Source organism: Megamonas rupellensis DSM 19944 (genome assembly GCF_000378365.1).
GTDB classification, from domain to species: domain Bacteria; phylum Bacillota; class Negativicutes; order Selenomonadales; family Selenomonadaceae; genus Megamonas; species Megamonas funiformis.
Map to the genome: position 1 here is coordinate 57672 of NZ_KB899569.1, position 49573 is coordinate 107244.

General features: G+C 32.0%; 48 protein-coding genes and 1 riboswitch (1 of these 49 running past the window's edge). Of the genes, 20 read left to right on the forward strand and 28 right to left on the reverse strand.

What is annotated here, in order from left to right:
- Together F553_RS0102465 and rpsO are read right to left on the reverse strand one after the other, a co-directional pair.
- Nucleotides 1-939, reverse strand: partial view of a polyribonucleotide nucleotidyltransferase gene (locus F553_RS0102465; RefSeq protein ID WP_008539474.1) — the 5' end (the start) only. It extends 1131 nt beyond the left edge of the window; 939 of the gene's 2070 nt are visible here — the first part of the coding sequence; its start codon is at nucleotides 937-939; its stop codon lies beyond the left edge, outside the window.
- 118 nt (nucleotides 940-1057) lie between these two features.
- On the reverse strand, nucleotides 1058-1324 hold the full coding sequence (gene rpsO, locus F553_RS0102470; RefSeq protein WP_008539476.1) for a 30S ribosomal protein S15: 267 nt from the start codon (nucleotides 1322-1324) through the stop codon (nucleotides 1058-1060).
- A 230-nt stretch (nucleotides 1325-1554) separates the two neighbouring features.
- On the opposite strand from rpsO, the gene F553_RS0102475 reads away from it, so the two are divergent.
- Nucleotides 1555-2271, forward strand: coding sequence for an HAD family hydrolase (locus F553_RS0102475; RefSeq protein ID WP_018998855.1), 717 nt, complete (start codon nucleotides 1555-1557; stop codon nucleotides 2269-2271).
- Nucleotides 2272-2307: 36 nt separating this feature from the next.
- Here F553_RS0102475 and F553_RS0102480 read toward each other — a convergent pair whose 3' ends face one another.
- Nucleotides 2308-3594 carry an MFS transporter gene (locus F553_RS0102480; protein ID WP_018998856.1) on the reverse strand — a complete coding sequence of 429 codons (1287 nt, stop codon included), beginning with the start codon at nucleotides 3592-3594 and terminating at the stop codon, nucleotides 2308-2310.
- A gap of 105 nt (nucleotides 3595-3699) precedes the next feature.
- Nucleotides 3700-4404: a tetratricopeptide repeat protein gene (locus tag F553_RS0102485; RefSeq protein WP_008539481.1), complete on the reverse strand. Its 705-nt coding sequence runs from the start codon at nucleotides 4402-4404 to the stop codon at nucleotides 3700-3702.
- Between the two features lie 124 nt (nucleotides 4405-4528).
- Between F553_RS0102485 and F553_RS0102490 the strand changes: the two genes are divergently transcribed.
- The gene (locus F553_RS0102490; protein ID WP_018998857.1) at nucleotides 4529-5389 is read left to right on the forward strand and encodes an NAD(P)-dependent oxidoreductase; all 861 of its coding nucleotides are present in this window, start codon (nucleotides 4529-4531) and stop codon (nucleotides 5387-5389) included.
- An 80-nt stretch (nucleotides 5390-5469) separates the two neighbouring features.
- On the opposite strand, the gene F553_RS0102495 is transcribed toward F553_RS0102490, so the two are convergent.
- The 4 genes from F553_RS0102495 to F553_RS0102510 all read right to left on the reverse strand — a co-directional run bounded on the left by F553_RS0102495 (nucleotide 5470) and on the right by F553_RS0102510 (nucleotide 11333).
- A complete protein-coding gene (locus F553_RS0102495; protein WP_018998858.1) occupies nucleotides 5470-6603 on the reverse strand; it encodes a YibE/F family protein in 1134 nt (377 codons plus the stop codon).
- 102 nt (nucleotides 6604-6705) lie between these two features.
- Nucleotides 6706-8235 (reverse strand): purple acid phosphatase family protein, encoded by a 1530-nt coding sequence (locus F553_RS0102500; protein WP_015561829.1) that lies wholly within the window; start codon nucleotides 8233-8235, stop codon nucleotides 6706-6708.
- A gap of 219 nt (nucleotides 8236-8454) precedes the next feature.
- Nucleotides 8455-10017, reverse strand: coding sequence for a purple acid phosphatase family protein (locus F553_RS0102505; protein ID WP_018998859.1), 1563 nt, complete (start codon nucleotides 10015-10017; stop codon nucleotides 8455-8457).
- A 50-nt stretch (nucleotides 10018-10067) separates the two neighbouring features.
- Nucleotides 10068-11333 (reverse strand): S-layer homology domain-containing protein, encoded by a 1266-nt coding sequence (locus F553_RS0102510; protein WP_018998860.1) that lies wholly within the window; start codon nucleotides 11331-11333, stop codon nucleotides 10068-10070.
- Between the two features lie 307 nt (nucleotides 11334-11640).
- Between F553_RS0102510 and F553_RS0102515 the strand changes: the two genes are divergently transcribed.
- The 3 genes from F553_RS0102515 to F553_RS0102525 all read left to right on the forward strand — a co-directional run bounded on the left by F553_RS0102515 (nucleotide 11641) and on the right by F553_RS0102525 (nucleotide 15380).
- Nucleotides 11641-12318 (forward strand): response regulator transcription factor, encoded by a 678-nt coding sequence (locus F553_RS0102515; protein WP_018998861.1) that lies wholly within the window; start codon nucleotides 11641-11643, stop codon nucleotides 12316-12318.
- Between the two features lies 1 nt (nucleotide 12319).
- Nucleotides 12320-13609: a sensor histidine kinase gene (locus F553_RS0102520; RefSeq protein ID WP_018998862.1), complete on the forward strand. Its 1290-nt coding sequence runs from the start codon at nucleotides 12320-12322 to the stop codon at nucleotides 13607-13609.
- Between the two features lie 85 nt (nucleotides 13610-13694).
- Nucleotides 13695-15380, forward strand: coding sequence for a phospholipid carrier-dependent glycosyltransferase (locus F553_RS0102525; protein WP_018998863.1), 1686 nt, complete (start codon nucleotides 13695-13697; stop codon nucleotides 15378-15380).
- Nucleotides 15381-15440: 60 nt separating this feature from the next.
- Here F553_RS0102525 and F553_RS0102530 read toward each other — a convergent pair whose 3' ends face one another.
- A complete protein-coding gene (locus tag F553_RS0102530; RefSeq protein ID WP_033405420.1) occupies nucleotides 15441-16199 on the reverse strand; it encodes a hypothetical protein in 759 nt (252 codons plus the stop codon).
- A 37-nt stretch (nucleotides 16200-16236) separates the two neighbouring features.
- Complete coding sequence (locus F553_RS0102535; RefSeq protein ID WP_008539496.1) at nucleotides 16237-16602, reverse strand: EamA family transporter; 366 nt, start codon at nucleotides 16600-16602, stop codon at nucleotides 16237-16239.
- Between the two features lie 217 nt (nucleotides 16603-16819).
- Between F553_RS0102535 and F553_RS0102540 the strand changes: the two genes are divergently transcribed.
- The 6 genes from F553_RS0102540 (at nucleotide 16820) to F553_RS0102565 (ending at nucleotide 23588) form a co-directional block, all read left to right on the forward strand.
- On the forward strand, nucleotides 16820-18469 hold the full coding sequence (locus F553_RS0102540; protein ID WP_018998865.1) for a phospholipid carrier-dependent glycosyltransferase: 1650 nt from the start codon (nucleotides 16820-16822) through the stop codon (nucleotides 18467-18469).
- 28 nt (nucleotides 18470-18497) lie between these two features.
- On the forward strand, nucleotides 18498-19664 hold the full coding sequence (locus F553_RS0102545; protein ID WP_018998866.1) for a DegT/DnrJ/EryC1/StrS family aminotransferase: 1167 nt from the start codon (nucleotides 18498-18500) through the stop codon (nucleotides 19662-19664).
- Between the two features lie 10 nt (nucleotides 19665-19674).
- Nucleotides 19675-20628 carry a glycosyltransferase gene (locus tag F553_RS0102550; RefSeq protein WP_018998867.1) on the forward strand — a complete coding sequence of 318 codons (954 nt, stop codon included), beginning with the start codon at nucleotides 19675-19677 and terminating at the stop codon, nucleotides 20626-20628.
- A complete protein-coding gene (locus tag F553_RS0102555) occupies nucleotides 20621-21538 on the forward strand; it encodes a formyltransferase (protein WP_018998868.1) in 918 nt (305 codons plus the stop codon). The genes F553_RS0102550 and F553_RS0102555 overlap by 8 nt, the downstream gene beginning before the upstream one ends.
- A gap of 37 nt (nucleotides 21539-21575) precedes the next feature.
- Nucleotides 21576-22607: a bifunctional UDP-4-keto-pentose/UDP-xylose synthase gene (locus F553_RS0102560; protein ID WP_018998869.1), complete on the forward strand. Its 1032-nt coding sequence runs from the start codon at nucleotides 21576-21578 to the stop codon at nucleotides 22605-22607.
- An 87-nt stretch (nucleotides 22608-22694) separates the two neighbouring features.
- On the forward strand, nucleotides 22695-23588 hold the full coding sequence (locus tag F553_RS0102565; RefSeq protein WP_018998870.1) for a 4-deoxy-4-formamido-L-arabinose-phosphoundecaprenol deformylase: 894 nt from the start codon (nucleotides 22695-22697) through the stop codon (nucleotides 23586-23588).
- A gap of 55 nt (nucleotides 23589-23643) precedes the next feature.
- Here F553_RS0102565 and F553_RS0102570 read toward each other — a convergent pair whose 3' ends face one another.
- A complete protein-coding gene (locus F553_RS0102570; RefSeq protein WP_018998871.1) occupies nucleotides 23644-24210 on the reverse strand; it encodes a 6-pyruvoyl trahydropterin synthase family protein in 567 nt (188 codons plus the stop codon).
- A gap of 272 nt (nucleotides 24211-24482) precedes the next feature.
- Between F553_RS0102570 and F553_RS0102575 the strand changes: the two genes are divergently transcribed.
- Nucleotides 24483-25334 carry an HAD-IIB family hydrolase gene (locus F553_RS0102575; RefSeq protein ID WP_018998872.1) on the forward strand — a complete coding sequence of 284 codons (852 nt, stop codon included), beginning with the start codon at nucleotides 24483-24485 and terminating at the stop codon, nucleotides 25332-25334.
- Between the two features lie 58 nt (nucleotides 25335-25392).
- On the opposite strand, the gene F553_RS0102580 is transcribed toward F553_RS0102575, so the two are convergent.
- Nucleotides 25393-26580: a MalY/PatB family protein gene (locus F553_RS0102580; protein WP_018998873.1), complete on the reverse strand. Its 1188-nt coding sequence runs from the start codon at nucleotides 26578-26580 to the stop codon at nucleotides 25393-25395.
- A 205-nt stretch (nucleotides 26581-26785) separates the two neighbouring features.
- On the opposite strand from F553_RS0102580, the gene cbiM reads away from it, so the two are divergent.
- Genes cbiM through F553_RS0102595 form a run of 3 tightly spaced genes read left to right on the forward strand, consistent with a single transcriptional unit; the run spans nucleotide 26786 to nucleotide 29260 of the window.
- Nucleotides 26786-27781, forward strand: coding sequence for a cobalt transporter CbiM (cbiM, locus tag F553_RS0102585; RefSeq protein ID WP_018998874.1), 996 nt, complete (start codon nucleotides 26786-26788; stop codon nucleotides 27779-27781).
- Entirely contained in the window at nucleotides 27759-28589 is an 831-nt protein-coding gene (locus tag F553_RS0102590) for an energy-coupling factor transporter transmembrane component T (RefSeq protein ID WP_018998875.1), read from the forward strand. Before cbiM ends, F553_RS0102590 begins: the two co-directional genes overlap by 23 nt.
- Nucleotides 28586-29260: an energy-coupling factor ABC transporter ATP-binding protein gene (locus tag F553_RS0102595; protein ID WP_018998876.1), complete on the forward strand. Its 675-nt coding sequence runs from the start codon at nucleotides 28586-28588 to the stop codon at nucleotides 29258-29260. The genes F553_RS0102590 and F553_RS0102595 overlap by 4 nt, the downstream gene beginning before the upstream one ends.
- A gap of 51 nt (nucleotides 29261-29311) precedes the next feature.
- On the opposite strand, the gene nirJ2 is transcribed toward F553_RS0102595, so the two are convergent.
- The 6 genes from nirJ2 to F553_RS0102625 form a co-directional block, all read right to left on the reverse strand.
- Nucleotides 29312-30298, reverse strand: coding sequence for a putative heme d1 biosynthesis radical SAM protein NirJ2 (gene nirJ2, locus F553_RS0102600; protein WP_008539413.1), 987 nt, complete (start codon nucleotides 30296-30298; stop codon nucleotides 29312-29314).
- Entirely contained in the window at nucleotides 30298-31488 is a 1191-nt protein-coding gene (nirJ1, locus tag F553_RS0102605) for a putative heme d1 biosynthesis radical SAM protein NirJ1 (RefSeq protein WP_008539412.1), read from the reverse strand. The genes nirJ2 and nirJ1 overlap by 1 nt, the downstream gene beginning before the upstream one ends.
- A gap of 228 nt (nucleotides 31489-31716) precedes the next feature.
- Nucleotides 31717-32664, reverse strand: a complete 948-nt coding sequence (locus F553_RS0102610; RefSeq protein ID WP_018998877.1) for an HTH domain-containing protein — start codon at nucleotides 32662-32664, stop codon at nucleotides 31717-31719.
- Between the two features lie 90 nt (nucleotides 32665-32754).
- A complete protein-coding gene (locus tag F553_RS0102615) occupies nucleotides 32755-33321 on the reverse strand; it encodes a chromate transporter (protein ID WP_008539410.1) in 567 nt (188 codons plus the stop codon).
- Between the two features lie 43 nt (nucleotides 33322-33364).
- On the reverse strand, nucleotides 33365-33922 hold the full coding sequence (locus F553_RS0102620) for a chromate transporter (protein WP_018998878.1): 558 nt from the start codon (nucleotides 33920-33922) through the stop codon (nucleotides 33365-33367).
- A gap of 89 nt (nucleotides 33923-34011) precedes the next feature.
- Complete coding sequence (locus F553_RS0102625) at nucleotides 34012-35007, reverse strand: asparaginase (protein ID WP_018998879.1); 996 nt, start codon at nucleotides 35005-35007, stop codon at nucleotides 34012-34014.
- Between the two features lie 145 nt (nucleotides 35008-35152).
- On the opposite strand from F553_RS0102625, the gene cbiB reads away from it, so the two are divergent.
- Together cbiB and cobO are read left to right on the forward strand one after the other, a co-directional pair.
- Nucleotides 35153-36133 carry an adenosylcobinamide-phosphate synthase CbiB gene (gene cbiB, locus F553_RS0102630; protein ID WP_018998880.1) on the forward strand — a complete coding sequence of 327 codons (981 nt, stop codon included), beginning with the start codon at nucleotides 35153-35155 and terminating at the stop codon, nucleotides 36131-36133.
- A gap of 25 nt (nucleotides 36134-36158) precedes the next feature.
- Nucleotides 36159-36698, forward strand: a complete 540-nt coding sequence (cobO, locus tag F553_RS0102635; protein ID WP_018998881.1) for a cob(I)yrinic acid a,c-diamide adenosyltransferase — start codon at nucleotides 36159-36161, stop codon at nucleotides 36696-36698.
- Between the two features lie 52 nt (nucleotides 36699-36750).
- Here the strand turns inward: cobO and F553_RS0102640 are convergent, their stop codons facing one another.
- The 9 genes from F553_RS0102640 to F553_RS0102680 form a co-directional block, all read right to left on the reverse strand.
- Nucleotides 36751-37488, reverse strand: coding sequence for an ABC transporter permease (locus F553_RS0102640; RefSeq protein ID WP_018998882.1), 738 nt, complete (start codon nucleotides 37486-37488; stop codon nucleotides 36751-36753).
- A gap of 2 nt (nucleotides 37489-37490) precedes the next feature.
- On the reverse strand, nucleotides 37491-38354 hold the full coding sequence (locus tag F553_RS0102645; RefSeq protein WP_018998883.1) for an ABC transporter ATP-binding protein: 864 nt from the start codon (nucleotides 38352-38354) through the stop codon (nucleotides 37491-37493).
- A gap of 19 nt (nucleotides 38355-38373) precedes the next feature.
- Entirely contained in the window at nucleotides 38374-39168 is a 795-nt protein-coding gene (locus tag F553_RS0102650) for an ABC transporter ATP-binding protein (RefSeq protein WP_018998884.1), read from the reverse strand.
- A gap of 1 nt (nucleotide 39169) precedes the next feature.
- Nucleotides 39170-40195, reverse strand: coding sequence for a FecCD family ABC transporter permease (locus tag F553_RS0102655; protein ID WP_018998885.1), 1026 nt, complete (start codon nucleotides 40193-40195; stop codon nucleotides 39170-39172).
- Between the two features lie 12 nt (nucleotides 40196-40207).
- Entirely contained in the window at nucleotides 40208-41170 is a 963-nt protein-coding gene (locus F553_RS0102660) for an ABC transporter substrate-binding protein (protein ID WP_018998886.1), read from the reverse strand.
- A 20-nt stretch (nucleotides 41171-41190) separates the two neighbouring features.
- The gene (cobI, locus tag F553_RS0102665) at nucleotides 41191-41898 is read right to left on the reverse strand and encodes a precorrin-2 C(20)-methyltransferase (protein ID WP_008539399.1); all 708 of its coding nucleotides are present in this window, start codon (nucleotides 41896-41898) and stop codon (nucleotides 41191-41193) included.
- Between the two features lie 163 nt (nucleotides 41899-42061).
- The gene (locus F553_RS0102670) at nucleotides 42062-43069 is read right to left on the reverse strand and encodes a sirohydrochlorin cobaltochelatase (RefSeq protein WP_018998887.1); all 1008 of its coding nucleotides are present in this window, start codon (nucleotides 43067-43069) and stop codon (nucleotides 42062-42064) included.
- A gap of 201 nt (nucleotides 43070-43270) precedes the next feature.
- Nucleotides 43271-43447: riboswitch (cobalamin riboswitch) on the reverse strand.
- Nucleotides 43448-43518: 71 nt separating this feature from the next.
- On the reverse strand, nucleotides 43519-43938 hold the full coding sequence (locus F553_RS0102675) for an ExbD/TolR family protein (RefSeq protein ID WP_018998888.1): 420 nt from the start codon (nucleotides 43936-43938) through the stop codon (nucleotides 43519-43521).
- Between the two features lie 2 nt (nucleotides 43939-43940).
- Nucleotides 43941-44558, reverse strand: coding sequence for a MotA/TolQ/ExbB proton channel family protein (locus F553_RS0102680; RefSeq protein WP_018998889.1), 618 nt, complete (start codon nucleotides 44556-44558; stop codon nucleotides 43941-43943).
- A 122-nt stretch (nucleotides 44559-44680) separates the two neighbouring features.
- Between F553_RS0102680 and F553_RS0102685 the strand changes: the two genes are divergently transcribed.
- Nucleotides 44681-45274 (forward strand): DUF2284 domain-containing protein, encoded by a 594-nt coding sequence (locus tag F553_RS0102685; RefSeq protein WP_018998890.1) that lies wholly within the window; start codon nucleotides 44681-44683, stop codon nucleotides 45272-45274.
- 98 nt (nucleotides 45275-45372) lie between these two features.
- Here F553_RS0102685 and araA read toward each other — a convergent pair whose 3' ends face one another.
- Nucleotides 45373-46857: an L-arabinose isomerase gene (araA, locus tag F553_RS0102690; RefSeq protein WP_018998891.1), complete on the reverse strand. Its 1485-nt coding sequence runs from the start codon at nucleotides 46855-46857 to the stop codon at nucleotides 45373-45375.
- A gap of 463 nt (nucleotides 46858-47320) precedes the next feature.
- Between araA and F553_RS0102695 the strand changes: the two genes are divergently transcribed.
- Complete coding sequence (locus F553_RS0102695; protein ID WP_018998892.1) at nucleotides 47321-48724, forward strand: sugar porter family MFS transporter; 1404 nt, start codon at nucleotides 47321-47323, stop codon at nucleotides 48722-48724.
- Between the two features lie 39 nt (nucleotides 48725-48763).
- The gene (locus F553_RS0102700) at nucleotides 48764-49342 is read left to right on the forward strand and encodes a cytidylate kinase-like family protein (RefSeq protein ID WP_018998893.1); all 579 of its coding nucleotides are present in this window, start codon (nucleotides 48764-48766) and stop codon (nucleotides 49340-49342) included.
- Nucleotides 49343-49573 lie beyond the last annotated feature (231 nt).

The following is a 49573-nucleotide window of genomic DNA, read 5'->3' on the forward strand; positions in this document are numbered from 1 at the left end:
ATCTGGACGAATTTTTTCATGAGTGATCATATGACGTACAATACCTTTTAAAGTTTTGTAGAGCACATAATCTATTTCCATATCCATTTCTGGGTAAAGTTCTAAGAAATGTTCTTTCGCTTCAGCTTTTACTTCTGCTACATGTTCATCACGGCGAAGTTTATCAGCATCACGAACAGCAGCATCAAATTTATCATAAGTGTATTCATGAATAGCATTTACGAGTTCTTCTGGAACAGTAAATAATTTTGGCTGATGTTTTTCTTTACCGCATTTTTCCATCATTTCTTGCTGGAATTTTACTAAGCGTTTGATTTCTTCATGACCAAATAAAATAGCATCAAGAACTACTTCTTCGGATAATTCATTTGCACCAGCTTCAACCATCATTACAGCATCATAAGAACCTGCTACAGTCAAGTTTAAATCAGATTTTTCACGCTGTTCAACTGTTGGATTGATAACAAATTCGCCATCAATACGACCAACACGAACACCAGCGATTGGCCCTAAAAATGGAATGTCAGAAATAGAAAGTGCACAAGACGCCCCAATCATACCAGCGATTTCTGGAGCGTTATCTTGTTCTACAGATAAAACTGTAGCTACAATCTGAACATCATTTCTATAACCTTCTGGGAATAATGGGCGAATAGGTCTGTCGATTAAACGGCTATTTAAGATAGCAGATTCAGCAGGACGACCTTCTCTTTTTATAAAACCGCCAGGTATTTTACCAACAGCGTACATTTTTTCTTCATAATCAACTGTTAAAGGGAAAAAATCTACTCCCTCACGTGGCTCAGCAGAAGCTGTTGCTGTTACTAAAACTACAGTTTCACCATATCTAACTAATACAGCGCCATTTGCTTGTTTCGCCATTTTGCCTGTTTCTACAACAAAACTGCGACCGCCAAGTGTTGTTTCAAAAGTATACATAACTTACCTCCTATTTATGTATTTATCAATATTTTAATCTTTGTGTCTATATCTATTTTAACTTAAAATCAAGCAAACTAAAAGAAAAAGCGGGAAAGGCTCCCGCTTTTTCAATTAATTATTTACGTAAATTTAATTTTGCAATAAGAGCACGATAACGTTCTACATCGATATCATATAAATAGCTTAAAAGTCTTCTACGATGACCAACCATTTTTAATAAGCCACGACGGGAATGATGGTCTTTTTTATTGTTTTTAAGATGTTCAGTAAGATATGCGATACGTGCAGTTAATAAAGCAACCTGTACTTCTGGGGATCCAGTGTCACCTTCATGAGTAGCGTTATCTTGAATGATTTGTAATTTTTGTTCTTGAGTTAACATTAAAATATCCTCCTAAATTTTATTTCTCCCGAATCCACGACAGCGTTGGAGTTTCGCTTACCCTAGAATGGGAATGTCTTTTGCATACAAAAATTAATATATCATAAATAAATATCACTGTAAAGAAAAAGATTAGTGCTTTTATTTTAAGGATAAATATATATTCCAACTTTTTTAGATAATTGCTACAATATACCTAAACCATTTTATTGTCAGAAAGGAATTTTGTCATGCTAAAAAATAAAAAATTTGCTTTTTTTGATATGGACGGCACTTTAATCGACTCTGTGGGCATCTGGAACCAAATCGACCAAAAACTCATTGAAAAATTAGCCAATAAAACAATTGATGAAACAACTGTGCAAAACGACCGTGATACACAATTAAAAAAATTCAATGCACAACCAAATCCTTATTTATGTTATTGCCAATATATCAAGGATAAATATTCAGCTCAAATTTCAGCTGAAGAAATCATCAAATTGCGTTATGAAATAGCTCAAGATTTTCTCCAAAATATAATCGATTATAAACCACAAGCCGACTTAGTCATCAAAAAATTAAAAGCAAAGAATTTTACACTTGCTATAACAACAACTACAAAACGCACAAATATGGATATATATCGCACTTTAAATAAAAATATCAACGCCAAAGCTCCACTTGATGAATATTTTGATTTAATCTACACACGTGAAGATGTCAGCAAAATCAAACCAGACCCTGAAGTTTATCAAAAAGCTATCCAAAAATTTAATGCCAAACCAGAAGAATGTATCATCTTTGAAGATTCATTAATCGGTATTGAAGCTGCTAAAAAAGCTGGTATTGAAACCATTGCTATTTATGACAAATATTCTGATGCTGATACAGAGGCAATAAAAGCACAAGCTGATTTTTATCTCCACGATTATACAGAGCTTCTGTCCTCTATTGATGAATTATAAACAAAAAAGGTTATGCAAAAGCATAACCTTTTTTTATTAATCGATTTCTATACCTTTTGTTTCTGGAACAGTGAACCACATAAAAATAAGTGCTATTGGATAAATAACAAATACAAGACTCATTGCTCCTATCAAGCTTCCGCCTGTTGCCAAATAACCAATTATAGCAGGACCAAAGCCAGATAGACCACGACCTGTACCAAAAATTATATTTTCTGCAGTAGAACGTGCTTCAGATGGATAATTTTCAGCAATAACTGCACCATAACCACCCATCATGCCATTTACAGTGAAGCCTAATAAGAAACTTCCCCATAATAGACTTGCTTGACTTGTGAAAAAAAAGAAATAGATTACACAGTAAATTGTTCCACAAATATACCAAAGTGCAAAAGTTTTTTTACGTCCAATTTTATCAGCCAAAATACCAAATAAGATTATACCTAAAACCATACCAGCAATAGATATTACCATCCAACCACTTGTCTGCGCTAAACTATAGCCATATTTTTGAGATAAAATTGTTGGCATCCAACTAAATATCGCATAATAGCCAAAGTTTTGCACTAAACACATCACTGTAAGACCTATTGTTGTCGCTGTTATTCTCTTTGTAGTAAATAATTTTTTAAGTGGCATACCAGCCAAATAATAATATTCTTTTTGTTCTTTTTCAGTGATAGTTCCATTTTCTTTTTTAGCAATCAATTCTTGCTGACGCTGTTTTTTACGTTGCCACAAAATCGGTTCTTTAAGATGCATACGTACATAAATTGCGATAAGTGCAGGGACTAAACCTACAAGAAATACTGCACGCCAGCCAAACATTGGCACAATTATAGCCGGTATAACTGCTGCTAATAATACACCGCCTTGCCAACCAAGCGCTACCCATGAAGTAGCTCTTGCTCGCATATCAGGTGCCCATGTTTCAGTAACAATCGCCATACCAATACCGAATTCACCACCGATACCAAGACCAATGATAAAACGTAAAACAAGTAACACTGTATAATTATCAACAAAATACATCAAGAATGTGGCTACCGCAAATAAAATTATCGAAAAAGATAATATCTTTGTACGTCCATATTTATCTGCTAACAATCCAAAAATATATGAACCAATCCACATACCAATAGTTGTTGCTAAAGTTAAATTCCCAGCTTCTGCTGTAGTAAGTCCAAAATCTTTAATAATAAAAACTAAAATAAATGATAATAAAAACATATCCAGACCATCAGCTGCATATCCTAATACAGCACCTATCAATGTCTTAATATAATGGTCTGCTTCTCCTTCTACATGTTTTTCCTTCGCCATAAAAATCCTCCTCTTATTATCTATACTATCTTTGTCCAAATATATATATGTACAAAAATACATATATAACTAATACTTAATGTCATATATGTATTTTTTGCAAACTTAAATATCCCAATGAATTTTTTCTGGTGAAGGGCAAGCATGGTCAATCGTATTTAAAATCCATGCGACATTATTATGAGTAGCACTAAAAGCTTTTTCTATAGCAGGCTTATATTTTTCAGGAATATCCATAAAAGATAAAGCCTTTCTCATATAATTTAAAGCTTCCTCTTTCATCAGACCGGTAGCCATTAATTGAGCTTTAAAACGATAACCATAATATAAATAACTATTATGTTTCACGTCTAAATTTTCAAATACGCGAATTTTTTCATCGATTTCATTTTCAGCTGTTTCAATATCTTGCTTATTATATAATAAATTCCAGCGGTCAGCCCAAACTTCTCCACGTAGAATATATTTATATAAATAATCTGTAGACTCTACTAATTGCACAGCTAAATTTATATAGTGAAGAGCATCATCATATTTTTTATCTTCACGAAGGCAAGAAGATAATCTTTGCAAAGCATAAACTTTTTCTTCTACCTGTTCAGGATTTTCTTCATCTATTTCTACTTCAACAACAGAACGAAACAACTCTATTGCTTCATCATGTTTTTTCAATTCTGGCATTGCCAAAAAATGAGCTAGACGTGCTCTACTTCTCCAATCATCAAAACCGCCAGCAAATAAACTAGCAGGTGGACTCGCAGGTGAATCCATTACATAATGTGTAAGTTCATGAAACTCATGACTATTCATGTAAAAACCTCCTAATATTCATCCTATTTCTCAATATTGACTTTATATATAATCTAATATATGTTGAATATATTAGATATATTTTATCATATATTACTTATAAGGCAAAAGAGAGGTTTTTTTCATGAAAATAGGTTTTATTGGTATTGGTTTAATGGGTGGTCCTTTAGCTCGAAATCTTATTCGTGCCGGCAAAGAAGTTTATATTTATGGCAGAAATCAACAGCATATAAATAAAGTATTAAGTGCTGGCACTACAGGAAAAGTTGTAAAAAATATTAACGATTTAGCTATTTGCGATATTATTTTTACATGTTTGCCACTTCCACAAACAGTAAAATCAATCATGATAGAAAATAATGGCTTACTCAGTCAATTAAAACCTGGCTCTATCTATATTGATACTAGTACTATCGACCCTAGTACTGCTACAGAAATAGAACAATATGCTATTCATCATAATGTCCATTATATAGCTTGTACTTTAGGATTAGGTCCTGCACAAGCTGAAACAGCTTCTGAACCATTATTTGTTGGTGGCAATAAAGAAATATTTACAAAAATAATGCCTATTTTAAACTTAATTGGTTCTCCTGTTCATTACTTAGGTGGTGTAGTTCAGGCTTATGCTTTCAAAATAATCAGTAACATGATTGGTATGACTAATCTTGCAATACTTGCTGAAGGTATTCATCTAGCACAAAAAGCTAATATAGATATTGAACAATTTTTAACATTATTAGCACAAACAGGAGGAGATTCTAATCAATTAAGTCGCAGAGGTCCAGCCATAGCTAATAATGATTTTAGCAATCGCTTTGCTGTTGATTTAACTTTAAAAGATTTAACTCTTGGTTGTAATATGGCTAAAGATTTTAATTATACTCCTATATTTAGTCAAAAATCCCGTGAACTTTATCAAAAAGCTTCTGAACAAGGTTATGGTGCAGAAGATTGTTGTGCTATTTATAAAGTCCTTGAATAAAATAATTCTAAAAACTAAAAGAGATTATGGTTTATTATCCAAACCATAATCTCTTTTTTATGCTCAAAACAATATAATTCTTATTTTTTGTTTTCTAAATAATGAGGAAGCCATGCAGAAAATAATGCTACTATTGGCACTGTTAAAATAACGCCGAAGCTACCAGATATCCCTTGCATGATTTCTATACCAATAGAATTTGAATTTATCAATTGCAAATATGGTAAATCATATACATAATCTAATACCCATACACCAAGAGAGCCACCAAAGAAAGCTAAAATAAGTGTTGTTGACATTGTACCCATAATATCTCGTCCAACATTCATACCGCTTTTAAATAATTCTTTAGGTGTTAATGCTGGATTTTTAACATGCAATTCTTGCACTGCTGAAGATACATCCATCGCTATATCCATTACAGCACCTAAACTTGCAAATAAAACACCAGCAAAAAGTAATTGACCTACATCAATTAAAGTATTCTGTCCAATAAATAATAATGCTTCAATATTGGATACATTATAACCTGAAAGTGATGTGAAATAGCCAAAAATATCTGCTGTCAAACCTGCAATCAATAAACCAAAAAAAGTTGCCAAAATAGCAGATAAAGCTTTTATCGTAAAACCATTAATCAAGCAAATGGTCATTGCTGTAACAATTGTCGCTGTAAAAATAGCAGCTAAAGATGGAGAAGTTCCCTTCATTATCATAGGGAAAAATACAAATACAAAACAAATGAAACTAAAAATAAGTGCAATTGCCGATTTTACACCTTTTTTCCCACCAATAATACAAAGTGAAATCAAGAAAATAGCTATAAAAATATATATTGGCATAGAACGATCTACATTATATACAGTAGTAACATGTAATTGCCCCACTACACTAGAAATGGTGATTACTTCTAAGCCTGGCTTACATGCTGTTCCAAATAATAATCCATTAGGACTATTTGCCTCCAAAATCTGCCCTTTTTGTGGTCCAGTTTCCATCTGTAATAATACAACTTGGTCGCCCACACGAGAGCCATCTTCTTGTATATTATCTTTTAAAACTTCCACTACTGTTGCTTTTTCAAAAGCGCGCCCTTGTGTATTTACTAAAGTTGGTTTTTCTACCTGATTATACGATTGTAAAAAGAAAAAACCACCTACTAATATACAAATAATTATAATCCCGCGAACCCAAATATTTTTTAACAAATTCATAAAAAATTCCTCTCTTATTATCATTATATTAATTTCTTTAATGTAAAAACTGCGGTAAAGCATATACTTTACCGCAGTTAGAGAAAAATTAAATCTTACTTATTATCTCTTAATAATGCTATAAGCTTCATCGATTGGTGTGCCTGTTTGAGCATCATATGTGTTAATAGTAAATTTATCATCAGTAATATTGATTACAGAATATGTTGGTCTCCAAGTCTGGCTACGAGCAGCTACATAATCTTGTTGCTGTTCAATTAAATTATAGAATTTAGAACCAGTTGCAGAGTTAGAAGTCATGTAGAATACACCTTCTGGATTTACTAAAGTGCCTTGTTTCATATCAGCAATAGTGTAGCAACGATTTTGAGAAGTATAGTATTCTTTGAATGCACTGTCAGATTTTAATTTATTATCAAGTACTTTATGGTCTTGTCCATGTTGACCTACTTTATATTCTGCAAAATCATCATATTGTTTACCATCACTTGTAAGCTGATAAGTACGAGCATAAGTATGGTCATGACCTTGTAATACTACGTCGATATCATTTGCATCAAAAATAGGTGTTAATTGGTTACGTAAAATAATACCATCAGAGTCAGAGTGGTCTAAACCTGAACCGTAGATATCTTGATGCATTACAACAATACGCCATTTTGCATTTGGATTTTCTTTTACTGCTTTTTCTACTAAAGCTTTATGGTCAGCTGCATTATAGTTATTAGCATTGATGACAATGAATAAAGCACTGCCATAAGTATAATAATATCCATGACCTGCAACTGTAGAATTAGTTTCTGCTGTAAATGGATTTGGCACATTGAAGTGATTTTGATAACTAGTAGTCAAGCAATCATGGTTACCAATAGCTACTGCTTGTGGTAAATTGCGGAAAGCTGTTGCAGATAAATATCCGGAGTATTCATATTCCTGTAATAAATGTTTTTCAGCGTTATTACCAGCTGGTTCATTAATTTGGTCACCAGGAGATACTAAGAAGTTAATTTCTGGATGTTGTGCTAAAGCACTATTTAATGTTTTATTCCAGTTATAAGCATCATTTCTAGCTGCAACATCTTCACTTTGTTCTACAGCACTTTCATTTGGAACTTGACCTTTTGAAGCACCAATCTGTGGGTCACCTACATACATAAATGAGAAATTATGTGGGTCGCCTGTTTTATATTCATGAGCTTGTTGCCATTTACCATTTAATTTTACCTGATAATAATATGTAGTATTTGGTTCAAAGCCATCAGCTGTTACTTTATTGCTATAATACTGCACACCATTGATTACAGTACCTTCTGTACAAGTACCTTTAAATTCTTTAGCGTTTTTCATATCTTTATTATCAGCAATACGCACTACTGCTTCATTTGCTTTTTCTTTAGAATACCAACCAAAATTTAATTTAGAAAAATCGGAGCCTGGAATTAAAGCAACTTGTTCATAATTTGTTTTAATTTTATCCCAGTTAGCTTTCCAATCTGCCCAATCTGTATGTTCTGATACAGCTGTTTTAGTAGTAAAAGCTGGTGTTAAAGAAGCATCATTCCATTGTTCTGTTGCCGCATAAACAGTTAAAGAGCCTACACTAAGTGCTGCACTTAAGCATAAAGCTAACATTCTTTTTTTATTTTTTTTCAAATAAAACACAAAAGTCACTCTCCTTAGTTCTAATCAAAAGTAAGATAATTTCTATATCTTTTGTAGATATATTTATTCTATATTTTATTTTTAAAAATACTGTAAACGTAACGTAAAATTTAAATAAATATATACAAAAATAACTGTAAAATAAAAGTGATAAGAAAAATTCTTATCACTTTTATATCAAATCATCATTTATTTTTTTACAATTGTATAGGAGCTATCTATTGCTTCACCTGTTTCTACATCATAAGTATTAACAGTGAAACTATCTTTTGTAATGTTGATTACAGAATAAGATGGTCTCCAATTTTGACTACGAGCTGCTACATAATCTTGTTGTTCTGGAATTAAATTATAGAATTTAGAACCAGTTGCAGAGTTAGAAGTCAAATAAAATACACCTTCTGGATTTACAACTGTACCTTGTGATTTATCGGCTATATTGTAGCAAAGATTTTGAGATTTATAATATGCTCTGAATACGCCATCTTTTTCAAAGCGTTCATCAAAATTATCGTGGTTAAATCCACCTTGATCTTGTTTGTATTCTAAAAATTCATCATGTGCCTGTCCATCACTTGTAAGCTGATAAGTACGTGCATAGCTATGATCATGACCTTGTAATACTACATCAATATCATTTGCATCAAAAATTGGTGTTAATTGTGTACGCAAGATAATGCCATCAGAATCTGAATGGTCTAAACCTGAACCATAAATATCTTGGTGCATTACAACAATACGCCATTTTGCATTTGGATTTTCTTTAATGGCTTTTTCAATCAAAGCTTTATGGTCTGCTGCATTATAGTTATTAGCATTAATGACAATGAATAAAGCGTTACCATAACTATAAAAATATCCGTTACCAGCAGGTGTTGGTGTAGATTCTTCAAGGAATGGATTTGGATTATTGAAGTGATTTTGATAGCTTGCAGAGCTACAATCATGGTTACCAATAGCTACTGCCTGTGGTAAATTGCGAAGTACAGAGGCGGAAAGATATCCAGAATATTGGTCTTCTTGTTCTTTTAAATCTTTTGCGTCTTCATTACCTTTTACACTTACTTGGTCTCCAGGAGATACTAAAAAGTCTATTTCTGGATGTTGTTCCATTGCTTTATTTAAAGTTACATTCCAGTTATAAGAGTCATTTCTAGCAGCTAAATCGTTACCTAATTTTTTACCATTAGATTCTGCATTTTTTTGTTTATATGAAGAACCAATCTGTGGGTCACCTACAAACATAAAGCTGAAATTGTCTGGATCACCTGTTTTATATTCTTGAGCTTGTTGCCATTCACCATTTAATTTTACTTGATAATAATATGTGCTATTTGGTTTAAAACCATCAGCTGTTACTTTATTGCTATAATACTGCACACCATTGATTACAGTACCTTCTGTACAAGTACCTTTAAATTCTTTGGCATTTTTCATATCTTTATTATCAGCAATACGTACCATTGCTTTATCTGTTTTTTCTTTAGAATACCAACCAAAATTTAATTTAGAAAAATCAGCGCCTGGTGTAAGTGCTACCTGTTCATAATTTGTTTTTAAATTATCCCAGCCAGCTTTCCACTGTTCCCAATTAGTATTATCAGAAATAGGTGTTTTAGTTTCTACCATTGGTTTTGTAGAAGCATCATTCCAATATTCTGTTGCCGCATAAGCAGTTAAAGAACCTGCACTAAGTGCTGCACTTAAACAAAGTGCTATCATCTGTTTTTTAGTTTTTCTAAAATGAAACATTCACTATCGCCTCTTAGTTTATATTTAAATTTAATTTATGGACTTATTTATTAAAATTTAAATTTAAGACTAGTATATACTGTATCAGCATCTTTATCTGTATCCATATCTTTACCATCAAAATAAAGAAGTTCGCCTAGAATATTTTCAGCAAAAGCATATTCTACACCAGCTACAAGACCTTTTTGACCTTCTGCAGCATCATCATAAGCAGTCTCAATAGTTACATTTTCTCCAAGATGACGATATCCTATATATGCTCCCCAAGAACCTGCATCTTTCGCACTTGCGCCTTTATACTGTATTTCTACACTACCTGCTTTATCATAGCTATTAGCATCAGCATTTTGTAAATACTGTCCAGCTAATGCAACATTTTTATCAAAATTATATTTACCGCCGACATACCATAAATTAGCTTTATTATCATCAACGTCTAAATCTAATTCAACATCTTTATCTAATCCACTCAATAAAATATAACCTGCATTGAGTGCTAAATTATCATTTGGTGTGTAATCAAACTGTACACCATAGTAATCAGCAGTGATATCTTTTGCTGTTTTACCATCAGGGATTTCACCATCATGATCGTTTTCACTGTAGCGACCAATAGCTATATTTGTATTAAATACATCACTACCAAAATTTGCTGTCATACCAGAAATTTCATCATCAAAAATCATACCTTGACAAATATCTAAAGAAGTTCTACCAGCTGTTACTGTTGCACCAAATAAAGGACCTTCTACATATGCCTTACTTACTTTTACACCATCTGCATTGCTATCTGTTTCTGGATACATTGTATATTCAATTTTAGCATTAGCAGTCCAATCACTATCACCAATATAAGCTTTTGGTTCAAGTTTAAATTCTAATTTATTAGAGCGTTTATCTTTTCCTTCATCATGATTTTCCTGCGAATATTTATATTTTAATTCGCCTTTCCATTTCATATTGTCGGATTTTTTCTCTAAATCTGCAACGCGCACACCTAAATTATCCAATTCATCAGCAAATTCAACAGCCAATTTATCAACAATTGCTTTGTCTGCTTTTTCAAGATCAGTTCTTGCCATAGCTCGTGCTACAATCTGTGCCATTTCATAACGAGTCATAGTATTTTGACCTTGATATGTACCATCTGGATAGCCATCAATCACGCCATCATTAGCAAGTGTAGTAACTGCATCATATGCCCAACTATCAGCTGGCACATCACTAAATGGATTAGTTGCTGCAAAAGATGTACTTGCTATTCCCATCATTAAACTTGCGGTGATTGCACTTGTAATAAGCTTTTTCTTAAACATTAAATATTCCTCCAAAAATGATTAATATACTCTACCTAAAAAAAGTAAAAACAAATTTGCTCAAAATAACTCCGATTAATTTTTCAGAGAAATATTTCAAAACGGTTACTATTATAAAAAGATTTTTTAAAATTAAAATCAATAGTTTGTAAAAACTATATTAAAGATATGTAAAAAATATGTAACAAAATATATTTAAATAAAATAAAAGTAAAATTTCACGCTATATTTATTTTTATATGCCAATACTATAAAATATTAAATATCATATACTTCATAATATTAAATTAGAAAAGTAGGTGTTTCTATGCGAATATTATTTGCTGAAGATGATAAAAGACTATCTAAAATGATTGATTTTCTTCTAAAAAAAGAAAATTACATTGTAGATTGTGTATATAATGGACAAGATGCTATTGATTATGCTAATTTATCGGACTATGATATCATCATTTTAGATTGGATGATGCCTTTAAAATCCGGTATCGAAGTATGTAGATATCTGCGAGCAAAAAATAATCAAACTGCTATTTTAATGCTGACAGCTAGGGATTCTCTTGAAGATAAAATTGATGGTTTAGATAGTGGAGCCGATGATTATTTAGCCAAGCCATTTGAATTTCCAGAGCTACTAGCTAGAATAAGAGCTCTATCTCGTCGCATCAACAAAACATTTTATAATGATATCATTGAATATAACAATCTAAAATTAAATTGTTGCAATGCTATTTTGACTTATAAACAAACAGAAGTATCTTTAAGCCCTAGAGAAAATCAACTCATGGAATTATTAATTAGAAATACACATCAAATTCTACCTCGTGAACAAATTATTGATAAAATCTGGGGATATGATACTAATATAAATTCCAATACTTTAGATGTAACAATAAAATCTCTACGTCAAAAATTAACTAAATTATCATTAAGTGATTGTATCCATACCATTCGTGGTATCGGTTATAAATTTGAAATGGATATATAATATGTTTACAAAATTCAAAGAAAAAATCGTTAAAGATTATTGCTATCTTACTGTATTACTATTATTATTTGTATCATTTTCTTTATATATTGTAGGTTTTTCTATATCATATAAAAGCCAATTATCTCATATAAAAATGCTTGCTATTGAAGAAAGTGAAGACTTATTTTATAAAATCAATACTAAGGATTTAAAAAATTTTCCTAAAGATGATGATAACTCGCCTGAAGAAGATAATTATTTCAATAAAATTTTCATCTATGGATATACCAAAGACCATCAATTAGTATTTGAACATAATAATATGGAATGGTCTGAAAAATTTATCACTAAAATTATTAATGATAATTCACTTTCTTTTCATAAGGTATATTTTGATTTTAATTTAGTTGATAATCGCCATTTGAAATATTTAATTTATATGCGCTATCCACTCTTAGAAAATAATGTATTTTTAGGTGAAGTCTATGTTGGCATAGAAATAACTCATTGGGTGCGTGAACAAATTCGCATATTCTTCATTTTATTAATAATTATTTCTCTATCCTTATTTTTTGTACGCTATGTCGCTTATAAAATGGCAAATAAAGCTATGCAACCTGTCGTTCAATCGTTTGAACAACAAAAACAGTTTATTGCCAATGCCTCTCATGAATTGCGAACACCTTTAAGCATTATAATGTCTGGATTAACTGTATTAAAAACAGATGATGAAAATAATCTCTCTAAATTTTCCATAGATACTATTGATGATATTAATGATGAAAGCTTAAAGATGAAAAAGCTCATTGACAATTTATTATTATCTGCAAGAAATACTAATAATACATTAACTGTGCATAACACTAAATTTAACCTCAATAATCTCATCAATAAAATCTACACTAAATTTTCTTTATTAGCTAAAAATAAGCAAATAACCCTCAAAATTTCTAACCCTCCAGATATTTTTATAACAGCTGATATGTCTCATATCGAACAAATATTAGCCATCTTAGTGGATAATGCTATTAAATACAGTGATGAAAATAGTTCTATTTTTATCACCATAACAGAAGATAAACAATGTATAAAAATTGCCATCAAAGATAGTGGTCCTGGCATATCCATTGAAGATTTACCGCATATATTTAAGCCATTTTATCGTGCTAATAATACTCGCACTTATTATGGTAATGGTCTTGGTTTATCAATAGCTCAAATACTCGCTCAAAAAAATCACAGTAATATTCTCGTTGAAAATAATAAAGAAAAAGGTTCTTGTTTTACTTTAATAATCTCTAAAAATTAATATTGTAATTTTTATTTTCACTTCAGCTTTTTTTCAGAATGCTCCTTTATGATTTTCTTAAATTAATCATAAAGGAGTTATTTTTATGAAATCGCAGCAAACTTCATCTCAATTATTCGACTTTAAAAATCTCGACAAAACTTCTATTTTTACTATAGCTATAATCTTCATAATTTTATACCTCTGGCATCTCGGTCTATACCCCTTGATAAACCCTGACGAAGGCAGATATGCTGAAATTCCTCGCGAAATGCTTGCTAATAAAAATTTCATTACTCCATATTTAAATAGCGTAGAGTATTTTGAAAAGCCCGTCCTTCAATACTGGATTACAGCTTTTTTTATGTATATATTTGGCGAAAATGAATTTGCCGTGCGTTTATTTCCTGCTCTATGTGCTTTAGGGGGTATTTATTTAACAGGATATTTAGCTACTAAGATGTTTAATCGCCAAACAGGTTTTCTAGCTAGTATTATAATTGGCAGTTCCTTTCTTTATTTAATTATAGGCTCTTTAAATATCTTAGATATGGCAATATCTTTTTTCATCACCCTATCTATGGTGAGTTATTATCAATTTAGCACTACATTAAAATCAAAATATATATATATATTTTACGCTTCTATGGCTTTTGGTACTTTGACAAAAGGTCTAATCGCTATTGTTTTAACCGTTGCCATTATATTTTGTTATTGTTTACTCACTAAAAATTTAAAACTACTATTAAAAAGTATTTCTCTTATCGGTATATTAATTTTTCTCGTGATTTGTGTGCCATGGTTTTATTTAGTTTGCAAAGATAATCCAGACTTCTTCTATTTCTTTTTTATCCATGAACATTTTTTACGCTATTTAACTAAAGTTCATGACCGTTATCAACCTTTTTATTTCTTCATACCTTGTATCATTTTAGGGATTTTCCCATGGACTGGATTTTTTATCTCCTCTTTATTATCCAAATCACCAAAAAGAACATGGTATAAATTTATAACTAATCCTCATAGACATAAATATATTTATTTATGTCTATGGTTTAGTATAATTTTTGTTTTTTACTCCATGTCAGACTCTAAACTTGTACCTTATATAGTTCCTTGTTTGATGCCTATGGCTATATTGATTAGTCGTCATTTAAATCACATTTCTTATCAGACAACTAAAATAAAAATTGCTCTATTCATTAACGCTTTTATTTCCCTGCTCATCATTGTTGCTTTAATCGTAACAGCTATTAAAAGCGATTTTATCAGTTTAGATGAATTTATCTTTTCTGGCAGTTTCATCATTTTAGTACTATTTATCTCTAATCTAATAATATTTATATCTTGGTATAAATATAAAAATTTCTCACAAATAATCGCAATTTATGCTATATCTGCTATTTTATTTAGCTTTTCTTTACAACCTGTAATCACACAAGTGGCTCAACATCGTACAGGAAAAGAAATTGCTCAAGTAGTAAATACTTTAAAAACAAAAGATACGCTAATAATCTCCTATAAAGATTATCTTCAAGATTTACCATTTTATACAAAATCCCGCATTGCCATTTACGATTATCTAGGTGAATTAGAATTTGGCTCTAAACACGATAGCGGACAGGGTTGGTTCTTTAACAAAGAAGAATTTCTGTCCACATGGCAACAAAATCCTCATGCGATATTAGTCGTTCCTCAAAAATATAAACAAGAATGTTTAGCTGAATTAAATGATGAAAATGCTATTGTTTACTTTGAAACTAATAAATATTTAATCATCACTCATAACTAAATAAAAAAGCATGTTAAAGATTACGAAATTTAACATAACCTTTAACATGCTATTTTTTATTTAAAACTCAAATTTTTCTACTGCACCATCATGAGTTAAGATAAATTTTTCTTGTTGAGGAATATTTCCTCTTTTATCCTTAGGTGGAATAATTTCATATTTTTCTAAAGCTTGTATACATGCTGTATTTAAATCTTGATATTCTTCTTCACTTAAACCTAAATCAGATTTTTCAGCAGGTAACACAGGATAAGCCTGTATTATTTTGCCCTGCTCATCCATGATATATTCCACTACTATGATAATAGCTTCGCCTTCTGGCACTAAATTATAATCATAAACAGGTTTTTCTTTATGTTTATAAGTTGGCATTAAATCCTTAGAATCTTTTACATCGCTAAAATTCAATACAAGATTTTCTTTTGATATCTCTTTAACTACGATTTTTGTATCTTTATATGTGCGAAATTTATGTCTAGGTTCTTTTTTTACTACAGGTTCTGGCTTTTTTTCTTCTGGTGGATTAATTGTTTCTATTGGTGGTTTTTGCTTTTCTAATTCTTCTTCATCAACAACTATTTCCGATTGAGCATTGATGTCTTCTGCCTCTTCAACTACTATATCATTTGACTCGTCCTCTTGAGTTATTCCAATATCTACATACGTAATATCTTCATCAGCAGAGGATTGTAGCATTGATTTTTCGTTTAATTCTTTTGTTATATTATTCATAACATATCCACCTAGAGCAAAAATCCCTACATGCAAAACGATAGATATTACTAATCCTACTTTTACATAATTTTTAGCTTTCATCATAAAATCCTTCTATGTTCAAATTAATAATATAATTTTATCAAGAACGATATAATAAAAATACTCCCAAGCAAATGATGATGATACCACCTATTTTATTCAAAGTCATTGACTCGCCAAAATAAAAATAACCCACAAAAGCAGCTATGATATAACCTATGCTTAAAAATGGATAAGCATAACTTACTTCTACTCGCGAAAGTACCATAAGCCAAACAACAAAACTTATCACATAGAAAATAAGCCCAGACCATACATAAATATTTGTGCTAGCTTTTAAAACCATGGTCAATATAGAATTAATATCTACTTGTATGCTTCCTATCTGCGACATGCCTTTTTTTAAAACCAATTGAGCAGCTGCATTTAATAATACACCTGTTAATATCAATAATAAATTTGTCAAAATTTCATCTCCCTTTATTTATCAATTATTAATCTTAACACATCTAGTACAATCTTACAGCAAAAATCAAAAAAATCTTCGCTATCTTGTATTATTCTTTCAGGAAAAAATCATTTTAGATATCTATACTATATCTTGATTGTAGAGAAATATAAAAAATAGTATAATTGTATAGTTTAAACATATTTTTAAAATCATTTATCTAGGAGGTTTTTTCTTGCGTGATTTTTGTCTAAAAAATAAAAAATTACTGTTGGGAATATTTGTTTTAGCTATTTTTTATCTCTATTTAGCCCATTTAGGCTCTTATCATTTAATGGACCCTGATGAAGGTCGTTACAATCAAATACCTCGTGAAATGTTACTTCGTGGCGATTTTATCACTCCACATTTAAACGGCGTAGAATACTTTGAAAAACCTGCTTTTCAATATTGGTTTACTGCCATCATGATGAAAATTTTCGGTGTTACAGAATTTGCCGGACGTATCTTGCCTGCATTATCAGCTATCGGTTGCGTTGGTCTTGCTGGATTTTTAGGCACAATGATGTATTCTCGCAAAGTAGGTCTACTCGCTAGTGCTATTCTAGCCACATCTTGTTTAAATTTAATCGTTGCCTCTATTAATATTTTAGATATGGCTCTGACTTTATTTATGACAGCCTGCATGGTATTTTTCTATGCTTTTGAACGCTCAGAAAAGAAAAAATGGCTTGTTGCCTTTTATATCGCCATGGGCTTTGGTGTTTTAACTAAGGGCTTAGTTGCCATAATCTTACCATTTGGTATTTTATTTTGGTACACAATTTTAACAAAAAGACCTCGTTTATTCTTAAAATTATTTTATCTACCTGGAATTTTAGCTTTTCTCATCGTTACTGTTCCATGGTTTTATCTCGTTTGCCAAGCAAACCATGATTTCTTTTATTTCTTCTTTGTTCGTGAGCATTTCTTGCGTTTTACAACTAAAATGCACGATAGATTCCAACCTTGGTGGTTCTTTATTCCATTTGTAATCATCGGCATGTTACCTTGGACTGGATTTTTATTATCTTTATTTAGTAAAAAAGGTGTTATTCGTAAAACAACATCTCAGCGCAATCGCTTTGATATCATCTTCTTATTATTATGGTTCTTTATCATTTTCATTTTTTACTCTATTTCTGATTCTAAATTAGTACCATATATTATGCCTTGCTGGATGCCACTTGCTATTTTAATTGCAGCTTCCATCAAACGTTTTGAAGATGAAAATTCTTGGCTTAGTCATAGCTTTTTAATCAATAGCATCTTATGCTTAGCTTTTGTCGGAGCTTTAGTTGGCTATGTCTTAAGTTCTAATTATTTGACAATTGATGAATTCATTGCCGAAGGTGGTTTACTCACAGCAGCATTATTCATCGGTACCATTGCCTCTATTTTGGTTTGGATAAAAATAAAAAGATTTCGTTGCACTGTAAGTGTTCTTTGTGTCATGGGATTTTTCTTTGGTTTAGGTCTTCATGATGTTCAACAACAAGTACACAATAATCAATCTGCATATTATGTAAGCCAAAAAATCAATGAATTAAATCCACAAGACGCTTTAATTGTAAATTATGGCGATTTTTATCACGGTATACCATATTACACTAATCAACGAGTTGCTCTTGCTGATTTCAAAGGTGAACTTGAGTTTGGCTCTGAACATCCAAGTGGTGCAGGTTGGTTTTTCAATGGCGAAGAGTTAAATGATTTGTGGAACAGTCAAAAGCGTATTATAATTGTGGTTAAAGAACGTTATAAAGATAAATGTCTCAATGTATTGACTTCTCCAGCGAAACAAGTATTAACTGAAGGGTCATATACTATTTTGATTAATAAATAATAGTTAAATGATTTGGAGGAATATTTCCATGCGTAAAGAATTTTTACCTTTTGCTAAACCTATGGTTAGCGAAGAAGCTATTGCTGATGTAGCAGACTCTATTCGTAAAGGTTGGCTCGCTATGGGCCCTAAAACAGTAGATTTTGAACAAAAATTTGCTGATTATGTAGGTTGCAAATTTGGTATCTCCGTAAACTCTGCTACTGCCGGTTTACACCTCGCTGTAATGGCACTTATCGAGCCTGGTGATGAAGTCATTACTACACCTATGACATTTGCTAGCACTGTAAATGCAATCGTATTTGCTGGTGGTAAACCTGTCTTAGTAGATATTGACCCTCATACATTCAATATTGATATAAATAAAATTGAAGAAGCTATCACACCAAAAACAAAAGCTATCATTCCTGTTCATTTTGCAGGTCGCCCTTGCGATATGGATGCACTTGAAGCTCTTGCACAAAAATATAATCTTGGCATTATCGAAGACTCCGCTCATGCTCTTGGTGCAGAATATAAAGGTAAAAAAATCGGCTTTGGTCGTGGTGCTCGTCATATTGCTGTATTTAGCTTCCACCCAACAAAAAATATCACAACTGGTGAAGGTGGCATGATTTGCACAAATGATGAAGAAGCAGCTGAACTCATGTCTATGCAACGTCAAAATGGTATGAGTAAAGGTGCTTGGAACCGTTATCAAGCAAATGGTAAAGCTCATTATGATATTTTCCGTCCAGGTTTAAAATATCAAATGATGGATATTCAAGCTGCTATCGGTCGCGACCAGCTTACTCATCTTGAAGAATTCAATAATCGTCGTCGTGAAATCGTAGCTCGCTATCAAAGAGAATTAAAAGACGTACGTGGTTTAATCCTTCCTCCAGAAATCGAAGAAGGCAATGTTCATTCTTGGCATATATACACACCTCTAATTGATATTGATGAACTCGGTTTTAGTCGTGATGATTTCATGGCAAAAATGAGTGCTAAAAATATCGGTACAGCTTACCATTATCAAGCACTTCATTTATTTACTTGCTTTGGCGAACTCACTGGTCTTAAAGCTGGCGATTTACCAAACTCTGAATATGTATCTGAACGTATTGTTTCCTTACCACTCTTCCCTGCAATGACCGATGAAGATATAACTGATGTTATTGAAGCAATCAAAGAAATCTGTGGTATGAAAGGCTGATAACTAAAAAATGTTAGGAAATCCTGAAATTTCCATTGTAATTCCAGTTTACAATGAAGAAGAATCTCTTTCTCAATTATTTAAAGAACTCTATCCTGTAATGGAAAATTTACAGCGTAGTTTTGAAATAATCTTTGTCAATGATGGTAGTCGTGATAAATCATTTGCCATGCTCTATGACTTTCAAAAAGAGCATGAAAAAACTGTTCGCGTCATTGATTTAAATGGTAATTTCGGTCAGCATATGGCAATCACTTCTGGTTTTGCTAATGTTCGTGGAAAATACATCATTACTTTAGATGCTGACCTTCAAAATCCGCCAGAAGAAATCCCTAAAATCATTGCCAAAATGGATGAAGGCTATGATGTAGTCGGCACATGTCGTCAAAATCGTCATGACCCTTTATTTAGAAAAGTAGCTTCTCGCTTTGTAAACAGAATGACTAATCGCATCAGTGGTTTGCATATCAGCGATTATGGCTGTATGCTCCGCGGATATAGTCGTCGTATTGTCGATATCATCGTTCAAAGTCGTGAAAGCACTACTTTCATTCCTGCTTTAGGTCAAAAATTTGCCGTAAATCCTATAGAAATTCCTGTCAGTCATCGCGAACGTGAATTTGGCGAATCTAAATATAGCTTTTTCCGTTTACTTCGCTTAAATTTTGACTTAATGACAAGCTTTTCTATAGCTCCACTACAAATGGTTACAATGAGCGGTATGGGTATCTCCCTTTTAAGTATTATCTTCTTCTTATATTTGATTTTACGCCGTATTATTGTCGGACCAGAAGCTGATGGTGTCTTCACTTTAATGGCTGTAAACTTCTTCTTGATCGGTGCAACTATTATGGCACTTGGTATCATTGGCGAATATACTGGTAGAATTTATAAACAAATTCAGCAACGACCACATTATATAATCAGAAAAATATATGAGGACGGTGCTAAAGAAGATGAATAGACCTTCTATTGTAGTATTTGCCTATAGTGAACCTGGATATACTTGTCTTAAAGCTTTAATAGAAGCTAAAGCTAATATTTTAGCTGTATATACTCATCAAGATGACCCTGATGAAGAAATATGGTTTCATTCTGTATATGATTTAGCTAAGGCTAATAATATCCCTGTATTTAGACCAAAAAAAATAGATGAAGAAGCTACTAATTATATCTTAAATTTAAATCCAGATATCATCTTCTCTTTCTATTTTCGCCGTTTAATTCCTAATGAAATCATTTTAAAACCTCGTTTAGGTGCTTATAATCTCCACGGTGCTTTATTGCCTAAATATCGTGGTCAAACATGTATCAATTGGGCTGTAGTAAATGGTGAAACACGCACTGGTGCCACACTTCATCTCATGACAGAAAAAGCTGATGAAGGAGATATTGTAGACCAGCGTGGATTTGATATAGCCTTTACAGATACATCTTTAGATGTTTTCATCAAAGTTAGTAAAATCGCTAGTGAAATCATCAAAGATTGTTTGCCAAAAATAGAGGCAGGTACTATTACTTTGACACCACAAGATGATACACAAGCCACAAAATTTGGCAGACGTCGCCCTAAAGATGGTTTATTGAATTTTTCTAAAGACGCCGTTAGTTTATATAATCTCATTCGTGGCGTTACACATCCTTTTCCTGGAGCTTTTACCTATGTAAATAATAAAAAATTATTCATCTGGTGGGCAAAACCAATCGAAGGAACAGGAAATATCGGTGAAATTGTAAGTACTAATCCACTTTGCATTGGCACCGGAAAAGGTCTACTTCAACTAGAAAAATTACAATTTGAAAATGAAGCTGAATTAGATGCTAAAGCATTTACTGATTTATTGCCAATCGGTACTAAATTCGAACTTGAATAAACTATTATAAATAAAGATAGAAAGAAGTATTTATCATATGAAAATTTTTGTTACTGGTGTAAACGGTTTTATTGGCTCTCATTTCCTTGAAATGGCACTTGCTCAAACAGACTGGGAAATTCAAGGGTTTGACTTAGCAGATAATAATATCACTCAATTCTTGGATAATCCTCGCTTTTCTATGAAAAAAGGCGATATCTTCAAAGAAGAAGCTTGGCTCAATGAACAAATTAAAGAATGTGATGTTCTTTTACCATTAATCGGTATCGCTCGCCCAGCTTATTATATAACTCGTCCACTTTGGACATTCGAACTTGATTTTGAACAAAATTTAAAAATGGTTCGTAAATGTGCTGAATATGGTAAACGCGTTATCTTCCCTTCAACTTCTGAAGTATATGGTATGCCTGATCCTAACAATAAAGTCATGGACGAAGATAACAGTAATTTAATCTTAGGTCCTGTATCTAAGAGCCGTTGGATTTATAGTTGTAGTAAACAAATGATGGATAGAGTAATCTTCGCTTTTGGTCAAGAAATGGGACTTAAATTCACTTTGTTCCGCCCATTTAACTGGGTAGGGCCTCGCCTTGATAGCTTCAAAGACGCAAGCGAACATAAAGGTCGTTCCATCACTCAATTCATCTATGATGTTTTGTACACTGGCAAAATAACACTTGTAAATGGTGGTGCTCAACGTCGTAGCTTTACTTGGGTAGGCGATGGTGTACAAGGTTTAATCGATATCATCACTAATAAAGATGACCAAGCAGAAGGACAAATCTTCAATATTGGTAATCCAGAAAACAATTATTCCATCAAAGAAATGGCTGAAATCGTTGTTGATGAAATGAAAAAATTCCCTGAATTCAAAGATAAAGCCGATAAAGTAGAATTTATCGTTATGGACTCCGATAAATATTACGGTAAAAATTATGATGATATGCAAGATAGATTGCCATCTGTGAAAAAAATGGAAACTCGTCTCGGTTGGAAACCAAAAGCTACACTTCGCGAAGCAATCCACTATACACTTGAATGGTATGCTAAAAATTTAGATAAAGCTTAATTATTATTTATAAAAATCAAAGCCATTGCCTCAGCATTTGCTAGTGGCGATGGCTTTTTAACTAAAATATAAAATTTGGAGGATATTATGGCTAAAAAAATTGCTATAAAAATTGATGTAGATACAAAACGTGGCTATGATGAAGGTGTACCTCGCATGCTTGATGTCTTTAAACAAGAAGATATCCAAGCTACTTTCTTTTTCTCCATGGGTACTGATAATTCTGGTAAAGCTATTCGCCGTATCTTTCGCAAAGGTTTTTTAACTAAAATGCTACGCACTAAAGCACCTAGTACCTATGGTTTTAAAACTATGATGTATGGTACTCTTTTACCTGCACCTCATATCGTCGAACCAAATCCTATGCCATTTCTTCGTGCTATCAAAGAAAATCACGAATGTGGCATTCATTGTTGGGATCATGTTTATTGGCAAGATAAATTGCCTTTCTTATCTGAAGATACTATAAAAGAAGAATTGACCAAAGCCATCAATCTCTTTGAAAAAATCGCTGGCTTTAAAGCTAAAGCTTGTGCTGCTCCTGGCTGGCAAGTAACTCCTCGTAGCTTAAAAGTTCAACAAGAATTAGGTTTTGATTATTGCAGTGATGTTCGCGGATATTATCCATTTTATCCTATCATGAATGATAAAAAATATTTGCCACTACAAATTCCAGGAACATTGCTCACTATGGATGAATGTTTAGGTAGCACTTTAGATGATAAATTAATCACTGAAGAAAATATCAATGATTATTGGTTAAGTCATTGCAATCAAGAATTTAATGTTTTAACTATCCATTCAGAAATGGAAGGCTTAAAACAATTGCCTATTCTTCATGATTTCATCAAAAAAGCCAAAAAACTTGGTTATGAATTTGTAAAACTAGAAGAAGGTAAACATGTTCCTAATATTAAAGAATGTGAAATTTATCATGGATATTTACCAGGTAGAGCAGGAACAGTTGCTCGTCAACGATAATTAAATAAAAAAGCCACATCATATTGCTGTGGCTTTTTTATTTATAAATATTTAATTATGGTTTTTTATAACCGCATTTTGGACAAACGCCATTTTCATTCAATGCAATACCACATAATGGACAACGATCAACTTCAAGATGTGGTTCATATTCTTCAGATGCCAAATTAACTCCACTAGAGAAAGTGAGTTTTACAATATTTAATTTATCTTTTAAAAGCTCATAAACAATTTTTATCATACCTTCAACTGTCATTGTTTCTTTTGTAACAACAAGACGACAATCTGGATATGCAGTAGCAAGTTCTGTTTTAAAAGCAGGCCCTTTCATCACATTATTTGGTGCACCATCTTTTATACCTTGCTTTTCATAAACACCTAAAATAGCAGGAAGTAATGGATCATCTTCACGCAAAATTAAAGCATGATCAAAATTTTTCAAAACTTCCCATGCAGTTTTTTGAATTTCATTACAAGGGAATACCATATTTACGCCAGAATTAATAGAACCTTCTACTTCAATAGTAAGAACACCTGTATGCCCATGAAGATATTGTGCTTCGCCCTTGAAACCATAAAAACGATGTGCATACTGTAAATCAAGTTTTGTAATACTTCTCATAAATAACATCTCCTTTGTAATTTTTATTAATTAATAATCTTTATCCATTAATATTATATCAACACTTCTAAAAAATATCAATATTTTTTAGAAATTTTTATTATTTTTTTACATTTACTTCATTATCCTTTAAAATATACCATTTATAATAAAAGCATATCAGTTAGGAAATAGCACCTCTGGTTATTAGATACATTTGTAGAAGAAGAAGACTTGCTATGCGTGGTAGCTTCTATCTTCTACAAAATTAACTCCATTTTGAGGTAATAATTATGACAGATTTTAGTAATGTTTTCTTAATCAGTGATATGGATGGCACATTAATTAATTCTAAATCGCAAATTTCCACTATTAACAAATATGCTTTAAATGAATTCACTAAAGCCGGTGGTACATTTGCAGTAGCTACTGGAAGAACCCTCCACAGTTGTAAACAATATATTCCAGAGCTTCCTATAAATGCACCTAGCATATTTTATAATGGCACAATCTTGCAAGATACGAATAATAATGTAGTCTTAAAAACATTATCACTGCAAACAAAAATTCTTTTCAATTTTCTCAAACAATGTTTAATTCATTGTCCTAACACTTGTATAGAACTTCATACTAAAGATACTTTTCACATCATCACTAAAGAAGAATTTGATGATCCTGTTATCAAACGTGAAAATTTATCTTATATCAGAAGTAATCTAGATGACCTTTATGATTTAGATATTTTAAAAGTCCAATTCTATACAACAAATACTCATACGATATCATGGCTCCATAATTTCGCCAAATCTATGGAGATGGATAAAATTGCCAAATATTTTACTTCTTGGTCTAGTTATTTTGAATTAATTCCTAAAAATGCTTCTAAAGGTATTATGTTGGATAATTTACGCAAAATGCCTATGTACAAGGATAAAATATTTATCGCTGTTGGTGATTTTGACAATGATATAGAAATGCTTCTCTTTGCCGACTACGGCATTGCTGCTCAAAATGCTACGCAAAACCTTAAACAAGTAGCAGACATCATCGGCGTAAGCTGTGATGAACACCTTCTTTTTCATGTTATCAACAAAATTATTCCTAATTTGGATAAACTGATGATAACAACTCTTCAAACTGCATAAGAAAAACCTTCTATGTATAGCCCTAACATAGAAGGTTTTTCTTTTTTTATCTATAAATTTATTTCACAGCAAACTCTTTATAAGCCTGATATAGACGCTCTAATGCCCAATGAATATATTTTGTTGGACAAGCCAAATTCCAACGCTCAAACCCACTACCTGCTTTACCAAATATATAACCTTCATCAAAATAAAGGCACGCTTTTTGGCGATTGCGCATTTCTAATTCTTCATTAGTTAAATTAAATGCTCTAAAATCAAGCCATAATAAATATGTCGCTTGAAGCTGTGTTATTTTCACTTGTGGAAAATACTCTTGCATAAAATTCATGATTATTTTTTTATTTGTATCAATGATATTTATGACCTCTGTCAACCATTCTTCGCCATATTCATAAGCTAAACGACAAGCTTCATAACTTAAAATACTACAAGCAAAATCTGCATCAGTTGCTTGTTCTGCTTTAAATAAATTGCGATAATTTTCATTAGCTATAAATACATTAGAAAGTTGCATACCTGCTAAATTAAATGTCTTACTTGGTGCTGTGCAAATAATTGAATGTTCTAATGCTTCTTTAGAAATCGTACCATAGGAAACATGTTTAAATCCTGGCATAATTAAATCAGCATGAATTTCATCAGCTACTACTAAAATATCATTTGCTAAGCAAATTTCACTGATTTTAGTTAATTCTTCTCTTGTCCAAATGCGACCGCAAGGATTATGCGGACTACAAAGTATCAACATTTTTGTATCTATTGCTTTAGCTTTTTTTGTAAATAAGTCCCAATCAATATCATATGTCATACCATTATTAATCAAAGGTATCTCCACTAATTTTCTTTGATTGATTTCTATAGCCTTATACATAGGATAATAAACAGGTGTAAATAACATCACACCATCGCCTTTTTGCGTAAATGCTTTTACAGCAGTGAAAAAAGCATTTACTACACTATGTGTTTCTACAAGCCATTTTTCATCAACTGTAAAATCATGATGCTTTTGTTGCCATTTACAAACGCTTTCACGATATTTTTTATTCGTGCCTGCATAGCCTAAGATATTATCATCTATAAATTTCTTTAATCCTTCTGTGATTTCTGGGGCAAGTTTAAATTCCATATCAGCTACAGAAAAAGGAATTACTTTTTCATCTACTAAAGGATTATTTTTCATTTCCTGCCATTTTTGACTGCCAATGCCAAAGCGAGCATTAATATTTTCTAAATCGTATTTCATAAAATACACCTCTTTCATTTTTAATTATCATATTCCCCCATACCCCCATATAAAAATATTTTTACTTTCCTAAATTATAGCTTAATGCTTTGATATCTATGATTTTATTTTAATTTTTATTTCTATCCTATACATAGGCTTATATTTATCATTTATAAATAATATAATGATGGCAAATAATATTATTTATAAGGAGGATTTCATCATGCATATTCCTGATAATTATTTAAGCCCTTCCACTTGTGCTACTTTATTTGTAGCTATGACACCTATCTGGTACTATTCTATCCGCAAGATAAATAAAACTTTATCTGCTGATAAAATTCCTTTAATTGGCATAGGTGGCGCATTTGCTTTTATTTTGATGATGTTTAATCTGCCCATTCCTGATGGCACTACAGCCCACGCCGTCGGTGGAACACTCATTGCTTTACTGTTAGGGCCCTATGCCGCCTGTATAGCTATCAGTGTAGCACTTTTCATTCAAGCTATAATCTTTGGTGATGGTGGTATTTTATCTTTTGGGGCTAATTGTTTTAATATAGCATTTATTTTACCTTTCACAGGCTTTTTTATTTATAAAATTTTAAATAAAATTCATCTATCTCCCTTTTATCATAAATGCACTATTTTTCTATCTGCCTATATCAGTATAAATTTAGCTGCTTTTTTCACAGCTTTAGAACTTGGTATTCAGCCATTATTATTTGTAGATAATTTAGGTCAACCACTTTATTGTCCGTATCCTCTTTGGATATCCATACCTGCCATGGCTTTATCTCACTTGACAATTGCTGGCATAGCAGAAGGTTTATTTACTTTATCTTTATATCTTTTTATCCTCAAGACATCTCCAAATATAATTTATGATAGCCAACAGATAAAATTAAATTCTATTTTTTCTTTATTAGCATTTTTAATTATTATTTCTCCACTTGGACTCATAGCTGAAGGCACCGCATGGGGTGAATGGGCTCCAGAAGAAATTTTAAATGATACTTCTTCGGGGGTTACTCTTGGATTTATTCCAGAAAAATTATTAAATGGATTTAATTATGAAGCTTTTTTCCCTGATTATACTATGAGTGGGACAACTGATATTTTAGCTTATATAGCTTCAGCTATTATTGGTGTCGCTCTCTTAATCATCATCTTTAAAATACTGGGAAGTATTATTTATGCAAAAAAACAATCACTTTGATAATTCTGCTAAAATTCCTAAATGGCTTTTAACTACAGATGAGTACACACCCCCAAAGGATAAAGATAAATTTTGGCAAAAAACTTTATTTTCCATTACTACTAAATTAATTTTTCTTCGCCATCATAATTATCCCCATAAAAACAGTTGGCTAAATCCCAGTGAAAAATTATTGTTTATTTTTCTCACCATAATTTTAATAAATTCTGCACAAAAAATATTTTTTCCTTTAATTATTTTAGCTTTTAGTTTAATTTATTTATCAACTTTAAATACTAAACTCATCATTTCTATATTAAAGCCGACTTTGATATCAACTTTATTTTCTTTAATAATAATTTTACCTTCTCTATTACTAAATAATACTCGCCTTTTCTATCTACCTTTTAAAATTTTTATAACTGTTCTTCTTTTAGCTTATATCGCTCAAACTATCCCTTTTTATAGACTAAGTAAAATTCTTCGCCTATTTCATATTCCTGCGATATTTATTTTAACCTTAGATTTAACATTAAAATACATCGTGATTTTAGGAGATACCATTACCAATTTATTAATTTCTCTAAAATTGCGCTCTGTCGGTAAAAATAATTTTAAGTATCAAAGTCTAGCCTCTATATCAGGCACTACATTTCTAAAATCACAGATTTATACTAAAGAAACTTATCATGCTATGATATGTCGTTGTTTTGATGAAAATTACACGCCAGTTATTAAACATAAATTTAAATTAAAATATATTTGGCATATTATCGTAATTATCATCTATCTATTATTTTATTTTTTCAGTGAAGGATATTTTCTATGACACCAATTATAAATCTATCTCATATAAGCTATAACTATGAAGAAGTTTCTGCTTTAAATGATATCTCTCTTGAAATTTATGCTGGAGAATTAATCTTTTTTACGGGTCCTAATGGTTGTGGTAAATCCACTTTATTTAAACTTTTAAATGGTCTAATCTTTCCCACTAAAGGTGAATATTACTTTGATAATAAGAAAATCGATAAAAATACTTTGCAAGATAATATATTTGCTAAAAACTTTCATAAACGCATTGGCTATATTTTTCAAAATCCAGATGTGCAATTATTCAATGCTACAGTATATGATGAAATCGCCTTTGCCCCAAGGCAAATGAATTTAGATGAAGACATCATTCATCAACGTGTAAATGAGCTTTTAATTTATTTAAATATACAACATTTACAAAATAGACCATCTTATCATCTAAGTGGTGGCGAACAGAAAAAAGTGGCTCTTGCTGCAATCTTAGCTCTAAATCCAGATATACTTATGATTGATGAGCCTTTAAATGGGCTTGATAATAAGACTAGACAATGGTTTAAAGAATTTCTCATAGATTTTATCAAAGCTAATAAAACTATTTTGATTTCCACGCATGAACAAGAATTATTATCCCTACCTCATAGTCGCATTATAAAATTCAATGATGAACATACTATTTTAAATTAAAATCAACTAAAAAAGTGTTGTATATAGCCTAGACCATATACAACACTTTTATTATTTATGACTATATAAACACCATGGTTCTTCTGCCATATAATTGCCATCATTATAATAAGCAGCTCTAGCTCTACAGCCACCACAGCTGAATTTATATTTACATTTACCACAATTGCCTTCAAATTCAAAAGTACGCAATTTATTCAATACTTCGCTGTTTTTCCAGATTTCATCAAATGGAGTTTTGCGAACATCGCCAAGTTCCATATTTAAATAAGCACATGGCTGTACTTTTCCTCGAGGGCTGATAATGCAATAAGATGTTCCAGCCAAACAGCCACGACGGAAACGAAGTTTCATGCCCATCTGATCAGCTATACGCATAAATTGAGGTGCGCAAGTAGGTTTTAATTCGATATCCACTTCTTGCTGTTTTTTCATAATTCTTGTGATAACATCTTCATATTCTTTAGCGCGAAGTGTTTCTGCTTCGATATTTTTACCTCTACCTGTTGGTACTAAGAAGAAAATATGATGAGCTACAGCACCTTCTTTAACGGCAAAATCCGTTAAAGCTTCCAATTCATGTTGGTTCCAATCCATCACTGTTGTATGAATTTGAAATGGCAACCCTACTTTACGACAATTTCTCATACCACGAACAGCGCCTTCCCAAGCATTAGGGAATTTACGGAAATTATTATGTTTTTCTGCGTCCATGGAATCAAGAGAAATTCCCATACCCATAGCGCCAGCATTTTTTAATTTTAAAGCCATTTCTTCTGTGATAAGCGTGCCATTTGTACCAAATACAGAGCGAAGACCTAATTTTGTAGCGTATTCCACAAGTTCTACGATATCTGGACGCATAAGTGGCTCTCCACCAGAAAAAATCATGATTTTAAAGCCAGCTTTTGCAATCTGCTCTAAAAGCGTTTTCGCTTCTTGAGTATTTAATTCTTCATCTGCTTTACAACCAGCATCACGATAACAATGGTCGCAAAACATATTACAAGCATTAGTTGTATTCCATGAAATAATCATTATTTTTCAGCTCCTGTAATACCAATTTCTTCATCAGTTAAATAACAAGAAGGGTCTGATTCCCAAAAATCTCCAGTACGAGCTTCAGCACGTGTTCTGAAATTACCATTACAATTATCTAAGAATTTGCATTTACTGCAACGACCTTTTAATAATGGTTTTCTATCTTTCAATCCTGCCATAATAGGATTTGTTGTATCTTGCCAAATATCACCAAATTTACGTTCACGAACATTGCCAAAAGTATGGTGTTGTGTAAATTGGTCAGGATGTACATATCCAAGTGGGTCAACTTCGGCAAAAGCCATACCAGAACGGTTACCACCATTCATTGCGATATATTTTTTAATCTGCTGAGCAAGTTCATCTTTGCCTTCTTGAAGTGCTTTTAAATACATATATACACCATCGCAATGATTATCTACAGTCAAGATTTCTTTTTTCAAACCACGTTCTTCAAAATCACGAGTGCGACGAATGATTATATCCATAGCACGGCGAGATTCTTCAGCTGTTACATCTTCATCCATCATTTGATTGCCACGACCAGAATATACTAAATGATAGAAGCAAACACGATTGATATTTTCTTCTTCAATGAAATCAAAGATATTTTCTAATTCTTGGATATTGTGATGATTGATAGTGAAGCGAAGCCCTACGCGTTGGTCAACTGCTACACAGTTTTTAATACCATTCATAGCAGCTTCAAAAGCTCCAGCTTTTCCGCGAAATTTATCATTTACTTCACGAAGACCATCTAAAGAAATGCCCACATATCCTACACCAATATCTTTGATTTTGCGAGCTACTTCTGGTGTAATCAAAGTACCATTAGTAGATAATGTAGGACGTACACCTTTTTTCGCTGCATAGTCTGCAAGTTCAAAGAAATCTGGACGAATTAATGGTTCTCCACCAGAAAATAATAATACTGGCACATTGAAATCTGCTAAATCATCAATGAATTGTTTTGCTTCTGCTGTAGTCAATTCATTTTGATATTTTTTAGCATCAGAACTCATATAACAATGGCGACATTTTAAATTACATGTACGTGTAGAGTTCCAAACTACTACTGGTCCCATGCCTTCTCTTACGCCATTTCTTGCTTTATGAGCATTATCTGTATAACGAAGAGAGTCTCCAAAATATTCTGTTGCAAATAATAATTTCGTTACGCTTATCAAGTTATTTCACCTATTCCTTATTTTAATTCTAGTTTATACAAGCAAATATTTATATATTCAATATATGTATAAGTAATTATGAACGACATTCACATTTACAATATATTTATAATAACAATATAAAGGTTAAAGGTCAATAAAAAGCTTTTATAATAATTTTTCTATTTTGACCAAAAAAATATCTTTTTATCCCCATATATTCTACAGAGATAAAAAGATATTTATATCTTAATAATTTATTCTTTTTTTACCAGCGACTAAACGTTTTAAAGAATTTACTTCACGTGTAAGTCTATTGATAGCTTTTACTAAAGCAGCTACTGGATTTGCTTGTTCTACAGTTTCTACTTTTTCCACTTTTTCTACTTTAGAAATGCTTTCTGCTTTTGCTTTAACTTCTGGTTTTACTTCGATATTTTCTTTTTTCTGTACTGGTGTTTCATCTACATTTTGTACAATTTTACGAGGACGACCTCTTCTTTTCTTAGCTACTTGTTCATTTGCTTTTACTTGTATTTCTACTTTTTCTACCTTAGTTTCCACTTTTGTTTCTACTGCTTTTTGTGCATTTTTTGGTGGACGGCCTCTTCTTTTTTTCTGTGGTGCTTCTTCTTTTACTTCTTTTTTAACCACAGGTTCAGCTAATTTTATATTTTGCGCCATAGCAGCAATTTTATTTACACGTTTTTTAACTGTTTTTGCTTTATTTTCTGTAGCTTCTACTTGTGATACAACTTCTGGATTTTTACGAGGACGACCGCGTTTTTTCTTTGGCATATCCACTGTATATTCTTCTTTTTTTGTTTCTGCTACTGTTTCTACCACAGGATTTTTACGAGGACGACCTCTTCTTTTTTTTGTTGGTTCACTATTCATTATTTTTTCTTCCTTTGTTTCTACTGATATATTTTCTTTAGTATCTATGATTAATTGACCATCAGCATATAATTTTCTCCATCTTGCTGAAGCTCTTTCTATGCGTTTATTGCCTAAAATTGATGGGTCAAAACCTGCTTCAATAAAAATTTCTGTAGGTTTTTTCCCTGCTAAATAATTTTTTACATAATAAGATTTAAATGCTTCTGTATAAATAATTCTTGTTTTTTCTACTGACTCTACATTAGGGTTTTTACTGAGAATTTTTCTTTGTTCTTCGGTAAATACTTTTGCTGCCAATTCATTTCGCCTCTTTCATATGTATATATCTTATTTATAATCATAATATATACCATTGATAAATTCAATATATTATGCTAAAAAATCCCCCTAAAATTTTCCAATTAGTCCTAAAATAAGCCCTAATACACCAGAACCAGCCAAAATTTTTATAATTCCCACTTTTTTTCTAACAGCAATAAAAGCTACAATTAATACAAATAAACCTAAATAATCAATATCTGCTACATTTATTGGCATTTTTTCTGTATTGAACAAAGCTAAAAATATAAAACTCATACCAGCAGAACAAATTAATGCTACAACAGCTGGTCTTAAGCCATTTAATATACCTTTAATCACCCCAATATTTCCATATTTAAAAAATAATTTTGCTAAAATAATACCTAAAATAAACGATGGCGTTACAAATCCCAATGTTGCCACAATAGCACCTAAAAACCCTGCTACTTTCATGCCGACAAAAGTCGCTGCATTAATACCGATAGGACCAGGAGTCATCTGAGAAATTGTAAAAATATCTATAAATTCACTCATGCTAAGCCAGCCATGTACATCTATTACTTGTGCTTGGATTAATGGCATGGAAGCATATCCACCGCCAACACAAAATAAACCTACTTGAACAAAGCTCCAAAATAATTCTAAATAAATCATGGTAAAAATCCTTTGCTATTTTTCTATCACTAAATTAATTATTTTAATTATATTTTTTATCCCTCATTAAAATTAAACCAATAATTCCATCAATAACGATTAAATACATTATATTTATATCCGTAAAAAAGCTCATACCAAAGGTAAAACAAATAATAAATAAGGATAATATATATTTTTTCTTTATTTCTTTTTTCAATAAATCATATGCTACATTGATAATCAATGCTGTAGCACCACATTGCATACCTTTTAATAGCAATTTCACATATGGATTTGTAGCAAATAAATTATAAAAAATACAAATTAAAGATAAAGTGATAAGCGGTGGCAATACAGTGGCTAGTAAAGCTGTCAAAGTTCCTTTTACACCACGCATTTTATATCCTAAAATTACAGCGGAATTAATCGCCACTACCCCTGGCATAGATTGAGCTATAGCTACTAAGTCTAAGGCATCTTTTTCTTTTATCCATTTATATTCATCGACATATTTTGCCTTCAATAGCGGTATGATTACAAAACCGCCACCCACAGTAAAAGCACTGATAATAAATGTGGATTTAAATAATTTCCAATAAAAATTCTCTGCTTTTTCCATTTCAACATTCCTTTTACATAAAATAAAGAAATCACTATTATCGATTGAATATACAATAATAGTGATTTCAAATTAACTTAAAATACTATTTAAAAAACAGCTTTAATTTCACCAATGATATCACCACGATGATTTTTCAATACAGGTGGATACATTGACAATAATTTATTATATTCTTCTTCATTAATATAATTAAAATGTTTGAGCATTGCAATTACCATTGGAGTTACTGCTGCATAGCTTCCATCTTCAATTTTAAAAGCCATACCAGATTTTAATTCACGAGAAGCTAAGCAATATACTGCATCTGCACCAATTTTAGCCAATACTCGTTCATTTGTTACTTCTGCTACTGCTTTATCAATTCTACCTGTTCCAGAAACCATCTGCGGATATGCACACATAGCATCACGAATTTTTATCGCAGCTTCTGTGTATTCGCCCCAATTTCCTTCTTCTGCATTCATCAAACGAGCATAAGCATATGCCATTTTATCAAGTGGTAAATAAAATACAGGCACACCACAACCATCAATACCAATATCCAATTCATCTTCAGAAATACCAGCTGACATAGCTACTATTTGATGAATGATTTTTTGAGCTTCATGGTCTGGTTTTATATAATCTTCCACTGGTATATTCAACAACTGACAAAGAGCTATGATTGCTGAATGTTTACCAGAACAAGGATTATGCAATGCTGATGGTTTTAAATTATTCTTTACTAATTCTTTGAAAGCTTTTCCACTCATAGGACGAGCAGAACCACAGTTTAATACTTCTTCAGTTAAACCTAATTTATGCAAAATAGATTTTACTGTTTCTACATGAATATCTTCACCGCTATGAGAAGAAGCAAGTATTGCTAATTCTTGTTGTGTTAAATTATATTTTTCAACGCCACCTAATTTTACAAACTGTAATAATTGAAAAGGTTTCGCTGCACTGCGCCAAAACATTGGTAGGTGAGCATTGCCTACTTTATCAATAATATTGCCATCAACGCCAACACAAACAGCATCGCCTCGATGAATATTTTCTACATATTTTCCTCTTGTGTAATGTAATAATTCTACACTCATTTTCTCACCTCAATAATAAAATCTTTAGATTATCTTTTATCATACCATAGCACTTTATTTTTTTGTAGTAATTTATTGATTTTAAAATATCTAGCTTCTATAATTAATATGCATAGAAAAATTTTAAAAATGTGAGTTGAATGTAATGGAAATAGCTTTAATTGCTTTTTTAGCCTTCGTCATTGATTGCATAATTGACGACCCTAATTCTAAATATCATCCTGTAGCTTTGATGGGAAAATTAATTGATATCCTCGATAAATTATTGCGCAAAGATAATGCTACTGAACCTACAAAATTAGTCTGTGGCTTTATTTTGGTGGCTATATTATTGAGCTTTAGCTATGGCATAACTTATGGCATAATCACACTTCTTGATGTATTTAATTGCCCTAGTTGGCTCAATATCTTTATCCAAGCTGTAATCTTAAGCTTTATGATTTCACCAAAATCTCTAGCTAAAGCAGGCAAAGATATTTATGATGAATTAATCAATCACAATCTTGATGAAGCTCGCAAAAAAGTAAATTATATCGTAAGTCGCGATGCCAATCGCATGAATGAACAAGATATCACTCGTGCCACTGTAGAAACGGTAGCAGAAAATATCGTAGATGGTATTATCTCGCCTTTATTTTATTTCTTTATCGGTGGACTACCGCTCGCTGTACTTTACCGCATGAGCAATACCATGGACGCTATGATTGGCTATAAAAATGATAAATATCTTTATTTCGGCAGAACAGCTGCCCGCATTGATGATGTTTTGAATTTTATTCCTGCGCGCATAACAGGACTTTTATTAATAGTTGTAGCCTTTTATTCCAAATTAAATGCCAAGGGCGCTTTAAAAATGATGATGCGTGATGCTAAAAAACATCCTAGCCCTAATGGTGGTTATACAGAAGCTACAGTAGCTGGCGCACTAGATATTCGCCTAGGCGGTATAAACTATTATTTTGGTCGTCAATCTTTCCGAGCTTATATGGGCGAAGCTATCAATGAGTTAAATGCTCAACATATTCAACAAACCATAAAATTAATGTACAATGTTTCTACTTTATTTTTAATCATTATGTGCATTGGTTATATCGTAATCACAAAATATCAAGAACTTAGTCTCTAAATCATAAGTAGGTGAATAATAGATAATGCAAGATATTCAATATAAAAAAGGATTAGTAATCGTTCACACTGGAAACGGCAAAGGAAAAACTACAGCAGCTTTAGGGCTTGCAATTCGTGCATGGGGCGAAGGCTTAAAAGTTTTAATTCTCCAATTCATCAAAGGCAGTTGGAAATATGGCGAATTAAAAGCTTTAGCTAAATTTGCTCCAGATATCACAGTGAAACAATGCGGTGAAGGTTTTACTCGCCGAGGCAATACAGATATAAAAATCCATCAAGAAGCCGCTAAAAAAGCACTTCAAGAAGCTAAAATGGAAATGATAAGCAATAAATGGGATATGATTATCTTAGATGAAATAAATTACGCTATTGATTTTGATTTAGTCGATTTAAAAGATATCTTAGATTTAATCGCCGAAAAACCTGCTGATTTACATCTCGTTATGACAGGACGAAATGCCAAAGAAGAAATCATTCAAAAGGCTAATTTAGTAACGGAAATGAAAGAAATCAAACACCCTTATAAAGAAGGCATCAAAGCCCAAAAAGGTATTGAATTTTAAATTTAAATAAAAATGCACTCCAAGGAAAAATTTTCCCATTGGAGTGCATTTTTTAATTTTTTATCTTACCTAAAATGCGATTGCAAATAATAAATAATACAATCATATATAAACATAAAATACCAATAGATACTATAGAAATCTCTTGATTATGTGTGATAGCACGCAACAAAGTGGATGTATGCGTCAATGGCAAAGCTTCAATAAAATAATGTAGTAATAATGGCAATTTATCCGTAGAGAAAAATGTGCCACATAAAAATGACATCGGCAATAAAATATACGTATTAAATCTTGCCATATCTTCAAAAGTCTGTACTGTCATTGCTGCTGAAAAACCAATTTCAGCAAAGATGATACAATTTATAATCAATATGATTATAAATAATGGCGTAATCGCAAATTTCGCACCAAATAAATAAGCTAAAACAACGATAATCGCTGAAGAAATCATGCCACGAAGCACAGCAGCCAAAATCTTTCCTGCTACAAAAGCTATTGGTCGAATAGGCGATACTAAATATTCCTCTAAAGATTTATGATATATACGTTCTGCATGTACAGGAGTCAAACTATTAAAAGCTATATTCATAGAATTTAAAGCCAAAATCCCTGGAACTAAAAAATCTAAATACGAGCCAGTCCCTGTATTAATACTTCTACCTAAGCCCCAGCCAAAAGCCACCATATATAAAATAGGTGCTACCATACGACTTAAGATGAATTTTATCATGCGATGTTTCAATACTACCCAATCTCGCCAAAAAACAGTCCAAATATCATATAGCATAATCAGCTCACCGTCCTTCCTGTCAATTCTACGAAAACATCTTCTAAATTGGAATGACGTATAGTTGTCGCTACATCTAAAGTTCCAGCAAAATCAGCGCATTCTTTGCGTGAATTAAAGAATTTATACTCTCTAGACTCTTCACTATCCCATTCTACAACATATTTGCCAATTTGCTCACAAAGAGCTTTTGGCGTATCCAATTTTATTAAACTCCCTTTATTTAAAATAGCCACTCTATTGCATAGATTTTCTGCTTCTTCAATATAATGTGTAGTCAAAACTACAGTCACACCATCTTTTGGCAATCGACGTATTAAATCCCAAATACGTCGGCGTACTTGTGGGTCTAAAGCTACCGTTGGCTCATCTAAAAATAAAATTTTAGGATTATGCATCAAAGCTCGCACAATCAATAAACGTCTTTTCATACCACCAGATAGACTTTTTACCTTATCATTAACTCTATCTTGAAGCTCTACATAATTTAATAATTCTTCAATGCGAGCATGACGCTGACTTTTAGGAATATGATGCAATCTTCCATGTAATTCCATATTTTCCCAAACAGTCAAATCCTGATCAAAATTTATATGTTGTGGTACTACTCCTATATATTTTTTTACATTTAATTCGTCGTTGAATATATCTTTTCCCTTATATAAAATTTCTCCAGCTGTAGGCTTTGTAAGCATGGTAAGCATGCGAATAGTTGTCGTCTTACCTGCTCCATTTGGCCCTAAAAGGCCAAAGATTTCACCTTCATCAATTGTCAAATTTAAATCTTTTACAGCCGTTTTTTCTATATTTTTACCTTGTTTATTCTTAGAAACAAAATTTTTCTTTAGGGATTTTATTTCAAGCATATTTATTCCCCTTATTATATTAATTTTTAACTAAAGATACTGGAAAAATTATTTTATCTTCTGGATTTTGACAGTTTTGATACATCTTAGCATTCACACCAAATACTTTAGCTAAATTTTCTACATCAAGTACAGTATTTGGCTCACCTTGCTCAAATACATGTTTATCTTTCAAGATAACTATATCATCAGCATACATACGAGCATGATTTATATCGTGTAAGACCATAATTACTGTCATTTTTTCGCGTTTATTCAATTCATCTACTATCTGCATGACTTCTATTTGATGAGCAATATCTAAATAAGTAGTTGGCTCATCTAATAATAAAATCTTTGGCTGTTGAGCAAGTGCCATTGCAATCCATGTACGCTGTCTTTCACCGCCAGATAAAGTGCTGACTAAACGATGAGAAAAAGATGTAATATGTGTTTTTTCCATTGCTTCTTCAATAATCGCTTGCTCTTTTTTATTATTCAATGATTTAAACATAGAACGATAAGGAAACCTGCCATAACTTACAAGCTCTTTTACCGTCAAATCTGTTGGTGTTGTCGCTCCCTGTGGTAATATTGCCATTTTCTTCGCTAGATTTTTTCTGGATAAATGCAAAATATTTTCTCCATCAATTAAGATTTCGCCTTTATATTGACGATTTAATCCTGAGATAGCTTTCAATAAAGTCGATTTACCACAACCGTTTGGCCCTATGATAGCTGTCTTTTTTTCAGCTTTAAAATCAATATTAATTCCATCTAAAATCAATTTATCATGTATTTTTATCATTAAATCAGATACTTTTAAATTAACCATATTAAAGCTCCTTTCTAAGTAAAAATAAAAAGAATGGAGCTCCTAATATCGCCATGAAAATTCCCACAGGCAATTCCAATGGAGCAAAAGCTACACGGGCAAAAGTATCACTATAAGTAACTACAGCTATCCCCAAAAGTGCCGACGAAGGTATCAAGTAGCGATAATCTGAACCTACAAGCAAACGAGCTGTATGTGGCACTATAAGCCCTACAAAACCTAATAAACCAGCTACAGATACCGCGCTTGCTGCCAATAATGCTCCTATAGCAGTCAAATAAATGCGTGTTAATTCTACATTAACCCCTAGAGCCTTTGCTATATCATCACCCAATTGCAAAATATTCAAATGGCGTGAACCCAGCATTGCTAAAATAAATCCAATTAAAGCATAAGGCCAGATAATATCTACATGTGGCCATGAACGAGCCGATAAGCCCCCTACCATCCACATCAAAGCACCATGTATTCTATCACTATATAAAACTAAAATAGCGGAAATACCTGCACCTAAAAATGCTGATACTGCCACCCCTGCTAAAATAATACGCAATGGTCTTATACCATTTTTCCATGCTAATAAATAAATGCAAATAGCTGCAATCATAGCACCGACAAAAGCTATAGGCGTTATTAGATATTCCATAGCAGGAAATAATACAATCACTAAAATACCTGTAAGCCCTGCCCCTGAAGAAATCCCTATGATATGTGGATCAGCTAAAGGATTTTTCATCACAGCTTGTAAAATAGCTCCTGCCATAGCCAAATTCATGCCTACTAATCCTGCAACTATCGTTCTTGGCAATCTAATATTATATAAAATCTGTTGGTGAGGACTACTTACACCATCAATAAAAATATTTTTCAATTCACTTATTGGAATAGCTACTGCTCCACTTATTATACTGCATATAATGCCCGAGCAAGCTAAAATGGCGAATACTATCATCATTAGTATTCGCCATTTATTAATCGCTATGCCAAATTTTGTAGTTTGTAAAACTTCTTGTTTTTGCATAGTCATATCAATTCACCATCAATTAAATTTATCTGGATAAACAAGCTTAGCCATAGTTTCAACCGCTTCTGGATAATGAATGCCTGGACTTAGTAAAAATAATTCCTGTGGCAAGAAATACACTCTTTTTTCTTTTACTGCTGGAAGAGTCTGCCATGCTGGATTATTTTCTACATTCTCCATCATAGATTTCTTTATAGTTTCTAGTTTTCCCATACTTGTAACAAAAATAACATCTGGATTTGCTGATACTAATGTTTCCAAACTATATGGCGCAGAAGTTGGATTGCTTTCTAATGGAGTCAATCCCTTAGCAATATTTTCAAATTCCAAAATCTCTGCCGTTGAACCTGCAATACTACCTTCTAATTGTACAGTTACATTTTGAGCTGTACTATGTAGTATCGCTATACGTTTATGTTCATTTGGCAATTTGTCCTTTATTTCTGCTATTTTATTATCCATATCTTGTATCAAAGTTTTTGCTTTATCTGGATTTCCTGCAATCTGCCCTAAAACATCTACAGTATGTTTTACTTGGTCATACGTACGCATTTCTAGAACAACTACAGGAATACCATTTTCTTCAAACGTAGATACAAATTTATCATTCATACCCTTATAAGCAATTACTAAATCTGGTTGAGCTTCTATTACTTTCTCAATATTAATATTATAGACATTTCCTACTTGTGGTAGATTTTCATCTTCTTTAGGAATACCTGTTTTTGCTGATACCCTAGCCACTATTTTTCCATCAACAGCATGAAGTGGCTCTAAAAAAGATGCTGATAATGGTACTATTCTTTCTGGTTTTTTCGTCAAAACTACTTGTCTATCAGCATCATCTGTAATAGTTAAATAACTATCAGTTCCACTCGAAGCATTTTTTTCCTCTGTTTGACTACCACAACCAACTAATATTACTGAAAAACATATTACTAAAGCTAATATACAAAACAAACCATTTAATTTTTTCATAGTAACATTATCTAAGGCAATTAAATACCTTTACTCCTTCTAGTCAAAATAGTTGATAAATAATTTAATTTTTTATCTTTTTGAGCTTGTAAATCATTTATAATTTCTTCATCTGGAAGACCACAACGGCTTACAAGTACAGCATTATCCACCATATCATTTTCAGCTAAAGCATCTACTACTTCAGGATAATTTTTATAAACTTTCATCATTACCACATTATTAGAAACAGCTAAAGCTTTATCAATAGTTTCTTTATCAGCAGTTGCTGGAATTACACTGATGATATCATTGCCTTCAACTAAAGGATAACCTAATTTACTACCAATCGCACAAAATGCTGGCACACCTGGGATAGTTTCAATATTTATATCTTTTTCTTTTGCTAAAAGACGATATACATAAATATATGTACTGTAAAACATTGGATCGCCTAATGTTAAAAATACTACATTTTTTCCAGCTTGTAATAAAGCTAAAATCTCTTCTTTATTTTTCTGCCATGCATCAGTAGTTTCAAAATTAACTACCATTGGAAAAACTTGATATACAATTTCAATATCATCTTTTAAATAAGGTTTAGCTATGCTTAAAGCTACGCTACCATCTTTTTTTTCTGTTTTTGGTGCAATGAGTACATCAGCTTTTTCAATAGCTTTGATAGCTTTCATTGTCAATAATTCTGGGTCTCCAGGACCTACACCAATACCATAAAAAGTTCCTGCCATGATTAAAAATCCTCCTGCATAAAAAGGTATGTGACAAAATTTGCCACATACCTTACTGTATTACATTTTGCATATTTTAGTAGAAACTAAATTACTTAATAAAATAATGCTCTTGTTTATTTTACACTTGCCATATAAAAGCGTCAAGCTTAGGCTACACGGCTTATTTATCTGCTTGCAATGCATCAAAAGCTTCATTTGCTCTATCCACAAATAATTGGCGAACATTTTCATTTTCACCTAAACCGTGAAGATAAGTATCCACTTTGAAACCTTCTTTTTCTAAAATAGATTTATGTGAGTCTTCTTCTTCTCCTGCCATATCATTATTAGCATGGTCACCTGCTACCATCATAAGTGGCATCAAAGTTACATTTTTGATTTTCTTAGCTTTTAACTCTTCAATGACATCTTCTAATCTTGGATTACCTTCAACTGTATAAATCAAAACTTTGCCATCATAAAGTTTATTTAAACGATCTTGCATTACAGCATAATATGCATTTGATGGGTCTGGTGTACCATGAGCCATAACAAGTACTGCATCTTTTTTACCTAATTTAGGCATTTGAGATTCAAGTGCTTTCATAGCATCTTCTACATCATCTCTTTGATTTTCTTGTCCCATCCAATACATAAGAGGTGTACCAATAGTCATTTTCTTAAATTGAGTTTTGTAGATATCATAAACAGCTGTTTTATAAGTATATTCAATACCAGGAATAACATCTAAAGAAGTGAGTGCAATGCGATTATAGCCTTCAGCTTTTAGTTGTGCCAAAGCTTCTTCTGGAGTTGGGATATTAATACCTTCTTTAGCTTTAATGCGGTCAATAATAATATGTGAAGTAAATGCTAATACCACTTTAGTATTTGGATGTGCTTTTTGAATTTCATCTACAGTTGCTTCAATTGTTTTTGCACGAGTATCTTTAAAAGTAGTACCAAAACTCATCACTACAATAGCATCTTTATTTGGTGCTTTCATTAGCTGTTCATCTGTTGTATTATAAGTACGTAAACCAATTTCTGTTGCTTTTAATAAAGCTGGAGTTGCAGTCTTTACTTCCGAGCTCAACTCATAACCAGAAGCAAAAGATGTTGCAGATACGCCTGTTAAGGCTACACATGCCATAGATGCCATTAAAATTTTTTTCCATTTAGCTTTCATATCGTTCTTTCCTCTCTTAGCTGAGTTATCCCCTTTATCCTACAATTTTCTTTTAAGCTAGGTTAAAAGTCATAAAAAAAATGAACCTTCTGCGCGCTCAAAGGTTCATTTCTAGTATAAAAAATCTCTACATGGAATTATACCGATGTAGAGATAGCCTTATACTGTAATAAATCTCCTACCTATCTCTCGCAGGTCATAACGGTGATTGACAAATAGGCAGTTCTTCTGACTCAAGTTCATCGCTTCTTCAAGCCTTCCCAAGAAAATCTCAGTGACATATTTTTGAAGTTGCTCACTTTCACAGCGGCGGGACCGTAGTAGCTTTTACTACTTTCTCTATTAAGTCCTAGGGACACCTATTCCACTCAATATAAATTATAAATAAAATTAATAAAAAAATTAATTCTATTTTTACCATAACATTTAGTAATAGATATGTCAAGTTATTATTGTGGCTTTTGTACTATCGTTTCTGTCGCTAAACCAAATTTAGTTATACCAATAGCTTTGAATTTATCTAATAAAACCATTATTTTACCATAATCAATGCTCTCATCAGCACGAATAACTACAGCAAAATTATTATTTTCTTCATATTTTTCTTTTGCACCTTGAAGTAATGTATCTTCATCTATCAATTTATTTTCTAAATACAAAGTACCATCAGCTTTCATCGTAACTAAATAATTAACATTTGTCTGACTTTGGGCATTTTGCACTTTAGGCATATTTACAGGAATAGTTTTTAAATCTACCATGTATAGTGTGCTGAGCATAAAAAATACCAATAAGAAAAACATAATATCAATCATTGGTATAATCATGACCTCAGGCTTAGAAAACGCTCTTCTATCTTTTAAACGCATTGTTATTCACCTCTAGTTATATAACCTTCAATTAGTGAAAAAGCCTGTTCCATATCAGTTACAATACGGTCTATTCTCTGCACAAAATATGCATGAATAGCCAAAGAAACAATAGCTACACAAAGTCCTGTAGCTGTTGCGATTAATGCTTCACCTACACCCCCAGTGATAGCAATAGCTTGACCTTCTTCTAAATTAAATACGCTAAAAGCTGAAATCATACCAATTATTGTCCCCAATAAACCTAATAAAGGAGCCATAGTAACAATTACATTTAAATAATAAAGTCTTTCTCTAAATTTAGAAATACTTATCCCTGATTGAACTTCCAACAACATCATCAAATTGATATTTTTATTTTGCATTTTATTAAAAGCAAAATCGACCAAAGAAGCTAAATCCCCCTTGCTATTTTGTGCTAAATTTCTAGCTTCTTCAATTTTATTATTAATCATCAATTTATAAAAATTCTGTGCAAAAGCTCTTCCTGAATCAGCTTTCATAAAATATAATAAGCGTTCTATACCAATAGTGATAATAAAAATTGAGCATATTAATAATATGTACATTACTAATCCGCCCTTATGAAAATACTCTACACCTTGCATCAATAAGTCCATGAAAAGACCTCCTATAAAAATCTCACTTCTTGTATTATAATTTATTCATACTAATAATAAGCTTATCAAATATAGCTGTCAAACCTAAAATCAAAAAACTTAATAATTAAGGAAGTGCTTTTATGTTTACTACAAAAGTCCAAGTCGCTCATCATGATATGCAAGATTTTATTTCTAATTATCAAGACATAGACAAATTTTTGACTTATTGCCAACAATGTAATAATTATAATCATAAATGGTCTTGTCCACCACTTAGCTTTAATCCTAAAACTTATTTGAGCCAATATAAATCTATTTATTTAGTAGCTGTACAAATAAATTACAGTGAAGATACTATAAATAGCTTAACTACTAAAGAAGAAATTAGTACATTTACTCGCAAAACTTTACGCAAACTAAAAAATGAAATAGCTACTGCCCTATTAAGTTTAGAAAATGATAATACAATTTCCCTATCTTCTGGTGGCTGTAGTTACTGTTGCAAATGCAGTAGAACTGTTAATCAGCCTTGCAAAAAACCAGATAAAATGCGTCATTCTCTTGATTCTTTTGGTGTAGATTTAGGAAAAGTAATGGAAGATATATTTAATATAAAATTACTTTGGGGCTTAGATAAATTACCAAAATATCACGTATTAATTCATGCTTTAATCTCTAACGAAACTATTTCTGCTACAACTATATCTGAAATAATAAGCAAAAACAGCGTATAACTATAATAGTTATACGCTGTTGTTTTAAAAAATATTCTTTCCCCCTCAGTTAAGGGAAAATATATAAAGTTATGGGGGAAAGAGAGAGAGTTAACAAATTATTTTAATTTCCACATAATGTCGGAAAGCATGAGCTGATCTTTAAATTTATCCATATCTAAATCTTTAGTGATATGAACGAATTCAATACCCATCATATTAGCCCAATCGCGAAGTTGTTCAGCAGTTACAGTGTAGCTGATAACGCTATGATGTGCACCACCTGCTAAAATCCAAGCTTCACCAGCTTCTTCAAGGCTTGGCATTGGTTTCCACATTACGCGAGCTACAGGAAGATTTGGCATTGGCATAATAGGTTTTACGCATTCTACATCGTTAACGATAAGACGCATTCTACCACCCATATCTACAAGAGTAGCTACAATAGCACTGCCTGCTTTACCTTCAAATACAAGACGAGCTGGAGCATCTTTGCCACCAATTCCAAGTTCATGAACTTCAATTTTTGGAGTTCCTTCTGCAACGCTAGGGCAAACTTCAAGCATATGTGCACCAAGGTTATAGCTATCTTCGCCATCTTTACCGAAATGATAAGTGTAGTCTTCCATTAAAGCAGTACCTTTATCAATGCCCTGTGCCATAGTTTTCATAACTGCAGTGAGGCAAGCAATTTTCCAATCGCCTTCTGGACCGAAACCATATCCTTGACCTGTTAAATCTTGAGTTGCAAGACCTGGAAGTTGATCCATACCATAAAGGTCTTCAAATGTATTTACAAAACCATCTGCTTTGTTATCTTCTAAGAATTTTTTAATAGCAACTTCAACTTTTGCTTGATAACGTACAGATGCGATATTATCTGTATTCATTTCATATTTAGTTTTATATTCAGCAACTTGAGCATCAATTTGTTCTTCAGTTACTGCGTTGATGTACTGTACTAAATCTCCTACTGCATGAGTATTTACAGACCAACCAAATTTGATTTCTGCTTCTACTTTATCGCCTTCAGTAACAGCAACATTTCTCATGTTATCGCCAAAGCGAATAACTTTTAAATCAGCACTAGCGATTACGCCAATTGCAGTACGCATCCAAGTTGCGATTTTGTTTTGAACAGCTTCTGTTTCCCAATAACCAACAACAATTTTACGAGCAAGACGCATACGAGTACCAATGAAACCATGTTCACGGTCACCATGTGCAGACTGATTTAAGTTCATGAAATCCATATCGATTTCTTCATTTGGAATTTCTCTATTATATTGTGTATGAAGGTGAAGATATGGTTTTTGTAATTTTTTAAGACCTCTAATCCACATTTTAGATGGGGAGAAAGTATGCATCCATGTGATAATACCAGCACAAGTATCATCATAGTTTGCATCCATTACAAATCTGTCGATTACTTCAGCAGTAGTACCTACAGCTTTAAATTCAATTTTTGCAGGAAGTTTGCCAGAAGCATTTAAGCCTTCTACCATTTTTTTAGCGTCTTCTTCAACAGCTTTTAAAGCTTCTGGGCCATATAAGAACTGGCTACCTACGATAAACCAAAATTTGTAGTCTTGTAATTTTTTCATAAAAAAACAACTTCTTTCCTTAAAAATATAACTTATATTATTACTTGCAAATAATTCTATTATAATCTGTTGTATATTTAATATTACCATTTGTTTGAAAATTGTAATATATAATTGTCATACAACATGGTTTTATTATAGCATGTATGTTATACAAATTTCAATAGGAAAAACATAAAATTTATAAAAATTTTTTCAATCTTTCCAACAATTCCACTATATAAATAATTTTTATAGTCATCTTTATCTATATAAAGGAAATTATTTTATCTCAACCTTTCTCCTTAATAAAAAAATTCAAAAAAATTTAAAATTATTTACAATAAGTACTTGTCAAATAAAAAAAACTATAGTACAATCTTTTTCGTCAATATATCATACAACTTGATTAAATTATTCAAATTAGTATGATATTTATAATTGTCTGTTAATTCTATAATAAAGAAAAGGTAGGTTTTATCTCATGTCCACAGCTATTGACACTGAAGCGCTTCAACAAAGTAAACGTATGCGCAAATTAGTATCTGTTGCAGCCGGTATGGCTGGTTTGTTGTTTGGTCTTGATATTGGGGTAATCGCTGGTGCATTGCCATTCATTACAGACCAATTATCACTCACAAGCCAAATGCAAGAATGGATCGTAAGTTCTATGATGTTTGGTGCAGCTATTGGTTCTATTATTACTTTATGGATTTCATCTAAATTAGGTCGTAAAAAATCTATTTTAACAGCAGGTCTCTTATTTATTATTGGTTGTTTTGGTTCTTCATTCGCTCCTAATTATGAAATTTTATTAATCTCTCGTATAATCTTAGGTTTCTCCATTGGGGTTGCTTCTTATGTAGCACCACTTTATCTTTCTGAAATGAGTGAAAAAGAACATCGTGGTCGTTTGATTTCCATGTATCAGCTCATGATTAACTTCGGTATCGTTATTGCATTTATCTCTGATACACTTCTTGCTCCAACAGAAAGCTGGAGACTTATGCTTGGTATCATCAGTATCCCTGCATTCTTATTAATAATCGCTGTTGCTAAATTACCAGATAGCCCACGTTGGCTCGCTTCTAAAGGTTTTACAACTGAAGCTCAAAAAGTACTTAACGTTCTTCGTGGTAACAAAGAAAAAGCTCATGAAGAACTCCAAGATATCACAGATAGCTTAAAAGTTAAACAAGCTGGTTTCTCTTTATTCAAAGCAAACAAAAATGTTCGTCGTGTTGTTTTCCTTGGTATGTTCTTACAGTTCATGCAACAATTCACTGGTCAGAACATCATCATGTATTATGCTCCAAAAATCTTCAGTCTTGCTGGTTTTGAAAGCCACACAGACCAAATGTTCGCTACTATCTTAGATGGTATGACATTCGTTATCTTCACTTGGATTTCCATGCAGTTCATTGATAAAACTGGTCGTAAAATCGCACTTAAAATTGGTTTCGGTATCATGGCTTTAGCTCTTATCGTTCTTGGCTGGTGCCTCATGCAGTTTGAAGGCGGAAATACAGCTCAATGGATTTCTTACACTGCTGTTGGTATGACAATTCTTTCCATCGCTGGTTATGCTATGAGTGCTGCACCTGTTATCTGGATTTTATGCTCTGAAATTCAACCTCTTAAGAGCCGTGACTTCGGTATAGCTTGCTCTACTACTACAAACTGGGTATCCAATATGATTATCGGTGCTACATTCCTTTCCCTTCTCGAAGGTATTGGTTCCGCTCAAACATTCTGGTTATATGGTATTTTGAACGTAATCTTCATTTTCTGCACAATCTACATTGTTCCAGAAACAAAAGGTGTTTCTCTTGAAAAAATTGAAAGCAATCTTATGGAAGGTAAAAAACTTCGCGATATTGGTTGCTAATGTTGCTAATAATGAGATAAGTTCAAGGAGGAAAATATTATGTTAATTACAATAGGTCGTCAATATGGTGCTGGCGGACGCGAAGTAGCAGAAATTCTAGCTAAAGAACTTCAAATCCCTCTTTATGATAGAAAATTAGTTGCTTTGATTGCTGAACATCTTGAAAAAGGTTGTAAATTAGAAGAATTAAATCTCACTTATACTAATCTTTATGGTGATGAATCTCCATATGAACATATCTTTGATAATGTTGTTCAAAATGATGATATGTTTATGTTTAAACCTCAATCTAACGCTATAAAACAATTAGCTGATTATTATAAATCTGGTATTTTTGTAGGTCGTTGTGCTAATTATATCTTAAATGACTATAATGCTTATAGCTTCTTTATCGTTGCTGACGATGATTTCAGAACTACTAGAGGTCAACTTATTTATCATAAATCCTTATCTGAATTAAAAAAAGAAGACCAAAAACGTGCTTCTTACTATAATTACTATACAGGACTTAACTGGGGCGAACCTAAAGATTATGATTTAATAATCAATGTAGCTCGTACAGGCATTGAAGGTGCTGTAAAAGTTATTAAAGAATATGTTGCTAATAATCCTAAATAATCTTGCTTGACATCAACACTTCTTTTATGTTAAAGTATCACATCTTTTTCATAAAAGGAGTGTTTTTTTATGCCTTATGGTGTCCTAACTGATATTTTTTGTATTATTCTTGGAGGTATTATCGGTCCTAATTTGAATATTAAAATTACCAAATGCGAGCGTAAAGCCCCTAAATTTATTTATGGGGATATAAGCTCGCTAAAAAACAATGATTCGATATCATTGTTTTTT

Coding starts and splice junctions, on each gene's coding strand:
- rpsO (WP_008539476.1), bottom strand. CDS start 1,324: ATGTTAACTCAAGAACAAAAATTACAAATCATTCAAGATAACGCTACT.
- F553_RS0102475 (WP_018998855.1), top strand. CDS start 1,555: ATGCTAAAAAATAAAAAATTTGCTTTTTTTGATATGGACGGCACTTTA.
- F553_RS0102480 (WP_018998856.1), bottom strand. CDS start 3,594: ATGGCGAAGGAAAAACATGTAGAAGGAGAAGCAGACCATTATATTAAG.
- F553_RS0102485 (WP_008539481.1), bottom strand. CDS start 4,404: ATGAATAGTCATGAGTTTCATGAACTTACACATTATGTAATGGATTCA.
- F553_RS0102490 (WP_018998857.1), top strand. CDS start 4,529: ATGAAAATAGGTTTTATTGGTATTGGTTTAATGGGTGGTCCTTTAGCT.
- F553_RS0102495 (WP_018998858.1), bottom strand. CDS start 6,603: ATGAATTTGTTAAAAAATATTTGGGTTCGCGGGATTATAATTATTTGT.
- F553_RS0102500 (WP_015561829.1), bottom strand. CDS start 8,235: ATGTTAGCTTTATGCTTAAGTGCAGCACTTAGTGTAGGCTCTTTAACT.
- F553_RS0102505 (WP_018998859.1), bottom strand. CDS start 10,017: ATGTTTCATTTTAGAAAAACTAAAAAACAGATGATAGCACTTTGTTTA.
- F553_RS0102510 (WP_018998860.1), bottom strand. CDS start 11,333: ATGTTTAAGAAAAAGCTTATTACAAGTGCAATCACCGCAAGTTTAATG.
- F553_RS0102515 (WP_018998861.1), top strand. CDS start 11,641: ATGCGAATATTATTTGCTGAAGATGATAAAAGACTATCTAAAATGATT.
- F553_RS0102520 (WP_018998862.1), top strand. CDS start 12,320: ATGTTTACAAAATTCAAAGAAAAAATCGTTAAAGATTATTGCTATCTT.
- F553_RS0102525 (WP_018998863.1), top strand. CDS start 13,695: ATGAAATCGCAGCAAACTTCATCTCAATTATTCGACTTTAAAAATCTC.
- F553_RS0102530 (WP_033405420.1), bottom strand. CDS start 16,199: ATGATGAAAGCTAAAAATTATGTAAAAGTAGGATTAGTAATATCTATC.
- F553_RS0102545 (WP_018998866.1), top strand. CDS start 18,498: ATGCGTAAAGAATTTTTACCTTTTGCTAAACCTATGGTTAGCGAAGAA.
- F553_RS0102550 (WP_018998867.1), top strand. CDS start 19,675: ATGTTAGGAAATCCTGAAATTTCCATTGTAATTCCAGTTTACAATGAA.
- F553_RS0102555 (WP_018998868.1), top strand. CDS start 20,621: ATGAATAGACCTTCTATTGTAGTATTTGCCTATAGTGAACCTGGATAT.
- F553_RS0102560 (WP_018998869.1), top strand. CDS start 21,576: ATGAAAATTTTTGTTACTGGTGTAAACGGTTTTATTGGCTCTCATTTC.
- F553_RS0102565 (WP_018998870.1), top strand. CDS start 22,695: ATGGCTAAAAAAATTGCTATAAAAATTGATGTAGATACAAAACGTGGC.
- F553_RS0102570 (WP_018998871.1), bottom strand. CDS start 24,210: ATGAGAAGTATTACAAAACTTGATTTACAGTATGCACATCGTTTTTAT.
- F553_RS0102575 (WP_018998872.1), top strand. CDS start 24,483: ATGACAGATTTTAGTAATGTTTTCTTAATCAGTGATATGGATGGCACA.
- F553_RS0102580 (WP_018998873.1), bottom strand. CDS start 26,580: ATGAAATACGATTTAGAAAATATTAATGCTCGCTTTGGCATTGGCAGT.
- cbiM (WP_018998874.1), top strand. CDS start 26,786: ATGCATATTCCTGATAATTATTTAAGCCCTTCCACTTGTGCTACTTTA.
- F553_RS0102590 (WP_018998875.1), top strand. CDS start 27,759: ATGCAAAAAAACAATCACTTTGATAATTCTGCTAAAATTCCTAAATGG.
- F553_RS0102595 (WP_018998876.1), top strand. CDS start 28,586: ATGACACCAATTATAAATCTATCTCATATAAGCTATAACTATGAAGAA.
- nirJ2 (WP_008539413.1), bottom strand. CDS start 30,298: ATGATTATTTCATGGAATACAACTAATGCTTGTAATATGTTTTGCGAC.
- F553_RS0102615 (WP_008539410.1), bottom strand. CDS start 33,321: ATGATTTATTTAGAATTATTTTGGAGCTTTGTTCAAGTAGGTTTATTT.
- F553_RS0102620 (WP_018998878.1), bottom strand. CDS start 33,922: ATGGAAAAAGCAGAGAATTTTTATTGGAAATTATTTAAATCCACATTT.
- F553_RS0102625 (WP_018998879.1), bottom strand. CDS start 35,007: ATGAGTGTAGAATTATTACATTACACAAGAGGAAAATATGTAGAAAAT.
- cbiB (WP_018998880.1), top strand. CDS start 35,153: ATGGAAATAGCTTTAATTGCTTTTTTAGCCTTCGTCATTGATTGCATA.
- cobO (WP_018998881.1), top strand. CDS start 36,159: ATGCAAGATATTCAATATAAAAAAGGATTAGTAATCGTTCACACTGGA.
- F553_RS0102640 (WP_018998882.1), bottom strand. CDS start 37,488: ATGCTATATGATATTTGGACTGTTTTTTGGCGAGATTGGGTAGTATTG.
- F553_RS0102645 (WP_018998883.1), bottom strand. CDS start 38,354: ATGCTTGAAATAAAATCCCTAAAGAAAAATTTTGTTTCTAAGAATAAA.
- F553_RS0102650 (WP_018998884.1), bottom strand. CDS start 39,168: ATGGTTAATTTAAAAGTATCTGATTTAATGATAAAAATACATGATAAA.
- F553_RS0102655 (WP_018998885.1), bottom strand. CDS start 40,195: ATGACTATGCAAAAACAAGAAGTTTTACAAACTACAAAATTTGGCATA.
- F553_RS0102660 (WP_018998886.1), bottom strand. CDS start 41,170: ATGAAAAAATTAAATGGTTTGTTTTGTATATTAGCTTTAGTAATATGT.
- cobI (WP_008539399.1), bottom strand. CDS start 41,898: ATGGCAGGAACTTTTTATGGTATTGGTGTAGGTCCTGGAGACCCAGAA.
- F553_RS0102670 (WP_018998887.1), bottom strand. CDS start 43,069: ATGAAAGCTAAATGGAAAAAAATTTTAATGGCATCTATGGCATGTGTA.
- F553_RS0102675 (WP_018998888.1), bottom strand. CDS start 43,938: ATGCGTTTAAAAGATAGAAGAGCGTTTTCTAAGCCTGAGGTCATGATT.
- F553_RS0102680 (WP_018998889.1), bottom strand. CDS start 44,558: ATGGACTTATTGATGCAAGGTGTAGAGTATTTTCATAAGGGCGGATTA.
- F553_RS0102685 (WP_018998890.1), top strand. CDS start 44,681: ATGTTTACTACAAAAGTCCAAGTCGCTCATCATGATATGCAAGATTTT.
- araA (WP_018998891.1), bottom strand. CDS start 46,857: ATGAAAAAATTACAAGACTACAAATTTTGGTTTATCGTAGGTAGCCAG.
- F553_RS0102695 (WP_018998892.1), top strand. CDS start 47,321: ATGTCCACAGCTATTGACACTGAAGCGCTTCAACAAAGTAAACGTATG.
- F553_RS0102700 (WP_018998893.1), top strand. CDS start 48,764: ATGTTAATTACAATAGGTCGTCAATATGGTGCTGGCGGACGCGAAGTA.